The sequence below is a fragment of the Nitrospira sp. genome, from assembly GCA_016788885.1.
Classification (GTDB): Bacteria; Nitrospirota; Nitrospiria; order Nitrospirales; family Nitrospiraceae; genus Nitrospira_A.
This window is the reverse complement of sequence record JAEURX010000036.1, coordinates 57,672-115,342: the sequence shown is the minus strand read 5'-3', so window position 1 is coordinate 115,342 and position 57,671 is coordinate 57,672. Positions and strand designations below refer to the sequence as shown.

The following is a 57,671-nucleotide window of genomic DNA, read 5'->3' as shown; positions in this document are numbered from 1 at the left end:
GCAATCTTCATGAACTTCTGCTTGCCGCACCGGCCGGTCCGAAAGCGGTGCTGGGCCTCGACCCGGGTATTCGCACCGGCTGCAAAGTGGCCGTGGTAGACGCCACAGGCAAACTCCTCGAGACCACCACGATCTATCCGCACCAACCTCGCAATGACTGGCAGGGAGCGCTTGCCACCCTCGTAGACCTGGTCATCCGGCATGGAGTGGAATTGATGTCGATCGGTAATGGCACAGCGAGTCGTGAGACGGACAAGCTGGCCGTGGAAGTCATCAAATTGGTGGCCGAACGGAAGCCTGAACAGAAAGTGGCAAAAATCGTCGTGAGCGAAGCGGGAGCTTCTGTTTACTCAGCCTCGGCATTCGCGGCCGCGGAGTTTCCGACCCTGGATGTCAGTTTGCGCGGTGCTGTGTCGATTGCGCGCCGATTGCAGGATCCGCTGGCCGAGTTGGTCAAGATCGACCCTAAATCCATCGGGGTAGGACAGTATCAACATGACGTGAACCAGCGGGCGCTGGCGCGATCGCTTGACGCGACCGTCGAAGATTGTGTGAATGCGGTCGGGGTGGATGTGAACACCGCGTCGGCGCCGCTCCTGGCACGAGTGTCCGGATTGAATCGAGTGCTGGCGCAAAACATCGTGGAGTATCGAGATGCGCATGGCCCGTTCCCCAATCGCATGATGATTCGTAAGGTTCCGCGCTTGGGCGAGAAGACCTTCGAGCAGGCCGCCGGATTCTTGCGTGTCAATAACGGCGACAATCCATTGGACCGTTCCGCCGTCCATCCGGAAGCCTATCCGGTGGTCGAGCGTATGCTGGCACATTTGAATAAAGGAATGGCCGAAGTCATGGGGAAACCGGCTGTGTTGAAAGAGCTCTCACCGGCGGACTTTACCAACGAGACATTCGGCTTACCCACGGTGCGGGATATTCTTGCGGAATTGGAAAAGCCAGGCCGCGACCCTCGTCCGGAATTCAAGACAGCGACCTTCCGCGAAGGCGTGGAGTCGTTGGCCGACTTGCAGCCTGGAATGGTGCTCGAAGGCGTGGTGACCAATGTTGCGGCGTTCGGAGCCTTCGTCGATATCGGCGTGCACCAGGACGGCCTCGTGCATGTGTCGGCGTTGGCCAATAAGTTCGTGAAGGATCCGCATGAAGTCGTGAAGCCGGGGCAGATCGTCAAAGTGAAGGTGTTGTCCGTCGATGTGGCCCGACAGCGTATTTCGCTGACCATGCGCATGGATGATGGGGCTGAGGTTGCCGGACAACCTGCCATGCGTGCAGGAGCGGCGCGCCAGACAGGGGATCGCCGTCCTGGGGATGCCTCGCGGCCTGCTTCCCGTGAGCCTCAACCGACCAGCGCCTTTGCCTTGGCCATGGCCCGCGCCCAGCAGAAAAAATGACGGTCGCCGTCTACCAGGCGGCCCTCAATGAGCGGGAGCAGGGTTAGGGCGTGACCTTGAAGAAGTTCCCGCCCTTGAGCCGTTCGTCGTCGGTGCCCCAGACGATCTGTTTGTCGCGTCTCGCGAGAAGGGGCACATGTTTGGAGCAGTGGATGTACGCCTCTTCCACCCCGACGACAATCCATGCCTTCGGCTGTCGGCCGCCCCTGTTGTGAGCGGCGTCTCTCATTGCAGGCGTGATGTTGGGTAGAGCCTCGATGTCTTGTGCATCGGTGACGCGCGCGGTTCCGTTCACGTGGAGCCCGACGGTCGTCTGGTAGTAGTCCAGAAAGATCATGCCGATGTGAGGATTGTCCAGGATATTCCCCACGCTGGCCAGCACCCCATTTCCCCTGTATTCCGGATAGGCCAACGTCTTGTCATCCAACACCTGCACAAAGCCCGGCGCGCCGGCACGGAAGGAACAATCGCAATGGCCCCGCGCGTCCGCGGTCGCGATATACATCATCTCCATGCGGGCGATGAATTCCCGCATCGGTTGATTGAGAAACGCCAGGACGTGATGTTCATAAAACGCCGTTGCGCGATCGGATGTCCCGAATCGTGCCTGTGCCTGCCGTTCGCCCGATGATCCAGGCCCTGTCATATTCAGTGCTCCTTTGAATGCAGTGACGGCACGGATCGAGCCGTCGCGAACAGTGTTCGGCCGCCTCGCGCTCCTTCGATGCAGTGACCGCGCTGCCCGATCGTTCGACGCTCAGTGACCGGAATCGTATTTCTTCAGCTTGGTCAACAAGGTCTTGTAATCGATCTGCAGTGTGTGAGCCGCCTTGGTCTTGTTCCCGCCGCAGGCTTGGAGGACGCGCTCAATGTGCAGACGTTCGATCTCCTCGAGCGGCAATTGTGTGTAATCTTCCGAAGCGACAACAGAAGATGAGCGGGGAAGTACCTGCACAATCTCTTCGCGAGTGATGGGGCCGGTATGTGGGCTCATCAGCACGAGGCGCTCGATGACATTGCGCAGTTCGCGCACATTGCCTGGCCATCGGTATGAGGTCAGGTGGGCCAGGCCTTCAGGCGTCGCGGTTCTGGCCGACGTTCCGGGGAGGCGAAGGTTGTGCAGAATATGGCCGACCAGTGCGGGAATATCCTCCGGTCGTTCCCGGAGCGGTGGCACGTGCAGGGTGACCGTATTGATGCGATACAGCAGGTCATCGCGAAACCTGCCCTGGAAGACCAGTTCCTGCAGGTCCCGGTTTGTCGCGCAGATGATGCGGACATCGGCCCGATGCGTCCGCGTGCTTCCCACGGGACGGTACTCGTTCCGGTCGAGAAAGCGCAGCAGACTGACCTGCATGGGGCCCGGCATTTCTCCCACTTCATCCAGGAACAGCGACCCGCCTTCGGCTGCGGCGATGAGGCCTGGTTTCGCCGTCGTGGCGCCCGTAAAGGCGCCCTTCTCGTAACCGAATAATTCACTCTCCAGTAACTCGCGACTCACGGCGCCGCAATTGATGGCGATGCAGGGGCCGGCCGACCGGCGGCTCTGTGCGTGCAGGAGGCGCGCGACCACTTCCTTTCCTGCCCCGGTTTCGCCTTGGATGAGAACCGGTGCTTGCGACGGCGCCACCTGAGCGATCTGCGTCTCCAGCCGCTGCCAGGCCGGACTGGTTCCCTTCATCACGGCCTCTTGGCGATAGCCGCCGTGCCGCGCCGCCAGGTTTTCACGGCGAAGGTCGCGCACCGTGCGCAGTTTCGCCAGAGCCGCCTTGACGGCCGTGCCGTCGAAGGGCGTGTCCTTGATCAGGAAATCCCAGGCTCCGTCCTTGATGGCTGCCACCGCGTCTTTCACGTCACCATGACCCGTCAAGACGATCACATCGACGTCCGGTTGATGGTCCTTCACCCAGCGCAACACGGCGCGCCCGTCGACGCCGGGCATTCGCAGATCGGTGATGACGCAGTCGAAGTCGCCGGTGCGAAGCAGATCGAGGCCTTCCTGCCCGCCACTGGCTGTCCGGGTGTCGCATCCTTCTTCGCGGAGGGCCTGTTCGACAACCAATCGGACGAATTCTTCGTCATCGATGATGAGGCTGCGGATGAGTTCTGTGCTCATGGTGTCAGGCGGACGACAGGTGGGAGGCGGTTGATGCCCGTTCCAGTACGATCTCGGCCCGTTCGGGAAATGCCAGCGAAAATTTACTGCCTGTGCCCGGTGTGGATTCTGCCCACACGCGCCCATCATGTTTGTCCATCACGAGCTTGACGATCGCCAGCCCCACGCCCGTGCCCTCATAGTCCTGCGGGCTGTGCAGCCGTTCGAACAGGCCGAAGATCTTGTCGGTCTGTGCAGGATCAAAGCCGATGCCGTTGTCCTGCACCCAAAGAATCCGTTCGTGGTCGACCCTGCTGCCGCCGATGGTAATCGTCGGCACCGGTGTCCGGCGTGAAAATTTTGCGGCATTGTCGAGCAGGTTGGCGATCGCCTGACGGATGCTGACCGGCTCGCCATACAGATCGGCGAACGGGAGAGCGACCTGAATTTTCGGCTTTGGCCCCTGCACTCCGCTGAAGCGGTCGGTAATGAGCGTCGTGATCATCTCCAGCACATTAAACCGTTGCCGTGGCAGGTCCTGTTGCTCCAAGCGCGAATATTTGAGCAGCGCGTCGATCATATGGGTGAGGCGCAGCGACGAACGGCGGATGACATCGATGTGGTGGCGGGTTTCGGCATCGCCCCCTTCGAGGAATCGTTTTTCGAGCAATGAGGAGAAGCCTTCGATCTCCCGTAGCGGGCCTTTGAGGTCGTGTGCCACGGAATAGGTAAAGGCTTCCAGCTCCTTCGTTTTTCGAGCGGTGGCGGCCGTTTGTTCACGCAGGCTTGTGACCATCGAGGACAGCGAGGCCGCCAAGATGCCGACTTCGTCACGGGCGGGCCAGGATTCGAATTGCGCCGTCAGGTCATGATGGGCCACCCGGTCCGCGGTGATTGAGAGACGCTGGAGCGGTTTTGCAATCCGGCGGTTGACCGAAACGTAGATTACGCCGATGACGAGCCCGAGGACGGCGACCAACCCCAGTGCGATCATCCGGGCTTGTTGGAGCAAGCGATCTCCTTCGAGTTTCATTTCGACGTCGATGTCGCGATGGGCGGCGACTAACTGATCGAGGTTGTGCGTGAGATTCGCAATGAGGGCATCGGCCCTGGTGGTCGGCGATTGGGGGGTCGTGGTGGCCTGAGGTTGCGCGAGAGCCGCGCTCCACAGGCCGTTCAACTCTTGGAGGGCGTGATCGATCTCCGCAACGGCCCGGTCTTCCTGGTCTGCCAGATCCAGACGCTGGTGTTGGTCGAGCATGCCCAGGAGAATCGGATGGGTCCGTGCCGCATGGGTGGAGCGGTAGAGCTGAAGGGACTGACGGATCCCGTCAGTATACATGGTCAAGCGGGCGAGCGTGTCCTCCGCGCCGGTCTTCGTCACCTGTTCGAGAAAGAGGTGAAGGGTGAGGTTCATGTCATAGGCGGAGCGCTGCATCTCCGCCGCCGTCACGATGGCCGGCACGGTGATGCGCTTATGCCGGTCGACATAACTGTTGATGCGGCTGAGATAGACCAGGAGCGCCGTGAGGCTCAACGCCAGGAGGCTGAGAATGACTCCGAAAGAGAGGAAAAATTTCTGTCCGATCGAGCGGTCATGGAGCCAGCGCATGCAGGCCTCGTGTGAACGCCTACGGTACCATAGTGACAGACTGGGTGCCAGTCAGCGCGTCGCCGGTGATGCGATCCGACGATGGTGTTTGACCGCCTCATCGTTCGACCCCCGCTGCTTCGACGGTTCTTGACCAGGCACCCTAATTGCCTGACCTGGTTCTTTGCTCATTGTTGCCGAGCCAGTGCATCAGGTCGAGCGGCCTCCGTATCTTTGGGAATCGATCTCGTGACGTCCCTGGTTGTACGCCCGCTCCACTATTCGACGCATCCGTGGCCGCCGGCGGAGGCTCGTTCTATGATGGCACCGACCGAATCACCGCCGACGACTAGGATTGCCATGGTTATGCGCTTCTTTCTCAACCGATCAGTGCCGTTCCGGGACGGGTTTGTTGTCTCGCTCCAAGCCAGGTTGCGCAGGCATGGCCGACAGCGCGTCTCTGTACCGAATGAGAAGTTCTTCTTCTTGATCCGGTGCGAACAGTCCTCCGCCTGACCGGACCTTCACCAGGTATTCTTCCGGCTCGAATGTGGCGTCGAACGCCGGAGACCGTTCCGGGACATTCGGCATTTGCCGGTCATACTTGCTGATATCGGGTCCTGGCCCGTGCCGGTCGTGGGCTTCGCGCAAGGCGAGGTGCAACGTCGCATCCTGGATGGACAACCATCCCGTGGTCGTCTCCTCTTCGCCATGTTCGGTGGCATGGCTGAGATGGAAGTAGACCCGATCGGAAGGTGATGCCTGGGCCAAGGCTTTCGCCAGGGCCGGCGCCAGCATGGCAATTTCACCGTCGCGGAAGGCCCTGGTTTTGTCAGCCTGTCCGACGAAGAGGCGATGCAGGAGGTTCCGTCGCTCCCAGACACGTACGCCTCGTAACAACGTACCGACTTCCGTTGCGGTCAACGAGGCCGGGTGAGTGTTCGTGGTTGACGCGGGGTCCTTTTCGATTCGTACGTGGTTCAATCCCGACTGATAGACCGTCTTGGGTGGTGTCTGGGGGTGTGCCGCGCAACCGGCCGCGACGATCACGCCGATGAAGGCGAGGATGAGGCTGGCGCGACGGATCGCGATTCGCTGTGGGGTTCGGATGGCGTTCATGGTTTCACCTCTTCTCGTTGAGCGAAGCCGACTTCGGGGGAGACGCGATCGAACCCGAACTCCTGCAACATGGTTTGAATCGTGGGACTGAGTAAAAATTCAATGAAATCGCCGGCTGCAGAAATGTTTTGCGCCGTCCATGCGGCGGCGACGCCGTAGCGCACCGGTGTGTGAGAGCCGACCGGCGCAGTGTCGAGGATACGGACGCCCGAATTCGAGATCGCATCGGTACGGTAGACCACGCCGATTTCAGCCTCACCCTTGGCAACCAGGTCGAGCACGGCTCGCGAGTGTTCGCCCAGGATGTATTGTGATTTCAGCTTGGGTTCCAGTTTGCTGAATTTCAAAAATTGCGCGGCGACTTTTCCGACGGAAGAGGTCTTGGGGTCGCCGACGGCAATGCGGCGAATCGGGGTGGTTTGCAGATCTTGAATCGAACTGATGGGGGCGGGCAGGGTCGTCCCGGTAATCAGGACCAGCGAAGTCGCCGCGAAAGCGCGTTTGGTCCCTTGAATGATTAACCCTTTGGCCTCCAATTGGTCGATTTCCTCAAAGAGCGACGGAAGAAAGATGTCGACCGGGGCGCCCTGTTCGATCTGGCTGCGGAGTGTTTGGGATGGACCGTAAATCACGCGCACAGTGGTGCTGCGGTGTTCCGCTTCGAACAGCGGCAGCACTTTGCGAAGGGCATCCTTCAGGCTGTTAGCGGCGGCGATGGTAATGGTGTCCGCTTGTGCCTGTGTCGGCTGGACGTTCCAACTCAGGCCGATCAGTAGACTTACGGCAGCCACAATGGCTTTCATCTGAAATGTTCTGCTCATGCTATCCTCCACGTTCGTGCGATGATCGACGTCATGAATCTAGAAGTAGAACTGGTATTGCACATTGATCCGGTTTTCGACGAGATCGCGTCCGAATCCCGGTTGAGTCTCAAACGGAAACCGGTCCGGTGCTCGGCCGCCGCTACCCAGGGTGATGTTCGAGTAGTCGATGACGAGCCGGTTGTTGTACGTGCCGTCGAAGCTGTAGTTGATGGCGGCGCCGAATTCTTTGACCAGATCGTTCACCTGCTGCGTGGACGGATCCATGAACCCATATCGCACCGCCAATTCGAGTTTACGCGGGATGATGTATTTCCCCACCTGTACGTACCAGCCGTAGGCTTGCCCGAGATTGACCGGCGTGCCGAGGAATTGTGCCTGGGGAATCGTGTTCAGGTCGAACGGGCTGGTCCCGCTATTGGCATTTCGCACGCGCTGATGCCGATAGTAGCCTTCCGCCTGCAGCGACCAGCCTTGGTACTTGGCAATAAAGTCGACTTCATAGGTCTGGAAGTCATAGATGCCGCCGGCCAGGAGTCTGCCGTTATACGCCTTGGTGATCGCTTGGCGATAAGCACGATCGACAATGTCTGAGCGGATAGAACTTAAGTAATTTTGCGCCGGGTTGTAGGCATAGCCGAAGGCGATGGCGGACTGGAGGGTGCGAGAACTGAGAATGTCTCCCTGTCCATAGCCGGGGTTCCCCGCGATTTTGTATAGCAATCGCACGGTGTACATCATCTCGCCGGTCATGAACCGCGTGTCGTAGTTGTAGGTTCTGGTCGTGGTGGCGTTAGGCGCCCCGGGTGTACCCGTTTGTGGCAGCACGTTTTGACTGACCGATGTGCCTTCCCTCGCCAGATTGGCTCCGACGCCTCCCCAAATCCCGACCGCATAGTTGAATTTGTACTGGTCTTCATCGCTCGAGATGCTGAGACCGATGTCTCGTGCGTTTTGTTGGTTGGCGGCAAACGCGTTCTGGACGATCAGGTTGTCGGCAAAGGTAGAGGTTGCCATCGAACTGATGGTTGCACGGTTGAACCAGACGCGTTGCTGGCCTGCCTGGATCGTCAACCAGGGAATATGCCAGGAGGAGACATAGGCGTCGAGCAGGCCGGCTCTGCCGCTGCCCCCTTCCTGATTCCACGTTGTCTGGTCAAAGGCCCAGGAGATGTTGTAGCGAAAGTCCGGGTCGAAGGCATAGCCGAGAAACTGAAGTCTGGCACGTGGCACGCTGAATTGGTTGGAGTCGCTTTGCTTCCGGATCGCACGATACTCGACCTGTCCTCCAAGAACTTCCGGATTCCGCGAGTCGCCGACGGTTCCCCACGCTTCGTTATATGCGCTGTGTGTGTAACGAACCTGGGTCAGAAGTCTCAGTTTCAGGAAGAACTTATCGCCCACCCGAAAGTTTAACCCGTTATTGACGTCGATCGTGTAATTCGGTTTCGAAACCTGTTCGCGCTTCTCCAGCACCCTGATGCCTTTGTCGTATTCCTCCTGGGTGATGATGCCTTTGAGATACAGATACTTTAGTCCCGGATCTTCTCCGGAGTAGTATTCCCATTTTCCGTCCTTCCTGATGAACTGGCCTTCCTCGACTGCCTGGGCCGGCATGGAGGACAGGCCTACCAGTAAGCCGGCTAGGAGGCCGGCAATCCCAAGTGCTTGTCGCTGCATAAGAATTCTCCTCATTATCTAACAGTAGGCGCTACCGATGAATTGTTGAGCTGTTGCGCATTGGCGATGGCAATAATTTAATTATCTGTAATCCGATGAGAAATAAATTATATTATCTTTAATAAGTTTGTCAACAATAATATGGGATCCGAAATTCCATGCGTCCATACGGCCATCTTGTTTCCATAATACTTATATATTGTAAATGTATTATGATGTTCATCCGTGCGGAATGAGAGAAGTACCACTTATTTCTGAGCAGATGGAGACGTATCATGAACTGACCAGTCGACCGCATTTCATCCTGCTGTACAGCGCAGAAACAAACCGGTCACGGGGGCATTTTCGACCTCGATGGGCATCAACTAGAAGCGTTCCATCGCATTAGAATTCCACTCTCCTATAAACCCAACCAGGCCGTGTTTTACGAAGGCCATCTCAGTATCGGTTTGTATATGCTGTGTGCCGGCAAGGTGAAATTGACCCGCTCCTCCTATCGAGGACAACGACTGATCGTACAAATCCTTGAAGCAGGAGAGATCATCGAAAAACATGCTTTTGCGCAAAACTCCATCCATCAAACGACGTGCGAGACGCTTGAATCGTGCAAGATTTGCTTGATCGAGAGAAACGCCTACCTGGACTTGGTGCGGCGCGACAGCACATTGGCCCTCAAACTCATCGAGTTGCTCAGTAGCGAAGTCCGCTCCAATCTCGCGCAGCTCGACTCCTTCACCTTCAAGAATGCCCGGGAGCGGTTGGCGGCCACTCTATTGGAGTTGGGCAGGCGATTCGGCTCGCGCGGGGAGGACGGCATTCAAATAGGCATGAGCCTCAAACGGGAAGAAATCGCCGAAATGACCGGAATCACACCCGAGACGCTGGCCCGCCTGCTGAGCGCCTTCCAGTCGGAGAAACTTCTGTTGACCCAAGGCCGTCTGATCACCTTGATCAATCTTCCTCGACTCACCCGTCTGGCCAGAGGTCGTGCCTCGGACGTGCGGGAGTTCTTCATCGACGCCGAGCCCGTGTTGTAGGCGGATGCCAGGCGCGCCGTCATTCAGCAGCCTCCACTCGTGTGGGTCTTAAGCCTCACCCGAATAGTTGATGCGCATTAGTATCTGCTCCCGCAGTGGTCAAGGTGTGCCGGCTCAGGGCCGCGTAGGTTTATGCCGCTGCACTGAACCGCAACGGCAAAGGGGACATAGCATGAGGTTTAGACTGTCCGGATGCGCGGCCGAATTTGAATCGCTTCTGCCGACGCAATGGCCGGTGTTCGCGCAGATGGCTGAAACCGCGGGGTTCGAGTCACTCTGGTTCAACGAAGAACATTTTCAGCGTCCCCATGACAGTAGTGGCCGGTTCTGTTTCTCGCCTCTCATCGCAGCGGCCCAACTTGCGGCGCATACGCAGCGCATTCGCATTGGATTTTCCGTGCTGTTGCTCCCCCTTCATCACCCTGTCCGGCTCGCGGAAGAACTCGCCACGCTGGATGTGATGAATGGGGGCGGATCAATTTCGGCGTGTCGCGAGGAGGCAATCGGGACTACTCGAAGGCGCGTTCCAGATCGATTCCGATGCCGGGCGCGCGGAGTTTCAGCGAGACCTCGCTACCATGTTGTAATGCTGGGCACCCGGAGAAATTCGAGTGAGCGGCGGATCGTTCGATGTGCAACCCAAACCGGTTCAACAGCCCCATCCCCCGTGTATATCGGCACCTACAATGAAGAGACCGCCGGATGGGCGGCGCGTGAGGGGCATCGACTCATTCAGCATGGGGTCCAGTGATCGAGCGAAGCTTTAAAGGTATGTCGGATTTTGGCGAGGTGCGCCTACCGGTTTCAGGGGTGCGGAAAGTCGTGTTCCGGTGAGTAAGCGATCGGTGTCATGTCGGTATGATCGACGCGTTCAGCCAGGCGAGGCAGGAGCGGCGCTGTGGGCGCAATGGTGAGAGGAGAAGAATTGGCGGACGGATCGGGGCCTCGTGATTCCATGTGGTGCCCTCTCCGTCCACCAGACTGCGGTAGAAGCAGATTCACCGCTACGCCTCGGGCTTTGCCAATCGTGGTTCATGATCGGCGCCCGTCGAACTCCCCGCGCCGCCGCCGTTCCCCCTATCTCATGACTGTCCGCGCCTCTCGTCTTGGGAAGAACGCCGCTCTTTCCGGGCCGGCTCGGCGCGGTGGTGCAGTCGTTGACAGTGCAGTGAGGAACAGGATAGATGACCAACCGACTGCATGCGCGCTCAATACGTCATGATCAATCGGCCCGCTTGTGGCGCAACGCTCGAGGTGTCTCTACAGCGCGCGCACATGATGCGATCATTGCTCATTGGATCTATCGTACACCTTAGAAAGGAAGCGTCCGAATGAATGCGAAGGTGCTAGGATCGGTTGCTGTTGCGGCCCTGATAACCGTAGGCGGTTGTGGCCTCTCGAAACCTATGACGTATCCGGGAACCGCGTCGACACCCGATTTGCACGAAGCGGGAGTCATTGTGCTCGGGGAGGTCGAGGGTTGTCGGGGAGCCTATTGTCCGTCACGCGACGGAGAAGGAGGGCAAGAGCTGCCCCTGGCGCTAGCATCCGCTCCGCCTGCCTCCTCTTACCACACGGTGCTTCGTAAGCGAGCCGCCGTTCAGTTTCATATCTCCGAACAGGAGGTGCGATTGGGGGAAGTGACCGTGAGATATTACCAGGAGCTTGACGGCACAATTACCGGTTGGCAAGCCACAGCACCGGCGGGCAAACTCGCCGCGCCATAAATGCCGTCGCTTTTCCTGCCGGTTTTCCATGGAAGGATCACGTGGATGCGCCGGATTGCAGCGGGAAGCCAGAGAAATACCTGCTGGGTATCGGGTCGGTTCCGTAGGTCTTGCCTGTCAAGTATTGTGGATAATTATATAATCATAATAGTTGACACAATTTAATCTATCATGATATTCCCCGAGGCGCTATGAGTGAAAAAAGCAAAGCAGAACCGGCTTCCAATGTGGTGAACTCGCTTCGCGCGTTGCGTATGGCAAAAGGCCTCTCTCAGGGCCAACTCGCCGACGGAGCCCTGATTACCCGCCAAGCTGTCTGCGCCATCGAGGCGGATCAATATCTCCCGACCACTGCGGTGGCGCTGCGGCTGGCCAGTGTGTTGGGCTGTCACGTCGAAGATCTCTTCAGTCTCAAGACCACCGGTGAGTTGATCGAAGGAGATTGGGTCTGGCCAGGGTTGGCCGTTTCTGAGGTTCAGCCCCGCACCAGAGTCAAGGTTGCCAAGATCGAAGATCGCTTTGTCGTTCGTCCCGTTGCAGCGCTGGGGGAAATTCTCAATTACACCGTGCCTGCGGATGGTCTCATCATCGGCAAGGCCGGGGCGGGGTCGCGTTCGACCAAATCCGATCGACGTGTGCTCGTCCGGTTGCTGCGCGAGCGCCAGATCGTCGAGCGGGAAATCGCGGTGGCCGGTTGTGATCCGGCCATTAATCTGGCCAGCGAATATCTCCATCGCCACAAGGACACCTCGACGGTCGTGGGGTGGTCGATGGGGAGTGCGGCGGCGCTGGAGGCGCTCAAGCGAAAAGAAGTCCATATGGCGGGGCTGCATATTTTGGATGCGAAAACAGGAGAGTCGAATCTGCCCTATCTCCGGCGGCACCTGCAGGGCGACGATTATATTGTCGTGACCTTTGCGGCGTGGGAAGAGGGACTCATTGTGCGTGGGGGAAACCCCAAACGGATCCGGGGAATAGAGGATCTGGCTAAGGCCAATGTGACGCTGGTCAATCGAGAAGAGGGCGCTGCAGCCAGGATGTTGCTGGACCAGCGTCTGCAGGCATTGGGAATCGATGGCAATGCGGTGAAGGGCTACAACATGGGGGTCAGCTCGCATTTCGAGGTGGCTCGGCATATTGCAGACGGGCAAGGCGATGCCGGCATCGGTGTGCGATCCGCGGCGCAGATCTTCGGCCTCGATTTCGTTCCCTTGCAACAGGCCCGTTACGATCTGGTCCTGCCGAAGCGATATCTCTCCAGTCACCCCGGGCTTTCACATCTGCTCGACGCGATTGCCAGCCGTCAGTTCAGAACCGAAGTCGAAGCGTTGGGCGGCTATGACATGACGGAGACCGGCAAGGTGCGGAGCTTGCGGGTCGGGTAAGCGAGGGTGTTGGGACATCATGCATCCATGTGAACAGGCATCATTTTATACGGCGAGGATATTCATGAGTTACTATGCGTATGCTCGGACGGTTGTCAGGACGGTGCTCGCCCTGGTTGGGTTCCTCATGTGCGGGGGTGGCGTGCACGCTGTTCCCGCGTCCGCCGATGAAACATTCGTCATTGCTGCTTCCCCGAGTTTGAGAGAAGTTCTGGAACGGTTGGGGGAGGGTTTTGAACGTAGTCATGCCGGGGTCAAGGTGCGGTTGTTCTTTGATTCGGGATTGAGTCTCCGGCAAACCATCGCCGGCATGGAGAACAGCATGGTGGGGCGCTACTTCGTCGGAAGCGGTCCCATTAATGTCGTCGCGCCCGGAGGGGATGAGCTGATCACGCGTCTTGAAGGGAAGTATTACGTGTTGCCGGACGGAAGGCGGCCCTATGCCGCCGATCAGCTGGTGCTCGTGGTACCGGAATCGTTGGTGGAGGCGCCGGGGTCGCTCGACGCGATCAGCCGAGAGGGCGCGCGCGTGGCTGTGGCTGACCGGTCGCGAACGCGGCTCGGAGCCCAGACGGACGAGGTGCTTCGGGCTTCGCAGCTTCAGGAATCACTTAAGGGACGTCTGGATGTGGCCACGGATTCCCGTGGGGTCATTGACCATGTCTTAAGCGGTCAGGCGGATGTGGGCATCATCTACGGGCACGAGGCGGTCAGGCAGCAACAGCGTTTGCGGGTCGCCGGAGTGGTCGAGAAGGGATACCAACCGACGGTGCATTCCATGGCAATGGAGCGATACTGCCCGAACCGGACGCTCTGTGAGGAGTTCCTCTCCTACATTCAGGGCCCCGATGGTCAAGCCATCGTGCGGCAAGCCGGGTATACCATTCCCGCCGGAAAAAGGTAGTGAGTTTTTTTGCCATGAGAGCAAGTATACATTTACTTATTATATCTACTCATGATTTTTCGAGACATGTTGCAAGGAGGAGTGATGAGGCACGGGAACATCGCAATTAGTTGGCGCCGCCAGGGACGGCTGGGGTCCGTTCTGGTTCTGGCGGCAGGACTCATGGTGACGGGGTGCGCGCGGTTGCCCTACACCACGAAGACGGTGCATGAGGATGAGCGCGTAGTTGTCACGGTGCAACACGAAGTAGAGGCTCGCTCGTACACGCATCCGGCTCAACTCACCGCCGCGGATTTGGCCAGTGTGCTTAGGGGATTCTCGATTCGTGAGCAGCAACGCTTGCCCTTGCGATGGTTCGCGGAAGAGGTTCCGCCGAAGCCGTTGTTCCGGGAAGACGAGATTCAGGCTCTGGCGCCGTACCTTGCGGAGGCACTTCAACACGTGGGCCCGGCGGAGCGGGCGCACTTCGAAGTGCGCGGGCCCGGCAACAATCCACGCTACAGCCGGAATGTGGTCGGCGGGTGGGTGGCCGTTCGTGATCCCTATCTGTATCTCAACGTCGATTATTTCCATAACCAGATTCCCATCAGAAAATCGGACAACTACGATTACAACTATCCGCTCACTCCCCCCAACCCCGGGGAATACATCCTCTATTTCGAACCAGGCCGCTTCTGGTTGACCGACGACAAGGGCGTCAGGGGCGTGGAGTTTCGCCAATTTCTCAAATCTGCACAATCCAGCGGCATGGCACCACGGTAAACGGCTGCGGGTGAGGATCCCCATGGTCTGGCAGATCTAATAACTCGGTAGTGATTCGTAGAGTACGAAGAGGAGATGCATTCATGAATGCAGTATGGAGATCTGTATGTCTTCGGTCCGCGGCAGCCGGCTCTAAGAGAGCCTTGCTCCCAGTGATGCTTATGGTGGGGTTGGTCATCGGCTTCTCGGCCGCTGCCGGCGCCGCTGAGTCCGGCAAGTTGATCGAGAAGGAAGGGAAGTACGTCTTTGTCGAGGGGATGGACCCTGCCATGCGACTGCTGCTCGAACGGTCGGTGAAGGGTGGTCTGATTACGCAGGATGAGTACAGCAAGGTCGTTCAGGATTCAGAGGAACGCGCACAGTTGTTGGCGCCGAGTTTTAAAGGCTGGTATGACCGCGGGTTCAACCTGTCGTTTAACGACAACGCGTTTTTTCTGAAGATTCGATTCAGGAGTCAACTTCGGTTCACTGAGCGGATCAGAAACGATGCGTGGCGAGATCCTGGAGAAGCGAAAAACTTCCCGGAGTTGCTCGGCGTATTCGGAGACTATCGGGCCAATCGTTCAGAGAATAACGCCACATCGTTCAATGTGCGCCGCTTGCGGTTTTACTTCATGGGCCACTTATTTGATCCGGACTTTAAATACTACATTCAATTTCGCTCAGAGACCGCCGAAAATGCGCAGACTCCTGGAGCGCTTTCGCTGTTGGACATGAATTTCACGTCCACGCATTTTAAATGGGCGAACGTGCAGTTGGGACAATATAAAGTCTATTTCAATCGGTCGCAGATCAATTCGACCGCGTCGATGCAGTTTGCGGATCGATCGTTAGTTCAAGATGCCTTTACCGCCAGCGGATTGGATCGGCGGGATATCGGTATCACGATCATGAACGACGAAGAGTTGTTTCCGATCAACTACTATTTCGGAATCTTCAACGGCGCCGGCCCGAGTTTCAATCGACTCGGATCGTTTGCGTCAGAAGAGGCGACCATCGGCTGTCCGGGTGGACAGACCGGAGGCAATCCATTCCCTTCACCCTCGAACTGTCCGGTGAACCAGCGCAACCTGAATGCCAATACACGTTTCGATGTCGACCGTCTTCTCTACGTCGCTCGCTTGAATTGGAATATCTTGGGAAGGCCGGGCTATGGAGAAGGCGACCTGGCGTATTCCGAACGGCCACAATTGGCCATCGGCGGTGGATATTCCTATAACCCTGGTATCAATACGAGTTCCGACAACGCGTTTGTCGGTCTGGATCTCGCGAATTTGAATATCCGGCGTCAGCTGGCAGCCTTTGGCAACGGACGACAATTAGGTCTTGGGATTGTCGATTATTCCACCTGGGCGGTCGACGGTGTGTTCAAGTATCGGGGCTTCTCATTGCAGGGAGAATTCTATTACAAAAATGTCAACCGGCACGATAAAGGGTTGCCGTGTATGAACGTGGCGTGTACGGCCACGGCACCCAACAACTTCGGGAATGCCACCGGATTTTATGTGCAATCCGGTTACTATTTGATTCCTCGGACCTTGGAGCTGGCGGGACGGTTTTCCTACTGGGACCCGGATACGAATTCAGCTGGTGACTTGATCAGACAGACCGATGCGTCATTGAATTGGTTCTTGAACGGAACCTATGACCATCAAATCATGTTGACCTACAGCAATACGCAGTTTGAAACCGGCGGGTATGCCATCGGCCGTAGCGCGCCGCTGCCTCCGGGATCAGGAACCGTGCCGCTCGATGTGACGAAGGGAACCCTGATCGAACATGCGATCCGGGTCCAATATCAAATCTTCTTCTGACGAGCATGACGCGAGAGCCTTGGCCATGATGTCCTGCCGGGGCTCTCGCCAACCGCGAGATCTCCTCATGATGAGTCACGACGGGCCTAATCGTGCGTTGTATCTGAACGAAGTGCCGAACGAGGATTCTGAGAATGAGGTGCGTTGCTCCTGCCAGGATGCCCGCGTCTGGTTGAAAGCCAACATTGCAGAAGTAGATGGGGATCTAGACGGAAGTTTGCTCTCGCTGCTCGTCGGGACTGCTCGTGTCTCAGTGCTGGTGGAGCAGGAGGATAATCACGGTGCGTCCTGGGCCTCCGGCATGAGCATTGACATTCATATCGGCCGTTATGAAGCCTGGATCAAGCCCGCGGGAAAGGATTGTCCTCCGGTGTTGTGCGGCTTGTTGTATCTTGACCATCAATCTCTGGCAAGCGCACGATAAGGGCCCGCGTATCGCGTTCCCATGCGATGTGTCACATGTGCTGGAATGAAAGGAGCTCACCCGTGTCAATCTGGAAATATATGCGACCCTTGTGGGCGATGAGCTGCATGCTCGCGATTGCGCTTGTGCTCGTGCTGCCGATGGCGCCGACTGTTGCCCAAGCCGGCGAGGTGACCATTGCGGCCGCCTCTGATCTCAATTTCGCCATCAAGGAAGTGATTGAGGAGTACGAGAAGCAAAGCGGAAACAAGGTGAAGTTGTCCCTGGGTTCGTCGGGCAACTTCTTTGCGCAATTGCAGCAGGGAGCGCCGTTTGATCTCTATTTTTCAGCCGACATCGGCTACCCCAGAAAATTAGAGGAGGCGGGTTTGACCGTGCCGGGGTCGCTCTATCGGTATGCGGTTGGGCGGGTGGTGGTATGGGCGCCCAAGAACTCTCCTCTTGACGTGACCAAGGGACTCACAGTGCTGCGCGAACCGGTGATCAAAAAGATTGCCATCGCCAATCCAAAACATGCGCCCTACGGCCGGGCGGCCGTGGCAGCCATGGAGCACGAGCAGGTCTATGGCGATGTGAAAGATCGGCTGGTGCTCGGAGAGAATATTTCCCAGGCCGCCCAGTTTATCGAATCCGGCGCCTGCGATGTGGGCATCATTGCCCTGTCGCTGGCTATGGCTCCTGCCATGAAAAGCGCCGGCACCTACTGGGAGATCCCAGCGGATCACCATGCCCCGCTTGAGCAGGGCGCGGTGATTATGAAGCAATCGAAGAACCAGGATGTGGCGAAACAATTTCTGGAATTCATCAAAGGCGAACGCGGACAGGAGATTATGATCCGGTATGGATTCACGTTGCCGAGTTGATCGCCGATCCCTCTTTGTCTGTGCGGTCTGTCTGACCGTTGTCGCTGGTTGCTCAGAAGCGGTCATGATGAGCCAGGAATCGGACCACGGCGGGGTCATGACGTACAGTTACAAGGAAGATCGCGGTGGTCCGATGGGGTCGCCTTACCGAAAACCCGCACTGGACGAGATTCAAGCCAAGTGCGGGAAAGGGTGGCGTATGCTCCGCGAGGGAGAAGTGAAAGGATATACCAGCGCGGGGATGGGTATCATCGAAGGCACGGAAGACGAATCACGGGGTAGGCGCTGGGGGATTCAATTCGAATGCAAGCCTGGCGGCGCCGATCTCAAGAACGAACCTGAGGGGAAGGTGCAGGGACGTACCAAATGATGAAGGGCGATTGAGTTGAGGCGCGTCATCTTAATGGGAAAGGAGCACGGCGATGAAACTGAGCGCGAGAAATCAATTTCAGGGGACAGTGACACAGATCACGGAAGGTCAGGCGATGGCCGAGGTGACGGTCAAGGTCGGAAACCTTGAATTTGTGGCCGCCATCACCGAGGGGTCCGTCAAGCAGATGGGGTTGAAGACCAATGATTCAGTCATCGTGGCTGTAAAGGCCACGGAGGTCATGATCGGAAAATAAGACTCGGCGGGGACCTGACCCGATCGCCGTGTTCATGTCATGGCGCCGATAAATATTGGAACGGACGCGTGAACTGGATTGCGATTTGGGTGACCGTAAAATTGGCTGGTCTCACCGCGCTCATTCTGCTGCTGGTCGGGTTGCCCATCGCCTACTGGGTGAGTTTTTCTCGGTGGCGGTGGAAGTTCATGGTGGAGTCGGTGGTAGCCCTCCCGCTGGTGCTGCCACCGACCGTGCTCGGGTTTTATATCCTGTCGGCGATTGGTCCCCATAGTCCGTTCGGCCGCCTGTATGCCGATCTCGTCGGCCACCCGCTTCCATTTACCTTCGAAGGTCTCCTGCTGGCCTCCGTTTTGTACAGTTTGCCGTTCGCGGTTCAACCCTTTGCGGCGGCGTTTGAGCAGGTTGATCGACGACTCATTGAAGCCTCCTGGACACTCGGCGTGTCCAAACTCACAACCTTCTTCAAGTTGATTCTGCCCATGTCCACCGCGGGTCTGGTGACCGGCGTCGTGCTCAGCTTCGCTCACACGATGGGGGAGTTCGGGGTGGTGTTGATGGTGGGAGGCAACCTGGAGGGCACGACACGGACGGTCTCCATCGACATCTACGACGAAGTGCAGGCGTTGAATTATGCCGGCGCCGCCGAGACGGCCTTGTTTCTGTTTGTCGTCTCGTACGCCGTGTTGCTGCTGGTCTATGCGGTCAATCGAAATGTGTGGGCAGCATGGCCGCAGAATTAGCGCTCGACATCGTCAAGACCTACTCCGGCCGCGTGCCCATCCGTGCGCGGTTTCGCTATCCCGTCGAAGCCTCGACCGTCTTGATTCTGTTCGGACCCTCCGGTGCCGGCAAGAGCACGATTCTTCGATCCGTGGCCGGTCTGGAGTGGCCGGAAGAGGGGCGGATTCGATTCGTGTCGCGTACCTGGCTGGATACGGGATCGGGTATTCGCGTGTCTCCTCAAGATCGGCATGTCGGATACATGTCTCAGGACTATGCCCTGTTTCCTACACACACGGTGGCGGGGAATGTGGAGTACGGACTTGCTCATCTGTCGTCGCACGAACGCAAGGCACGGGTGACCGAAGTTCTGGATCTCTTTCAATTGCGTGGGCTGGAACACGCGAAGCCACAACACCTGTCCGGCGGCCAGCAACAACGTGTGGCGCTGGCTCGAGCCGTGGCCCCACGCCCTCTCCTGCTGTTGCTGGACGAACCGTTGTCTGCCCTGGATGTGCCGACCAGAACCTATCTTCGCGACGAACTGCGCCGTCTACTCAAGCAGTTGGCCTTGCCATCCATCATCGTCACGCATGACTGGGCCGAGGCGTTGACCCTCGGAGATCTGATGGCGGTGGTGAGCGGCGGCGAGGTCCTGCAAACCGGTCCGCCGTTGGAGGTGTTCAGCCGTCCCCGGAATGCCGAAGTTGCACTCGTCGTGGGTGTGGAAACGGTCGTCAAGGGACGGGTGGTGTGGGCGGCTGCCGGGATGTTCCGTGTGGAGGTGAGCGGTGTTGTGGTGAATGCCATCGAGGGAGATGCCTGCGGTCCTGATGTGTACGTCTGTATCCGGGCGGAGGACATCGCCTTGGAACGCGGTCCTCTCTCCGTGAGCAGCGCGCGGAATCAGCTGGCCGGAACGGTGACGGCTGTTGTCATGTTGGGGGCGTTGGCGCGAGTGACACTGAATTGTGGTTTTCAGCTGGTCGCCATGGTAACGCGTTCTTCCGTGGAAGACCTGCAATTGATTCCCGGTCAATCGGTGCTTGCGGTGATCAAGGCCGGTGCGGTGCACCTGGTTTCTCGCCAGGACCTGTGATTCGTTGAGACGTTTCGGAGAAGGAACATGGCTGCAGCACCTTCCACCAGCGGTGTCTGCATACCGTCACTATCGATAAATTCTCACAACACTCACCTCCAATTCTCAATCGATCTTGCTAGGGTACGCGTGGATCGCAGGTACCTTCTTTGGATTGTGGTGCCAGGATGAAAGGAGGTGAGGACATGATCAGCCGATCACGACTTCCGAGTGGTGGTCAGGCTGAACGAAGGACATCCCAGTATGCCTAAACAGCCACGAGGAAAAGGGGACGTGTTCACGGCCAGAGAAGCAGCCCGTTATGTGCGGCTCACGCTCCCGACGTTTTACCGGTACATCTGGGATGGAAAAATTCAGGCACCGAAAATCGGCGGACGGTACCGCTTTAAACGGGCGTTACTCGACGAGTGGCTTGGTACCAAAAAGTCCGGCACGGAAGACGTGAGCGGCCGCAACAAGCTGATCGGGCGAGTCACGGCGATCAAACGAGATGCCATTATGGCACAAGTCGATATCGACATCGGACCACACATCATCACGGCCGTGATCACACGGGATGCGCTTGAAGAACTGGGGCTGCGGATCGGGGACTCCGCCGTCGCCCTCGTCAAAGCGACCGAGGTCATGGTGGTGAAGCACTAAGGAGGACATGATGAAACTCAGTGCACGTAACCAATTTCAGGGCACGATCACCCGTATCACCGAGGGGACTGCGATGGCCGAAATCACGGTGAAGGTGGGCAATCTTGATTTTGTGGCCGCCATCACGGAAGGTTCCGTCAAGGGCATGGGCCTGAAGGTGAACGACACCGTCACCGTGGCGGTGAAAGCGACCGAGGTCATGATCGGGAAGTAGGCCTCGAAGGGAGTTGATCTTCCCGACCGGCCTCCCTAGTATGGGGCCGGTCGGGAACGATCTCCGAGAGGCTGGTTGGCGAGTGAACTGGGTCGCGATTTGGGTCACCTGCAAACTGGCCGGTCTCACGGCGTTGGCGTTGTTGTGTATCGGCCTTCCCATCGCGTATTGGCTCAGTTTTTCCCGTTGGCGATGGAAATTTCTGATCGAGTCAGTCGTCGCCTTGCCGCTGGTGCTTCCTCCGACCGTCCTGGGTTTTTACATCCTTATCGCCATCGGCCCCCACAGTCCGTTCGGCCGGCTCTATACAAACCTGGTCGGTCATCCCCTCCCGTTCACGTTCGAAGGTTTGCTCCTGGCGTCGATTCTCTATAGTCTGCCCTTTGCCGTGCAGCCATTTGCGGCGGCGTTTGATCAGGTCGATCGGCGGGTGATCGAAGCATCCTGGACGTTGGGGGTGTCGAAACTCAAGACCTTCTTCAAACTGATTGTGCCGCTGTCCACAGCCGGGCTGGTGACCGGCGCGGTATTAAGTTTCGCTCATACGATGGGGGAGTTCGGCGTGGTGCTGATGATCGGCGGCAATCTCGAAGGCTCCACCCGTACGGTCTCGATAGACATTTATGATGAGGTGCAAGCGTTGAACTATGTCGGCGCGGCCCAGACGGCCTTGTTTCTTCTGGTGGTGTCCTATGCCGTGCTGCTGGGGGTATACGCGCTGAACCGAAATGTGTGGGCAGCATGGCCGCGGAAATAGGGATTCACCTCGTTAAAACATTCCCCGGGCGTGCGCCGATCCGGGTGGGGATTCGGTATCCCGTGGAGGCGTCGACTGTTTTGATTCTCTTCGGTCCGTCCGGGTCAGGAAAGACGACGATCCTTCGTTCGGTGGCCGGATTGGAATGGCCGGAAGAGGGCACCATACAATTCGTGTCGCGCACCTGGCTCGATACCGCCTCAGGCGTGAGGGTACCGCCGCAGGATCGTCACATCGGCTACATGGCGCAGGACTACGCGCTCTTTCCCTGCTACACGGTGGCCGGAAACATTGCCTATGGACTCGGCCATCTCTCGGCCTCGGATCGTCACAAACGGGTCGACGAAATGGTGGAATTGTTCCAGCTGCGCGGGATGGAGGCGGCGAAGCCGCGTGAATTGTCCGGTGGACAACAACAGCGTGTGGCGCTGGCGCGTGCGGTCGCCCCTCGTCCGCTGCTGCTGTTGCTGGATGAACCGCTGTCCGCCTTGGATGCGCCGACGCGGGTGCACCTCAGAGACGAATTGCGAGGGCTGTTGAAGCAACTCGCGCTGCCGTCGATCATCGTCACGCACGACTGGACGGAAGCCCTCACGCTTGGCGACGTCATGGCCGTCATCAGCGCCGGGAGCGTGCTCCAAGTCGGCGCGCCGATCGACGTGTTCAGTCGTCCGCAAAATGCGGATGTCGCGCATGTCGTGGGGGTGGAGACGGTGGTCAAAGGGCGGGTGGTGGGATCGGCAGGCGGCATGGTGCAGGTGAGCGTGAATGGGACGACACTCACGGCGGTCGAAGGTGAATCGGCCGGTCCCGACGTGTTCGCCTGTATCCGGGCCGAGGATGTTGTGTTGGAACAAGGGCGCGCCTCCGGCAGCAGTGCGCGTAATCACCTGACGGGCACGGTGCAGGCAGTCACCATGCTGGGCGCGCTGGCACGGGTCACGCTGGATTGTGGATTTCCCCTCGTGGCCATGGTGACACGGTCGACCGCAGAGGAGTTTCAGCTTGCTACCGGGGTCGTCGTCACGGCGGCGATCAAGGCCGGAGCCGTTCATTTGGTGTCGAGGCAGGAGGTCTAGTGCGGGAACATTACTGGCGGTGCCACTCGCCGTTCGGCGTCATCCCAATCCTCACTGACTAAAACGCACCGGTCATGCTGGCGACGAACTTGTCCCGCATGATTGGAGTGGCTTCCTCAATCTTCAAGGTTTTCTGGAGCACATGGGCGACGGACCGCATGGTGAAGGTGCGCGGCTGTTCGGCGTTCCCGCGATCCGTGACCAACACGTCCGCAACACAGAGATAGAGGCTACCTTCGCTCGACGGCGGTGGAGCCATGCCCGGATAGCCGCCTTGTGCTCTTGCTGCCATGCGCATGAGCGCGTTGAGGTCCGGCGACCCTCCATTGCCCATTGCCATGGCGCGTAGGGCCTGCGCATTCATGTCGCTCCCGGGCATTCCCGCGAACAACGCTCCCGTGAGATCCTGATCGAGGCCCCCTGTCCCGTCCAGCGGAGCGCCTCCACTGCCGATTCCCGCACCGAAACCGGCCTTGGCCACGGCTTCAGGCCTGACTCCATCTCCCGCTTTGTGACAATACACAATTTGCGTTTGCAGCCAGTAGGCGGCCGATGACGGGTCTTGTACGATCTGATAGCCCTTGGTGGTCAGCCTGACGGGAATAGCCGTGGGTGTCACGAGTTGGTTTTCTGACGTATTTCGAATTTGGACGTAAATGGTCCGTGCCACACTCGGCGGCAGCAAGATCGACCGATCGTTGACCAGGCCGGATCGCACCACATTGCTGCACCCGGTCAGCATGAGCCAACCGAGTAGGAGAACGAGGGGTGCGTCAATGGATCGGGTCGTCTTCATGTCGAATCACCTGCCCGGCTCAATCAGAAATGCCCCGCCACTGCGGCACTGAGCCGTTGTTGCACCAACGGCGTCGCTTCTTGTTCATCCAGTGTTTTCTGATACACGCTGGCGGCCAGCCTGGTCTGGTAGACCCCGCGGGGCAGTGGTGCGCCGGGCTGTGAGATGGGCATCGTCCCGCCTGTTTGATCGAGGTCGGTGATTTGAAGATCCGCGATGCAGGCGTAGGTAATGTTCTCGTTGGCATCGGGCCGCGACGGGCCGCCGAACATGTTTCCCACGGCACTGCCGATCCCGTGGGCGGCACTAAGCCCCATGCTGGCTGCGCCTCCGGCAAGAGCCCCTTGGGGGCCTGCCATACTTGCCATCCCGGCTAGTCCTTGCAGGCCTGCCATGAGGGAACTCCCAAAACCAGACCCATACCCACCGGCCACCATCTCCTCGACGGGGACATCCACTTTTGTCTGGTTGCAGTAGACGATGTTTGTCTGCACCACATAGGCGGCCCCCCGTGGATCCTGCACCACCTGATAGCCTTTGGCGGTGAGGCGACTCCCGAGGTCATCAAGGGACACAGCCTGGTTGTCTGATGCATTACGGACTTGCAGGAGGATCGAGCGTGCCACCGAAGGCGGGAGGAGAACGCTGTTACTGGCCAGCAAGTCCGTATCCCGAACATTGGCTGTGCAGCCGGTTGCGAGGAGTAGGCCGACCAGAAGACCGACGAAGGAGCCTTTTCCCATGATCGCGCTCCAGAACGAATACAATCGGTGTCCCGGTCAGAAGAATTCGCGGCGCGATTCTATTGGAATGGGGGAGAGGTTTCAATCAAGAAAACCGAGTTTCTGCGAAAAAATCCTCTCCCCAAAATCTGTGGATATCTCTGTTGATAGTCTTTCCAGCGAACGCGAATAGTGCCTGTAGTCCACGCCACGCACCAACTTGCCTATTTGTTGGGCATAGAGCGAGACCTTCCTGAGACCACAATATATTGTGGTCGTCATTTGAAGTGTATGTATTAGCATTCATATTTGTACAACGCGTCATGATTTCCGACAGTCACCTGTGAATTCATGTTTATTTGCTGTCCTTCCCCAAATGGCTCTTGACTTATGCACAGAAGAAACTCGCTTTCGTGAAAATAATGACGAATCCCGCCGCAAAATCCGCTCTGGAAAGCGGTGAGGGAATAGTCAAGAACGAAGAGCGGATAGGCCATTGACAGAAGATTTAATTTGTGTAACCATTGGTTACATGATGACGGCGAGCGAATTCAAGCAATGTCGGGAACGGCTTGGGCTAACTCAGGAAGAGTTGGCCCAAGCCTTACGCACGACCCGAGTGTCGGTGGCCCGCTATGAGTCCGGCATGCGCCGGATTAGTGGTGCGGTTCAAGTGGCGCTGACGCAGTTAGCGATACGGACGGAAGTTCCCATGGCGGGGGTGGTAGCGGCGGGGTTCCCCATTGAGCCGATCGCTCAGTCGGAGTGGGTCGATGTTCCCCCCAGCATGATACGGCCCGGTGAGACGTTCGCCTTGCGTGTCAAAGGGGAGTCGATGATCGAGGACGGCATTCTTCCCGGTGATGTGGTGGTCGTCCGAAAGCAAGCCGCTGCGCGGAACGGGCAGACGGTGGTGGCATTGGTCAACCGTGAGGCGACGATCAAGACTTATTTCAAGCGCGGTGACACCATTGAACTTCATCCCGCCAATGCCGCGATGCGTCCTTTGGTCATTACCTCAGCAGACGAATTTTCCATTGAAGGCATCCTCGTCGGTGTGATTCGCCACTGCGACAACGCGTAATTCAAGGAGGCAGGATGATGAGCAACCAGCAACAGATGATGGTGGAACGGGTTGACGAACTCGAGCGCATGATTGTCCGCTTGAACGGCCGTATCGGTGCATTGCAGCGGGAGTTGAAACTCACCAAAGGGATGACGGGCCTGGGGTGGAGTGGTGGCTCCAGGCTGCGAGCCATCTGGGGAGGCATCAAGCCGGTTGTTCCCGCGGCGCATCCCGTTCGGGAAAACAGGAGGATTGAACGCCATGAGCACTGTCTGTTCTGACATTGAGGCTGCGACAGCCGGTTGTTGTGCGGACTGCGGGCAATTCGTGATGCGGCGGACACCGTTGTGCGACGAGCAGGCGAAGACGACGCGGGAAATTTGTATTCGTTGTCTGGTCTTCGCCTATCAACGTCGGCAGTTTGAGAGCGGTTGTTGCGGGTGAGGTAACTCTGGGCGTGACACACGGCTAAGCGGAAGCATGCACGGATTGTTCGCTCCCGCTCGGAACGTTTCACATTCGTGGTCGTGCCGCACATGTGCTCTCCAAGGATACGACGTGCGGCCGATCACCGCTCTCGTGTTCTCGCGAGGCGCCGCCTTCTGTACAGCAGCATTCATTGTGCGGACTCACCGCTCAACGGTCCATCCCCATATTCGGCAGATGCTCCGCTCGTTAAGGCTCGCCCTATCGGAGGACGCTGCAAGTAGGTATCTGGCAAGTACCAGTCGAGTAATTTGCCCAAGCTGAGCGAAGACAGGTCTCCCATCAGCGAAAAATTCCGTGCGGCTCCACTATTGTTCTGGCTGTGCAATATCAATATCATGTCCGCGAGTACCAATCCGTTTTTCTTTGCACAATATTCTGCGAAGGCGAACAGCAACTGATTCAGTCCACGCCTTGCTGCGGGGGCGACTGATGAAGAAGTGACTGACGTCGCATGATGGCTGAGGGTGATTCTGCACGCCATGCGATGGATGTGTATCGCTCTTTTGCCTGTTGCCGAGTTAAGAAATGGTGATTCTATGATCCGGCTGGTTACCCGAATGGGCCTTATACGGCGTAAGAAAGGCACTATGCGCATATACGTATTGTGTTTTGTTGTTTTGTGGTGCGTGCCACAGAGTGTGGCTGCGGACAACACCGATTCTGATTTGTCGGAAACCGCGCGACTGTTGGCCATTCTGCTTGATTCCGGTCGAGTTGCGATCGGACGCAATCAGACCCTCATCAACGACCCCTCAAGCGCGCAGACGGCCTTTACGCAGGATCTGTTTGCCGCCCAGACCACAGCCATTTTTAAGGAGCGTACGGGACATAACCTGGACGATCTCGCCAACGCGAATGTGCCGGCCTCGGCGAAACGATTGTTGGAACGGTTGTTGATGGAGAGTAAAAAGACCGTGGAGAGTTATCAGCCTGTGCTCAATATGAAGGGGTTGAAGTATAAGGGGCTTATTCCTGCCACGTTCAGCACGGAAGCCGCTTCACGATTTCAGAAATGGTCCGGTGTCTATTTGAAGCAGACGGCTCCTGAACACCTGCTCCGCAATACGAGCAATAAACCCGACAGTTTTGAGGCGGAACATATGAAGGAACTGAGCCAGGCATCGGTCCAACGAGAGAAGGAAGCAGTCGTCAGCACGATAGACGGAGGAAACAGCGTGCGAGTTATGCTCCCGCTTTATTACGAAAAGGCCTGTTTGAGTTGCCATGGGGAACCAAAAGGCGAACGGGATATTTCAGGATATTCCAAAGAGGGCGGCAGAGAAGGTGAGCTTGGTGGGGCGATCAGCGTCAAAATTGATATGAGCCATCTGGCTGTTCGTTAAATTTCGAAAGAAAGGCTCGCGACTCTCCCATAGACCCATCGTGCGCTTCCCTTGTGGCGTAAGCTGCGAGATTCTTTGAAGGACGAACGGCATTATTTGGCGGCGGTGTCGACCGCTGGCTTTGTCATGTCCGGCCACCTATTGCCTCGTGAGTGGCTTGCCTGCGCTGTGCGATCTGCCGGCATCACCCTCCAAGTGCTGAACACTCAATTACATGATGCCGTTCTCAGTTTCATGCTTCTCCGAAGTAGTTACCCATCCAATGCCGCAAGATCGGACGCCAGAACGGGAATAGCCATGGATGGAAGAAGGGCTGCTCGAGCCGGGATCGAATTCGGACATGAAGTGCGGCTCTCTGCATGGCAACCACGCGATACATTGAAGAATTATGTGGCGGTGGTGAACCGCAGGAGTCGCGGGCTCGGGCTGTCTGTGCCAATGGCCCGTTTCGGCAACGTAAGCTGCTCTCATAGGTTTGGGTAGGCGTTGCCGCCTACCCAGGGCTGACCCGTTCGGCCTGCCAGTCGCGTCGTCCCTTCTTCCCGGCGAGAGTCCGATCCCCCCTGTTGCGTCAAGTTCTCGATCTATTCAGCCGATATTTCTACAGAAAAGGTGAACTGAGGCTCAGACGTGTCTCCCCATGGAGAGCATCTGCACGGAAGGTGTGCCGAGTCCTGAAGCGATGACACGAGGAATCTTTCGCATAGCTGGTCTGTTGGGGACGGTTCTGTTCATCTCAGGATGCATGGTCAAACCCTATGTCCTGACCCAGGACGATGTGCAAACTCGTGTCGCCAAGGACCTTGAAACCGTGTCCGCTCTCCAGGAACCCCTGTCCGGGCCGATCGACCTCTATGAAGCGATTGCCCGGGCGCTGAAATACAACCTGGATGCCAAGGTCAAAGCCATGCAGGCGCAGTTGGCGCATCAGCAATTGAACGTGGCTCACTACACGTTGCTGCCTCAGTTGTCCGCCAATGCGGGGTTCGATGGCCGCAACTCGTATAGCGGCGGCGGTGCACAATCGTTGCTTGACGGTCGCCCTGTCCTCGAACCCTTTACCTCATCCGACAAAAACGTGGTGTCGGGGAATCTCGCGCTCAGTTGGGATGTGCTGGACTTCGGCCTGTCATTCGTTCGTGCCCAACAGGCGGCGGACAACGTGATGATTGCCGAGGAGGAACGGCGACGTATTGCTGTTCGACTCGTCCAGGATGTCCGCAGCGCCTACTGGCGAGCCATCAGTGCGGAACGGGTACTCGCTCGGGTGAAGTTTCTCGATGAATCGGTCAACACGGCGTTGGAGCGGGCGCAGCAGATCGTCGACAAGAAGCTCCAGACGCCCTTGACGCCGCTGAACTATCGTCGCGACTTGCTCAATATTCAGCGCGAGGTTCAACGCCTCTATCGCGAGCTCAGTACGGCACGAGTTCAGCTCGCTTCCATGATGGGCTTGCCGCCGGGGACTGAATATGAACTGGAAGTGCCGCAGCGGACGAGCACGCTGCCGGTGGTGAATCTCAACACCGAGCGAATGGAAGAGCAGGCGCTGCTCTATCGCGCCGAACTGCGGTCCATCGACTATCAAAAGCGAATCAATGCCAAGGAAGCGCGAGCGGTGTTTCTGGAACTGTTTCCCAATTTGAAGCTGAGCCTCGGCGGGTATTACAGCAGCAACAGCTTCTTCCTTTATCAAAATTGGCTCGGATACGCATCACAGGTCAGTTGGAACTTAGTCTCGGCCTTTCGCATGCCGGCCAAATTGAAGGCGGTGGAGGCGCATCGTCAGGTGCTGGATGCCCAAAGCACGGCGTTGACCCTGACGATTCTGACGGAGGTCCATGTCGGTGCGTTGCAGTTCGCCCACGCGAGTCAAGAATACTTCACGGCGAAGAGTTACCACGAAACGCAATTGGCGATCACCGACCATACCAAGAATTTGTGGCTCACGAAGAGCACCACCGACCTGACCCTCATTCGTGAACGGGTGAATGATGTGTTGGCTGAGGTGCGGATGGACAGCGCGCAGTCGGGAGTCGAATCGGCCTACGCCACCTTGATGGCGTCGATGGGGGAGGATGCCGCGCCGACCGGCCTTGACGGTCAGACGGTGACGGAACTCGCCGACGCATTGCGGAAACAGTGGGCGCCTGCCACGCGCGCGGTGTCCGAGACAGGAAGGAGACCGGAACTCCATGCGATACCGATGGCCAATTAATGCAAGTGTCGGGCTGATGGTCTTCTGGATGGAGCTCTTCGCCCCCCAGGTGAGTTGGCCGAAAGATGAGCGATCGGCGATGGTGTTGCGGGGTGTGAACGGGGCGTTGCGCGGCATCGTCAAAGCCAGTACGCAGGCGGTGCTCTACTCGCAGATTCAGGGCCGGGTCAGTCAGGTGCCGGTGCGGGAGGGGCAACGGTTCGACAAGGGGGCGACCCTGGTCGAAATCGACTGCGACAAGTACCGCGCGGAACTGGCGGGTGCCATGGCCGAGCACGAAGCCAAAGACAAAACTGTTCGGAACAACAAAGAGCTCACCAAGCTCAACGCCGTCAGTACGTTGGAACTCGAAATCTCTGAAGCCGAGGCAAAAAAAGCCGTTGCGGCCATCCGCCTGGCAGAGATCAATGTGCGCAGTTGTCATATCGCGGCGCCATTCTCCGGCCGTGTCGTGGCGGTGATGGTCAACGAACATGAAAATGTCTTTCCCAATGACAAGCTGCTCAGTGTCCTCGATGACTCGAGCCTTGAGATCGAACTGGTGTTGCCTTCATCTACCTTGTCGTGGCTGAAGCGGAAATCGGCGTTCACGTTCACGGTCGACGAAACACACCGGGAATATCCGGCCAAGGTGAAAGAAATCGGGGCGAATGTCGATCCTGCAAGCCAGACGGTCAAAGTGGTCGGCAGCTTCGGATCGCTTCCGGCTGATGTGCTCGCAGGAATGAGCGGCACGGCCCAGTTCGCATCGGGACAACCGTAAGACCATGGCGACCTCCACGGCTCCAAGCGCTCAGGAACTCGCGACGCTGGTCCATCTGGCGACCCTCACCCACCTGGAGGGGCAGATCCGCGTGGCGAAGACCATCCCGGAACTGCAGTTTCTCTCCGTCAATGAGACCCGTCGGCTGGTGCCCTACGATCAGGCCTATCTCCTGAGTCCTGCCGGCGGAGACTCCGACGCCTATCGAGTGGTCTGTGCGTCCAGCGTGGCCATCGTTGAACGCGAGGCACCGGTCATCCGCTGGCTGGAGCAGATGACGCACGCGTTGAGGCAAGAGCAGCCTGGCAATGAACCAAAAATTCTCACAGAGGAGACCTGCCCCGAAACCTGCCGCGAAGGATGGCGTGAATATGTGCGTGGCCATGTCTTGTGGTGCCCCCTGCAGCATCCGGACGATACGGTGCTGGGTATCTGGTGGTTCGAGCGTGAGAGTTCGTGGGAAGAAAACGACGTGGCGATCCTGCATCGGCTCGCCGGAAGTTTCGCCTATGCGTGGAAAGCGGTCGCGCAGCGAAGCCGGATCTGGCCGGCGAAGATCAAGACACCGTCGGCCTGGTTGATCGGCGCGGCGATTGTGGCCGCACTCTGTGTGCCGGTCCGGGTCTCCACGGTCGCGCCGGTGAAGGTGATGGCAAATGAGCCCACGATTGTGAGCGCGCCGATGGATGGTGTGATCGCCGAGGTCCTGGTGCCACCGAATACGGTGGTCGCGCAAGCTCGGCCACTGTTCCGCTATGAGGACACGAATCTTCGGAATCAGTTCCAGGTCGCGGAAAAACAATTGGCCGTGGCGGAGGCCGAACATGCCCAGGCGATTCAGGGCGGGTTTGCCGATCCACAACGAAAAGCCGAGGCCCCCCTCAAAGCCGCAGAAGCGGCGTTGAAAGAGACGGAATTAGCCTACGCGCGAGAGATGCTCGATCAGGTTGAGGTCCGCGCGCCGCAGGCCGGACTGCTCCTGTATACCGACAAGGCCGACTGGATCGGGAAACCCGTTGCCGTCGGGGAGCGGATTATGGAAATTGCCGATCCGCGGCACATAGAGCTGCGAATCGATTTGCCCGTCAGTGACGCACTGCTATTGAAGGAAGGGGCCGATGCCGTGGCCTTTTTCGATGCGCTTCCGCTCGAATCGTTCGCGGCGACCGTGAGCCGGGCCAGTTACCATGCGGAGGTGTTGCCTGGGGATGTGTTGGCCTATCGGGTGACGGCCGAATTGGCGACTGCCGATCCCCGCATTCGGATTGGCTGGCAAGGGTCGGCGAAGGTGTATGGTGAGCGTGGCCCGCTGGCATTTCTGTTGTTCCGCCGTCCGTTCACGGCGTTGCGCCAACTGATCGGAGTGTAGCCGATGGCCGGCCCGGCGCCAGTGTCTCCACCACAAGCACGCAAGCTGCCTCCGCTGAGAAGGAATCTGCAGTTTGTCCGAGGCGCGCCCACGCCGGAAGGGGTGCCGACCTGGACGATCGTCGATCCCGTCCGCAACAAGTACTTTCAGATCGAGTGGCTGGTATACCAGCTCTTGCAGCGCTGGTCGTCCGGAACCGTGGAGCAACTCGTCGCCGTGACCAGGCGTGATACCACGTCGCGCATTGGTGCGGAGGATGTCGAAGACCTGGTGAGGTTTTTGTACGCGAACAACCTCACGGAGCAATCGGCCAGCGGGCAAGTCAAAGACTTCGTCGAGCAGGAAGCGGCACGCCATCATGTGTGGTGGCAGTGGCTCCTGCATCACTATCTGTTCATCAAAATTCCCCTAGTACGCCCGCACAGTTTTCTACAGGCCACCCTGCCCATGGTGGCGCCGTTCTATACACCCATGGCGGCATGGGTGTTTGGAGTGATTGGCGCCATCGGCCTTTTTCTGGTGGGGCAGCAGTGGGACACCTTCAGTTCAACCTTCCTGCATTTTTTCAACTGGCAGGGAGCTCTGATGTATGGCGCGGTCTTCTGCGCCGTCAAGGTGGTGCATGAATTGGGGCATGCGTATACGGCGACCCGGTTCGGGTGTCGAGTGCCCACGATTGGTGTGGCCTTGATGGTGATGATGCCGGTGCTCTATTCGGACATCAGTGATGCGTATCGGCTCAACTCGAGGCGGAAGCGGCTGTGGATCGCTGCGGCCGGAGTGGTTGCCGAACTTGGACTCGCTGCGGTTGCGACGTTGTTGTGGGGGTTCCTGCCGGACGGACTGCTCCGAAGTGTTGTGTTCGTCGTGGCGACGACAAGTTGGGTGATGAGCCTCGCCATTAACCTCAACCCCTTGATGAGGTTTGATGGATATTACCTTCTCGCAGACTGGCTTGGGATTCCTAATCTTCAGGATCGAGCCTTTGCCTTCGGCCAGTGGCGGATGCGGGAGCTGCTCTTTTCGCCGGGTGTGCCTCCGCCTGAAGCCGTTGGGCCCTCCAGCAGACAAGTGCTGGTCGGCTATGCCTGGAGCATCTGGCTGTATCGCCTTGTCCTGTTCACCGGGATTGCCCTGACGGTCTATCACTATTTTTTCAAGATTCTGGGGATCCTGCTGTTTCTGGTCGAGATCCTGTTTTTCATTTGCCTGCCTGTCTGGCGGGAAATCAAGGCCTGGTGGAGTCGTCGTGCCGCATTTGCCCGCACCGGTCGTTTTGCGGTGACGATGAGTGTCTTGGGCACGATGCTGTTACTGGCCTGTCTTCCCTGGGCCAGTCGCGTGGCCATTCCCGCGGTGTTACAGGCCGGGTCGTACGCGACGGTCTATCCCCCCGGACCGGGACGGATCGTGTCGGTGTCGGTGCATGCGGGGCAGTCGGTGCGAGCCGGAGACACGTTGGTCGTCCTCGAAAATCCGAAATTGGCCAAGGATGCCCAGTTGACGCGGACTCAGGTGGAGCTCTTGGATTTCAGGCTTCAACGTCAGGCTGGCTACGAAGAGGATCGTATTCAAGGTCAGGTCCTCGCCGAGTCGTTGCGATCGAAACTTGTTGAGTTGGACGGGGTTGCGGAGAAGCAGCAGCGCCTCGTGCTGCAGGCACCCATTGATGGTGTGGTGGTTGACCAGGCCGATTCGCTGTATCCCGGCCGGTGGATCAACGAGAAGCTGGCGGTCGCGTACGTGGTGAATTCCCGCACGGCCATGATTGCGGCCCTTGCACCCGTTGAAGATGTGGACGCGTTGGCGGTCGGGCAGGAAGCGCGTTTCATTCCAAACGATGTGACGCGTCAGGCCTCTCGCGCCCGGGTCACCGAAATTCGGGATGTGGACGAGCAGGACGTTTCCGTGCCCTACCTGGCTTCGATCTATGGTGGCGCCGTGCCGGTACGAAAAGATTCGCATGGTCGACTACAGGCGGAGCAATCGGTCTACCGCGTTGAACTTGAAGTCCTGGATGAGGTTGTGCGGGCGGACCAAGTCGTGACCGGACTGCTCCACGTCTCCGGAAAACCCCAGAGCCTGGTCGCTCGAGTATGGGACCGAGTCGTGGCGGTCATCATTCGCGAGAGTGGTCTCTGATCACGATCGCCGGAGTCGTGTGCCGAGCGAGGATCGATTTCGCCGCGACGATCCACCCTTTCCCCCTGATGGCGGCCGCTGTCCATTCGTCACCGTCATTGGTCGTTACTGCCTGAGCAGTTTCAACCCCGGATCAATCGGACGTCTCCTTGCTGCAGCCCTTCAGGCTGCCCCCTGTTCGACCGAGAAAGATGTGGGATCTTGTGTCTTCACGAGACTAAGGCAGCGGTATGTTCAATTTTTTCAAAAAGTATCTCCGCAGGGAGGATGAACCGTCACAGCGGCCATCGCCCCTCGCGGCTCCGTCTGCCTTCAAGCAATCTCTCCTATCCCTCGAGCAACGGTTGATGTTTGATGCGGCGGCGGCGGCGACCGCGGCCGAGGTCAAATCCGAGCAAGTGGCACAGGACCAGGCTGAGACGGCGGTCTCGTCGGAGGGGGCTGTCGATCGTACGACGCCTGAGCAACAGGCGTCTCAGGAACTTCTCAGCGCAATGGCTTCTTACAGTCCCGGTGAGTCTGCGACAGAAGTGGTCTTCGTCGATCCCACGGTTCCGGACTATCAAACCCTGGTTGCGGGTATGGGGCCCAATGTGGATGTTGTGGTGTTGGATGCCTCTCGAGACGGGGTCGAGCAGATCGCCGAGTCGTTGGCCGGACGATCGGGCATCGACGCCATTCATCTCATTTCGCACGGTGACGCAGGAACACTGCAATTGGGCACCGGCACGTTGAACGCCGAATCAATGTCGACTCGTTACGCGGATGCGTTCGCGACAATTCAGCAGTCTCTCTCGGAGCAGGCGGACATTCTCGTGTACGGGTGCAATTTTGCCGAGGGTGAAGTGGGCCAGGAGGCGGTTGCTCGGCTCGCTGAACTCACCGGAGCAGATGTGGAGGCGAGCGATGATCTGACGGGCTATGCTTCCCTCGGCGGCGACTGGGTTCTGGAGGTCAAGGCCGGCGCCATCGAAACCAGGATTGCGATCGATGATCAAACCCAGATGAACTGGGTCGGGTTGTTAGGCGCACCGGTTCTGGATGCGTCGAAAAGTCCTACGCTCACCGCGCTCAACGAAGATGCCGGGGCTCCGTCGGGCGCGGTCGGAACGTTGGTCTCGTCGCTCGTGGATTTCGCCAGCCCCTCCGGACAGGTCGACAATGTGACGGATGGGGATGCCGGTGCCAAGCTCGGCATTGCTATTACCGGTGCGAATACGAGTAACGGCACCTGGTGGTTTAGCACGAACGACGGTGCCACATGGAGCACGTTGGGAGCCGTCAGCGACGCGAGTGCGCGACTCCTCGCCGGAGACGGCACCGCTCGGATCTATTTTCAGGCCAATGCCGACTACAACGGCACCATGAGTGATGCCATTACCTTTCACGCCTGGGATCAGACGAGCGGCATCAACGGCGGCACCGGCAGTCTGATCACCACCTCAACCGTGCTGGACCAGTTCACAACGGTGTCCTATTCAAATAATGATGGAACGGTCAAGTGGGGCGGCTCCTGGCAGGAACTGGGAGAAGCTGACGGGACGGGCGGCGGCATGGTCATGGTGAATAGTTATGCCGGGCTGACCGACAATTCCTTGCAGATTGAAACCGATTTCCTCTCTCGTGGCGCGAGCCGACAGGTCGATCTGAGCTCGGTCACCTCCGCCACGCTGTCGTTCGACTACATCCGTCAACATGGCGGCGGCACCAAAGGCGCGGTGTCTGTTGAGGTGTATGACGGGAAGACCTGGGCGACGCTTCAGACCTTTGCGATCGATGCGACGGATGGGAAGGCACAGAGTTACAAAGCCGACATCAGTGCCTATGCCAATGCCAATACGCAGATTCGCTTTATCGTCAGCGGAAGTGACTCCATGGGCCGCCTGCATGTCGACAATATACAGGTTGCAGGGACCGGCACAGGTGGTGGCGCGACTGCCTACAGCACGATGAGTGATACCGCTGCATTGACGGTGACCGCGGTCAACGATGCCCCGGCGGATCTGAGTTTGTCGGCGAGCACCGTGGCAGAGAATGCTGCGAATGGAACCGTGGTGGGGACGATCAGCGGCACCGATCCAGACAGTGGCGATACGAAGGCCTACAGTTTGACGGATACCGCCGGGGGCCGCTTCGCGATCAACAGCAGCACGGGCGTGCTTACTGTAGCCAACGGTGCGCTGCTGAACTACGAGAGCGCCACCAGCCATAACGTGACCGCGCGAGTGACGGATAGCGGGGGGCTGACCTACGACGAAATCTTCACGATCAACCTGACCAATGTCAATGAAGCGCCGACGGGGACCGATGCCACGATCACGGTCACTGAAGACACGGCGCGTACGCTGACAACCGCCGACTTTGGGTTCAGCGATGTGGATGCCGGTGAGAGTCTCAGTGCCGTGCGGATCGACACGGTGCCGGGCGCGGGGACGCTGACCCTATCCGGGGTCTCCGTCACGGCCGGGCAAGTCGTGACGGCGGCGGATATCAGTGCGGGCAATCTGTTGTTTACGCCGGCGGCCAACGCCACTGGAGCCGGCTATGCCACTGTCACCTTCTCGGTCAGGGATAGCGCCAACGCCTACGATTCCGCGCCCAATACCCTCACCATCAATGTCACAGCCGTCAACGATGCGCCGATCTCTACTGGTGGTTCAGCCACCGGTGTCGAAGACACGCCGCTTGTGCTCACGTGGGGTCAGTTCAACGTGTCGGATGTGGATTCGGCTATGACGGCAAACAGCGCAGTGCAGATCCAGTCGCTACCGGTGGCGGGCACTCTGCAAACATTGGTGGATGGGGACTGGAAGTCGGTTGTGGTGAGCCAGATCATCACGAAAGCCGCCATCGATGGGGGGAATCTGCGCTATGTACCGGTCTCAGAGCAAAGCGGGTATGACGGGTACGGTGTCCCAGGGGTTGGGAACCAGCACAATGATTATGCGCAATTCAGCTTTGCGCCGCTTCAGGGCACATCGATTACGATTGCCAACCCTAACGCTGAAGCAGACGTCATGTCTGAAGGGACGTGGCAGCAAGGTGCGACCGGATGGACACTGCACACGGTTTCAGGGTTTGCCGCCGGCGTGCAGAACGTGGGTGCAAGGCAGTTCAGCGTCGACCATGACAATACATTCTATGTCGAGCAGGATGGCACGTACCTGGCGCAGACCTTGGGGACCACTTTCAACTCGACGAACGATTACTCGCTTAGTCTGAGTATCGGGTGGCGGCTTGATCAGCCGGTGAGCGAGTACAGCGTTGAACTGTGGGCCGGCGGCACACGGTTGGGCTTCATCGACCAGAGCCAGGTAACCGAAGTCCAGGGCTCTTTGGTGCAAGCGACGTTGCAGGTCAGCGGCGCTGGATTCCCGGCATTGAATGGCCAGGCGCTGCAGATACGACTGGTGGGGGTCGTCATGCAGACTAACTTCGATAACCTCCAACTGGTGTCCTACGAACGGAATACGGAAATCGGGGCTGCGGCTGTGATGACGGTCGATATTACGCCAGCGAATGATGCGCCGGTGTTGGCGGACACGGCATTGAGTGTGACTGTGACGGAGGATGCGGGTGCGCCCAGTGGGGCTGTAGGTTCCCTGGTGAGTGCGTTCACGGGTGGGATCACGGACGTGGACAGCGGGGCGGCGAAGGGCATCGCGATCATGGGGAGCAATGAGACAAACGGGACGTGGTACTACACGACGAACGGGGGCTCGACGTGGACGGCGGTGGGAACGGTGAGCGACACCTCGGCGCTGCTGCTCGCCGATAACGGGAGCACGCGCCTCTACTTCTCTCCGAACGCCGATTATAACGGGACAAGTACGGCAGCGCTGACGGTGCGGGCGTGGGACCAGACGAGCGGGGCGGTGGGCGCCAAAGTCACCACGGCGAGTAACGGGGGGACGACGGCATTCTCCAGTGCCACCGATACGATCGACGTGAGCGTGACGCCCATCAACGACGCGCCGACGGATCTCAGCCTCTCGGCGAATACCGTGGCGGAGAACGCCGCGAACGGCACGGTGGTGGGCATCGTCAGCGGCAGCGATGTCGACACCGGAGATACCAAGACGTACTCCTTGACGGACAGTGCCGGCGGTCGCTTCGCCATCAACAACAGCACGGGTGTCGTGACCGTGGCGAACGGGACGTTGCTCAATTATGAAGCGGCGACCAGTCACAACGTGACGGTGCGGGTGACGGACAGCGGCGGGCTGATCTACGACGAGACCTTTACCATCAATTTGACCGACGTGAATGAAGCCACTCCCACGATCACCAGCAACGGTGGCGGGACGACTGCATCAATCAGTGTTGCGGAAAATACCACTGCGGTCACGACCGTGAGGGCTACCGACGGCGATACCAGGCAGACGCTCACCTATTCGATCAGCGGCGGGGCGGACGCCACGAAATTTGCGATCAACAGCAGCACGGGCGCATTGAGTTTTGTCGCTGCGCCCAACTATGAAGTGCCGACGGACAACGGCGCGAATAATGTCTACAACGTCACGGTGCAGGTCTCCGACGGAAACGGAGGAACCGACACGCAGGCCTTAGCCGTCACTGTGACGAATGTGAATGAATCTCCGACGGATCTGAGCCTGTCGGCGAGCACGGTGGCGGAGAACGCGGCGAACGGGACCGTGGTGGGGACCGTGACCGGGAGCGACGTGGACGCCGGGGATACCAAGAGTTATACGCTCACCAACAACGCCGGTGGGCGGTTTGCGATCAACCGGACGACCGGCGCCCTCACGGTGGCCAACGGAACCCTGTTGAACTACGAAGCGGCGACCAGCCACAGCGTGACGGTGCGGGTGACGGACCGGGGTGGCCTGACCTACGACGAGACCTTTACGATCACGGTGACCAACGTGAACGAAGCGCCGGCGGGGACCAACGCCACGGTGACCATCAACGAGGATACGACCCAGACCTTCACCACCGCGAACTTTGGGTTCAGCGATGTGGACGCGGGCGACAGCTTCAGTGCGGTGCGGATCGAGACGCTGCCGACGGCCGGGACGCTGACCCTGTCGGGCACGGCGGTGACGGCAGGCCAGGTGATCACGACGGCCGACGTGGCGGCGGGGAACCTGGTGTTCACGCCGGCGGCCAATGCCAATGGGACGGGCTATGCCCGGTTCACGTTCTCGGTGCGGGATAGCAACAACGCCTATGACCCCACGCCCAATACCCTCACCGTCAATGTCACGGCCGTCAATGATGCGCCGGTGGTTGCCACCAACAGCGGGAGCAATGTGGCCGAAGGGGGCGTCGACAGGATTACGAGTGCGGAGCTCGCGGTGGTGGATGTCGACAATTCCGCGGCTCAGCTCAGATTCTCCGTCGGGACGAGCCCTGCCCATGGTCGTCTGGAACTAACGACAGCCCCAGGGGTTTCCGCCACGACGTTTACACAGGCGGATATTGCGGCCAACCGTGTGACCTATGTTCACGATGGGTCGGAGACCCTCAGCGATTCGTTCACGTTTACCGTCAGCGACGGGGCGGGGGGCTCGATCGGCACCACGACCGTGACCCTCACGATCGCTGCGGTGAACGATGCGCCGACGATCATCAGCGACGGAGGAGGGGCGACGGCGTCGATCAATGTTGCCGAAAATGTGATCGGGATTACCGTAGTGACCGGAGCTGACGTGGATATTCCTGCACAGGCGTTGACCTACGGCATCAGCGGCGGTGCGGACCAGGCCCTGTTTACGATCAACGCGGCAACGGGCGCGCTAAGCTTTGTGGCACCCCGTGATTTCGAAGCCGCCGCGGATGCCAATGGCGACAATGTTTATGTGGTGCAGGTCCGTGTCACCGACAGTCAGGGTGGCATGGCTACGCAAATGATTGCGGTCACCGTTACGAATGTGGCGGAGCGACTCCCTTCCGCCGTTCCGTTGCTTCCTCCCTCGTTGATCCCGACGACCCCGCCGCCTGTCATCGCGTCTGTTCCTCCGACTCACGAACTGCCGAGTCCATCTGTTCCGCAGGAGGACGTGAGTGGTGTGACTCTTCCCGCCAAAGGTCTCCCCATGGAGTCGCGATCTCTCGCCGAGCACGCCGAGGGCAGACCGGCCATCGCGGCGCCTCCAAGGGACGACAATTCGCACAGGGATGAACGCCCCACAGTCGCGTTGGCCGCTCGACAGGACGAGGGCGAGATCCGGAATCCCTTCACGATTGTGCCGGTCGAGTTTGTCGCGTCTGATCGTACTGCTGGTCTTGAGCCGACGATATCAGTGAGTGAAGTCCTCATGACCAAACTGGATGAACTCGCCGTGTTGCTTCAGGAGGCGATCGGCGAGAACCAGAAGCAACAGGCCTTGGTGGCGCATGTCACCGCGCTGACTGGAACGGCGCTATCGGTGGGATTTGTGGCCTGGGCGATCCGGAGCGGTGCCCTCTTGGCTAGTTGCTTTGCGACGATTCCCGCCTGGAGGGCCTTCGATCCGTTGCCGGTCGTCAGCTTGAGCCGGCGGGAGCGGACTCGCAGGTCGCAGGAGACCGAGGCAACCCGTCAGGCGGAAGAGGCTGAATTCGAAGGTCTTCACGGTGTATTGGGGGCCTCGTCAGTGACTCAACAGCCGCCGTATTCATCCAAAAAAGGCGCAGCATGAGCCGCGTGTCGCCACTTCTCTTTCTCAGCTTCTGTCTCGTTTCGTTGACCATTGGTGCGATGTTTGCCGTAGAGGCGCTCGTGGGATCATTCCCTGATCAGGTCAGGTACGTCTCTGAGTCTCGTCAGGCGCTCTGTGAGAATCTCGCGGTGCAGTATTCGGTGCTGGCCTCTTCCGGGCAACTGCCGGCGATCGAGACGGCAATGCAGGCGCTGGTCCAACGCAATGCCGACATCCTGTCGGCGGCCCTGCTGCTTTCGGACGGGCAGCTGCTGGCTGTCGCGGGCGATCACGTACAGCATTGGGTGCAGCCGGAGGGGCACCGGTCAACACTGAGCCATATTCAAGTGCCGATCTATAATGCCAATGCACACTGGGGCACTCTGCAGCTGTCTTTCCGCACCACTGACTCCTCCGTGAGCGACAGGCTGTTCCTGGGACCGTGGCCAAGATTTGTGGCTTCTGTCGCCCTCCTCAGCTTTGTTGGGTATGTCATGCTGCTAAAGCGCACGTTGCGTCATCTGGACCCCTCACAGGTCATTCCTTCCCGTGTCAAATCAGCACTCGACAGTCTCACCGACGGAGTGGTGATGCTGGATCGCTCCGGGTTGATTGTGCTGACCAACGACACATTTTGCCGGTTGACGGGTCAAGCCTTGACCTCGCTCCTGGGAAAGCCATTGGCGCGACTTGCGTGGGTTCATGAGCAGGGGCAGCCGTTGGTGGCCGGCGAGGAGTATCCCTGGGAACGGGCGCAGAAGTCTCAGGCGCCCCAGCAGGGCAGTCGTCTTGGGTTCCGGAGCAACGATCGGCAGTGGCAAACTTTCTCGGTGACCAGCACGCCGATATTTGATGACCAAGGCGGGTTACGCGGGGTCGTGGCTTCGTTTCACGATGTGACGGACGTCGACCGTGCCCACAAGCAGTTGCGCGAGGCGATTGGTGAGCTCGAACGGTCCCGTACGAAGGTGATTTCACAAAACCAGATGCTTGAGCAGACCAATGAGTCACTTCAGACTGAAATCGAACGCCGTAAACGTGTGCAGGATGAGCGGGAGGAACTGAACCGACAGTTGATCGAGACGTCGCGCCTGGTGGGCATGGCCGATGTCGCCTCCGCCGTGCTGCATAACGTGGGCAATGTGCTGAATAGCATCAATGTCTCCGTCGAAGTCGTCATGAACACGGTGAAACAATCACCGATCGGCGACGTGGCGTTGGTTGCATCCATGCTGCAGTCGCACAGGCATGATTTACCTCACTTCCTGTCTCAAGACCCTCAGGGAAAGCAGATTCCTACGTATCTCTCCATGCTGGCAGAGACCGTCAACCAGAACTCGATGTTCGTGGAGCGGGAGCTGGGTGGTCTCAGCCGGAATGTGGATCACGTGCGCCAGGTCGTTTCCCGACAAGTGGATCTCGCCCGTCCCGGTGGAGCCATCCGTGAACCGGTGCATTTTCAGGACTTGATGGAGCAGGCGCTGGCCATCAATCGATCCGCGCTGGAGAACTGCCGCTGTGAAATCCGTGAGGAGTACGAAGACGTTCCGGACGGGATCACAGACCGGCATCAAGTCATTCAGGTGTTGGTGAATCTGATCAGTAACGCCGCGAATGCGATGGCCCCGTCCGGCGCGCCAGTGCGACGACTCACGCTTCGTCTCGCAGTGGACTCCGATCGCGCGGGATTCGTCCGGTTTCAGGTGATCGATACCGGGGTCGGGATTTCGCAGGAACATGCGCCTCGCCTCTTCACCCAGGGCTTTACGACCAGGCCGGACGGACATGGGCTGGGCTTGCACAGTGCCGCACTGGTGGCGAAGCAGTTGGGTGGTTCCATCCAGGGCTACAGCGATGGTGAAGGTTTGGGTGCGACGTTTACGTTCACGCTTCCTTTTGAATCGGTGGAGGTTTCGGCATGACCTTACCTATCAGCTCACGAAATCGCCGGATTCTTGTGATTGACGACAATCGAACCATCCATGAGGATTTTCGAAAGATTCTCATTCCTGCCGCAGTGCCGTCAGATTTGCAGCAGGCCAGGGCCGCGTTGTTCGGAGATAGGGTCGCCTCGTCGACGGTCGAGCCGTTTGATGTCGACTTTGTCGACCAAGGGCAACAGGGATTCGATCGGGTGTGTGCCGCGCGGAAGTGCGGACACCCTTATGCGCTGGCGGTGGTCGACATGCGCATGCCGCCCGGTTGGGACGGCCTGACGACCATTGAACGAATCTGGGCGGCTGATCCAGAGATCCAGGTCGTCATTTGCACAGCGTATTCTGACCTGTCCTGGAATGAGATCGCTTCGCGGCTGGGGGTGACGGATCGATTGTTGATCTTGCGGAAACCATTCGATTCCATTGAAGTGCAGCAGATTGCCAACGCACTTACTCGTAAGTGGGAGTTGGGACGGGAGGCCAGATTGAAGGTCGATGAACTGGCTGCGCTGGTCGACGAGCGCAGTCGCGAGTTGCAGGCAGCCAATCAGCGGCTCGAACGGGATGTGCAGACCCGCACACTCGAATTGCAGCGGCGCAATGAGGAACTGCAACAGCTGGTGGATGCGCTCAGAGAGGCGAAGGCGGAAGCCGATAGCGCGAACCAGGCGAAGTCCCGATTCCTGGCTCAGATGAGCCATGAAATTCGCACGCCGATGAACGGCGTGCTGGGCATGGTAGAACTGCTGCTGGCGACCAGTCTGTCCGACAAACAGCGGCACTTCTCACACACGATTCGCGACTCTGGCGTCGCTCTTCTGCACGTTATTAACGAGATTCTCGATTTCTCCAAGATCGAGGCCAATAAGGTGGAACTGGAACAGGCAGAATTTGAGTTGCTTCCTCTGGTGCGTTCCCTGGGCGACTTGTTCCACGAGCCGCTTCAGCGCAAAGGGGTGCGGTGGCATTGTGAGGTTGACAAGGCTCTGCCGCTGCGGTGGTGTGGAGATGCGGGGCGCCTTCGCCAGATCCTGCTCAATCTTGTCGGCAACGCGGTGAAATTTACGGAGCGGGGAGAAATTGCGCTGTCCCTTCAGCGTCATGACGGCGACGGGAGGCACGTGACGATGAAGGTGGTGGTGCGTGATACCGGTATCGGGATTCCTCTCGAAGCGCAAACACGAATTTTCGATCCCTTTTCGCAGGCCGACGGGTCGACGAGTCGCCGGTTTGGAGGGACCGGGCTAGGCCTGGCGATCGTCCAGCGGCTGGTGGATATGATGGGTGGGCAGATCGGAGTGGACAGCACCCCCGGGCAGGGATCCACGTTCTGGTTTACGCTCCCATTGAGGCCAGACGCGCAAACGGCGTCATCGGCCGAAATGAGGCCGCCAGGCTTCTCAAAAAATCCCGGGCCCACAGCGAATATGTCGACAGGATGTCCCGAACCTGCTGATGTTCCCGAGGGCGGAAGGATTCTCGTCGCGGAAGATGATCCGACGAATCGCGAGGTCTTGCTGGGCATGCTGGAGTTGTGCGGACACTCGGCGACCGTCGTAGGGACAGGGACCAGTGTGCTGCAGGCCCTGAACCATTCGCCGTTCGACCTGATCTTTATGGATTGTGAGATGCCTGAAATGGACGGGGTGACGGCGACCAAAGCTATCCGTCAGCGCCGAATCACCCGGGTGGATGGCAAGCCCGTCTCAATCGTCGCCTTGACCGCACATGCGCTTGAAACGCACCGGCAGGCCTGTCTCGCTGCAGGCATGGACGACTATGTCACCAAACCCGTGGCGCTCGAACAGATCGCCGGCGCGCTTCGACGTTGGCTTCCATCTCGGACCTCGGAAGCGGCGTAACCCGTCATGGGGCCAAACACCTGATGGCGCTGGTTCGGCGCTTGCGGGAGGAGGTCCCTCTCCTCGACCGTACGGAAAATCCTGCGTCAATCCCTCCTCGATCGTGACTCTTGGATCATTCTGAGTCAACCCAACCAGAACTCAAGCGATCACGCGACCCTGTGCGGTGGCATTGTCGCAGGGGTGCGCAGATTGTGAAGCGAGTGGCCGATTTCGAAAGAAATTTGGTGGCGGTGACCCGGATTGAACGGGTGACCCGCGGCTTATGAGTCCGCTGCTCTGCCAACTGAGCTACACCGCCACGGTCGTATCGAGGGCTGGCTGAAACGAATCGCTATCATAGCCGAACAGGCCCCGAGGTGTCTACCGACGCGTGAGGAAAACTGTGGCGCATGTCAGCGGATCGAGCAGGGGAATGAGGTCTCCAGGGCTTGATTTGTTTGTGTTCGGTCGGCAAGATACTGCACCGTCTGATCTTGTCTACGGGTGACGATGACCTGGTTTTTCGCTCGTTGTTCCATTGCCGTGCTCGCCGCCTTCTGTCTTGCCGCTCCGCTCTCGGCGGCGCTGGGCCACGATGCCCGACCGGCAACGAAGAAGCGGTCCGTGCATCGGGCACGCTCGTCCAGTCCTCAAATCATCCCGCAAAAGCCGCGACCAGGAGTGCAGACCGGTGAAGCCGAGAGCCTGTACTACGGTGGTGTGGCCCTCCATGCGAAGGGCAACTATGTGGAGGCGGTGGAGAAATTCCAGGCTGCGCTGCATAAGCGACCTGATTTTCCGGAGGCTCACCATGCGCTGGGGCTTTCTCTAGCGGCGCAGGGGGCTCTCGATGAAGCCATTCGGGAATATCGAGCCGCGTTGAGCGTGCAACCGGAGTTTGCCGCCATTCACAACAACCTTGGCGTGGCGTTGAGTGAGCAGGGGAAGGTTGATGAGGCGATCGAGGCCTACCGGCATGCGATCCGGCTTCAGCCAGGCAATGCCGCCCCCCATCACAATCTCGCGTTGGCATTGGAGGCGAAGGGGGATGCCGACGGAGCGATCGAGGAATACCGCGAAACCCTGCGTCTGCAACCCAACAATGCCACAGCCCATAACAACCTGGGCTTAGTGCTGCAACGAAAAGGACAGCTCGACGAGGCCATCGGGGAGTATCGCGCGGCATTACGGCTTCAAGCGGGGTCGGCGGCCGCTCTGTATTGCTTGAACCTTAGCGCCGCCCTGTTGGTGAAGGGGGAACTGGACGGCGCGATCGGATCTGGTCGCACCGCCATCCGTTTGCAGCCGGAGAATGCGGACGCCCATTACAACCTCGGTCTGGCGCTGAAGGCCAAAGGGGATTTCAACGGGGCGTTGGCGGCATTCCGCGAAGTGTTGAAGTTGGATCCCGGACAAGGGGCTTTGCATTATGAGGTGGGGCAGCTTCTCGACCGGGCCGGCGACGATGCAGGGGCGCTGACGGAATATCGGGCGATGTTGGCGCGTCAGCCTTCCCATGCGCCCACGCAGGAAGCGTTGGCGGTGCTGTTGCAGAAGCAGGGGGATATCGACGGGGCGATTGCGGCATACCGCTCAGCTCTGCAGGCAGCACCGAACAGTGTCGCAGCCCAGAACAATCTTGGGGTGGCCTTGTTGAACAAGGGGCAGGTCGACGACGCGTTGGCGGCATTTCGCGCGGCGGCCTCGTTGCAGCCCAATGATCCTGTCGCGTACTACAACTTGGGTGAGGCATTCATTGCGCGCAATCAGCGTGGCGAAGCGATTCAGTCTTACCGCCGTTACATCGGGTTGGCTGAAGCTCAACCGGATCATCGTGACAAAGTGGAGGCGGTGCGGAAACACCTTGCGGTATTGGAGCCATAGGCGATCAATGCAGGTGTGCGAGATGCAGTCGTCATGTCTGCGGACCGCACTGAGTGCCCTCCTGGTGGGGCTGCTCCCTCTTCTGTCGGCGGGCTGTCTCTCGCCGATTGCGCTGCACCAAGCCGTGCTCGAATATGATCGAGCGGTTGGACGGGTTGAAGCTGAAATGTTGCTGCTCAACATCGCCCGGTCACGGCATTTTCTTCCGCAACACTTCACCGGTGTGTCCAGTGTGGCGGCGACGTTCGAATTCCAAGCAAGCGCCGGGTTGACGCATACCGTTGTGTCTCCGGGGCCGGATTCGTTGGGGCTTTCGTTCGGCGGCAGCATGGCCGAACGTCCGACGATGACGATCGTTCCGATTCAAGGTGAGGAGTTTACCAGCCGCATCCTCACCCCGTTCGACGAAAGCCGTGTGACGTTCATGTTTCAGCAGGGCGTCGAGCCCGCGATCATTCTTCGCCTGATGGCGAGCGGGATTCAGGCCAGCGGCTACGGAGAGTCCGCGTTTTATCGCAATATGCCGTTTTTCCCCGACGAGTATCGGGAGTTCCGCCGTCGCGTCATGCATCTTTCGGCCTTGAACCTCTCGCGCGACCTCCAAGTCACGCCGCTGAGTTTCGAACAGACGGTGGCGCTTCCGCTCTCTACCCGATCGGGCTCAGGCGACCTGGTGCGAGGCCTCGACAAGATTCTTGACGCGATGGATCGAGGGTACGCCATCGGTGGGACCAGCGAGGAACCGTCCCTGACCGTCCGACGTCGGGTCACCGGGAGGACCGTGATCACCAATTACGATCCCATGCAATTGCCGAATGAGGAACGCCGGTTGTTGCATGAGGAGGCGCAGCAGTATCCGCGCAACTACATTCTCATCGATATCCGACCGGACGGTCCCGGCGGAGACTATCCCCTGCATGGATTTCTGGTCATCCGAAGCTTTAACAAGATCATGCGATTTCTGGCCAACGGCATTGCCGCCGATCCTGAGTTCCAGGTCGAATCCGACGAGCGGACGGGCGTCGTCGTGCTCAATCCCGTGCGGACCTTGGATATCGGTGAAACCACCGCCAGGCCGGACAATGCCGCGTTTGCCGTGAAGTTCGAAGACCGGTGGTATTCGATCGTCAAGGCTTCCTATGACGACGGCGCGTTAGATCCGTGGAATCTCGGCACCTTCCGTGTGTTGGCGCAACTCTTTCAAATGACCGTCACCGACATTTCAAAAACTCCAACTCCGGCGATTACCATTGCCAAGTAGTCCTGCATGACGCACTGTTGGCCGTGACACGTCGACGCCGGACTTACGTCGTCAGGACACGATTACGGCGATGGTCGACATCCTACTGATGCCGACTGTATCCAAGGAATGACGACGCACCAGCCAGTATCCTGATGGCAGGCGGACCGCCTGTCCGATCCTGACCGATACTGTGAAAGGAGTACATCGATGATGACCCAATTTTCGATCGAGACCGCATGGCCATGGCTGATCAACATGGCTGCCAGCGTGGGCATCGCCAGTTTACGGATCGTCTTGGTGCTCATGATCGGGTACGTGGCGATCCGGTTCGTGCGCCTTGGTTTGCGCGAGCTGGAGCGGGTGATGATTGTGGCCAGCGACAGGGTCGACCAGGAATCAGGAGTGGCCTCCAAGCGGGCGGCTACGCTGACGGGAATTCTGAGAACCATCGCGTTGTCTGCGACGTGGGCGATCATCATCATTGAATCGTTGCAAATGGCCGGATTAGATATTGCCCCGATTTTGGCCGGTGCCGGCATTCTGGGCCTCGCTGTCGGCTTCGGCGCGCAACACTTGGTACGTGATCTGATGAGCGGGTTCTTCATCATTCTGGAAGATCAGATCAGGCTCGGAGATGTCGCCGTGATCAACGGGACGGGCGGGCAGGTTGAGACCATTACCTTCAGAACGATCTCATTGCGAGATTTCTCCGGCGTGGTGCACATTTTCCCCAACGGTGGGATTACCACCCTGTCCAACATGACCAGAGACTGGTCGGCCTTTGTGCTGGACATGGGCGTGGCCTATCGGGAGGAGACGGATCGGGTGGTGGAGGTGATGCGAGCGGTGGGCGAAGGACTACGCCAGGACCAGGAATTCAGTGCGCTGATCCTTGAGCCGATTGAGATCGTCGGGGTCGACAATTTTGCCGATAGCGCCGTGACGATTCGCGCGCGTATCAAAACGAAACCGGCCGAGCAATGGAAGATCGGGCGTGAATATCGGCGCCGTCTCAAGAAAGCCTTCGATGCGCAACACATCGAGATTCCCTTTCCCTGCCGGACGTTGCTGATGGGAGAGGACAGTCCGCCGTTCAAGGTGGAGGTGGTGGCCGGGTTGGGCCTAGCCAAGGGGTAACGGGCGCACTCCTGTTGCGGTGGGCCGCACCTTCGTGTCAGTGCAGCCTGTTCACGCAATCGGAGGCCTGTTTCCTTTGACGGTAGTCTTCCAAGCGACGGTGCACGATGCCTGACGATAAACTCGGATAGTATCCTTTCAGCGCATGGGTGCCGGTTGTGGCGGTGAAGTAGTCGCCGTGATGCCGGAATTCAGCGAGGCGTTGGGTCACGCGCTGCTTGGCGCCGGCGCAGAAGGACTCCGCCAACTCCCAGACGGTTGTGCGTCCCTCAAACCGAGTCTGCTCCTCGGCGTACAGTACGGTCGCCAGCATGGCAAGCAGGTCTTCGCCGACCGACTCAATTCGATTCTGGAGCCGCTGTTCCTCCTGGAACGAGGCTTGGAATCGCACCATCGCCCGGAAAATATCCCGGGCCAGTCGCCGACTCATCCGTTCCACATACTGTGTCACCAGTTCCACCTGGGGATGCCCGAACTCGGGACTGTCCGGCAGCGGCCGCTTCAGCCATTGCCGCAGATACCAGGGGAGGTAGAATCCTGCCAACTTGATGGCTTGTCGTGACTGGTCGAGGATGGACAGCTCCCCGGTATAGAGCGCCTTCGCCCGATCCAGGTGCGCGCTCAATCCTTCGCGAACAACGAAAGGACGAAGGATATCTGTCGCGCCTTCACCAATGCGGTACATCTCGGCATCACGTACGAGTTGTTCGATGCCGAAGGCCGGTTCGCCGCGCAGGTTTTTCGATTCCGCGGTTTCGTACCCCATGCCGCCGAACAGAATCTGGGCATCCCGGAGAAATCGAATCGTATGTTCCGAGCAAAAGACTTTGGCCACGGCCGCTTCGATCCGTATGTCGTGCCGGTGTTGATCGGCGAGTCGCCAGACCAGCATGGCCAGCGCTTCCATGGCAAAGAGATGCCCGGCCATGTCGCCCAGCCGAATCTGCTGAGTTTGCCGCTCTGCCAACGGTTTCTGGAAGGTGATGCGGGCATTGGCTCGGTCGATGGTCGGTTGCCAGGCCTGCTTGGCCATGCCGAGGCAAATGGCCGGAATGCTGACCCCGCGTCCCACATTCAGAATGGTGAGTGCATATTTCAATCCCTTGCCGACTTCGCCGATGACGTTTTCGACAGGGATCTGCACTTGCTTCAACGTGATGTGGGCATTCTCGATGCCTCGGCAGCCTTCGAACTGACACCGTTGCCGTACCAGCAGTCCCGGTGCGGACATGTCGAGAATAAACGCCGTGTGGACCCGGTCGTCTGCTCCCTGTCCTTCCTGGACGGGCACCCACTCTATTCGTCCGTCCCGTGACACCCGTCGGGCCGGAACGCGCGCGATGAGCGTAATGTAGCGGGCGATTGGTCCATTGGTGCACCAGAGCTTTTCACCGTTGACCAGGAAGTGACTCCCGGTCCGGTCGAGCACGGCTTCCGTTCGCACGTGTGCGGCATCAGACCCGGTCATCGGCTCTGTGAGGGCGAAGGCCGAAATCGCTTCCCGCGCCACCAGGGGAAGATACTTACGTTTCTGATCCTCGTGCCCGAAGAGGAGAATCGGCATGGCGATGCCGATGGATTGCGGCACAGCCACGGTCAGCGCGAGAATGTTGCTCCAGCTGGCGATCAATGTCAGGACGCGACCGTAATTCGTGTAGGAGAAGCCCTGCCCACCGTACTCCTTCGGAATTTTCATTCCGAATGCACCAAGATTGAACAGCCCTTGAATCACCGATTCGGGAATTTTCGCCTGACGTTCGATGGCTTCAGCATCGACGTTGTGCCGCAAAAACGTCTCGATCTGCTGGCAGTACGCATCACCGGCCGCCTTTTCCTCCGGTGGTTGAGGCGAGGTGAGCAGCAGGGTGAAGTCCGGCCGTCCGTCATACAGGCCGGCCAGAAAACTGCTGCCCGTCAATCGTTCACGGGCTTCTTCGATCTGTTCGAATCCTTTGAAGAGGGGGCTCATATGGTGCCTCACCCGTTGATGGTCATGCGCGATCTTTGAACTGCCGATCTCGATACTGAGCCAGGGCGGTTGCTAGCCTGGCCTTCAACTCCAGCCGTTTGGGTTTCCCGGTGGACGTATAGGGGATCTCATCGCCGAACAGGACAATTTTGGGTTGCTTGGCGAAGGGCAACCGTGTGCGGCAATGGGCCAGCAGGTCCGCTTCGGTGACGGAGTTTTCCCCAGGGTGCGTGACGATGTAGGCCGCGATTTCTTCGCCGTAGTAGCGGTTCTCAAAGGGGATCGCCATGGCGAACTTCACGCCGCGATGCGCCTTCAAGACATCGTCGATCTCCAAGGGAGAGATGTTCACCCCGCCGCGGATGATGAGTTCTTTCAATCGTCCTGAGACGAAGAAGAACGGTCTGCCCGTTTCGTCTGCTCGATACAAGCCTTCATCTCCCGAGCGGAACCAGCCCCACTGAAATGCTGCCTCGTTGGCGTCCTCGCGCCGGAAATAACCGGCACACACAGTGCGCCCGCGGATACAGATCTCCCCGCGCATACCTTCCGGAGTGGGCCGTCCCTGGTCGTCGAGGATGGCCATGACGTTGTGGCGAAGTGCCACCCCCACCGACGGGAATTCATAGTCTGCGAGCCAATGGCGGTGTTGTGCCGGAGTGAGATCGGTGGGCAGAAAGGAGGAATAGCAGGTGGTTTCCGAGAGGCCGTAACCATGGTGGATGGGAAACCCAAATCGGTCTTCGAAGCGCAACGCGGTGTCTTTCAGTAACGGTCCGGCTCCGCAGATCGCCCCGACGAATCGTTCCAATCGATAGGGGCGCATGTCCTCGTCGGCCTCCAAGAGAAACTCGAGCAGCGTGGGTACGACGCTCACGGACGTGACGCCTTCCTCGTGGAGCCGCCGCCAAAAACTGTCGGTGCTGAACTTGCGGTTCAGTACCACGCTGCCTTTGCAATACAGCGGTGTCACCAGCGTGACCACGATTCCGTTGACGTGGTGAACCGGTAGCACGCACATCAATCGGTCGTTGGAGTCGAAACCATGCCAGGCCGCGATGGCATCCGCATCGATCAGCAGATTCGCCACCGTCAGGATCACCCCTTTGGGCTGCCCGGTGGTGCCGGAGGTGTACACGATCAGCGCCGGGTCGTGGAGTTGTGAGGTCGAGGGACAGGGACGAGGTGGAGCAAGGGAGTCGTGTCTTCTGCCGCCTGCCGATTGTCGCGTGAGGTCGAGTAGTCCACGGTCGCCGAAGGCCACGACTTCTCGCAGGGCCGGTAGGGTCGTCTGAAGGTCTGTGATCTCGGGGTAGACATCCCGCCAACAGCACGCGGCTGTGACGTCCGCATGCTCGAGGATATACCGCTTCCGTTCGGTCGATTCGTCGAGGTTGATGGGTACCACGGCGATGCCTAATTTCCAGGCCGCAAAGTAGGTCAGCACCGTCAAGTCATCGTTGAAGAGCAGTGTGGCGACTCGGTCTCCGCGCGTGAGGCCGAGCGTGCTGTGTAATACGTTCGCCAGGCGATCGACGGTTGCGCCCAATTCCGCATAGGTATAGGTCCGGCGGATACGGCGTTCGTCGTCGCAATAGGTGAGGAAGTTTCTGGTCACGAGGTGCGGGTCGTACACGCGTGCGCGAAAGAATTCGGCAAACGAGACCCAGGGAAGTTCTGCAACCGATCCGGAGGCATCGCGCGCCTGCTCGATCCTGTCAGATGCGCCGGTGAAGGGGCTCATACGTCCTCAGTGACGGGCCGGTGTACCGGGCCCGTGGTCTGATGAGGCGGTTGTGCTGCTGCTGCTCCATGACATGGGCGCACCAACCGGTGAGGCGGGAGCAGACGAACAGCGGTGTGGACAGTTCGCGTGGAATACCCATCAAGAGGTATGCCACGGCGGTGTAGAAATCGAGATTCGGGCGAAGCCCTTTTTCCTCCAGCATGATGTGGTCAATAGTCGACGCGATCTGATACCAGCGGCGATCCTGGCACAGCTCGCATAATCGTTCTGCATGGCCTTGGATGATCACCGAGCGGGCATCGCCTTGTTTCAGCACGCGATGACCAAATCCCATCACTCGTCGCTTCTCGGCGAGGGCCTGACGCACCCAGGATTCCGCCCGCGCCGGGGTGTCGATTTCGAGCAGCATGGCAGCTACCGCTTCATTGGCGCCTCCGTGGAGCGGACCTTTCAGCGTGGCTACTGCCGCCGTCAGGGCTCCGTACAAATCTGCGAGGGTGGATGCCGTGACTCGGGCGGAAAAGGTGGAGGCATTGAACTCGTGTTCGGCATACAGGATCAGAGACACGTTCAGCGTCTGTACCATGGCGTCGCCAACATCGCCTCGTATCTGCCCGATGATGAGGCGCAGCAGATGTTCCGCAAACCCGCCGGAATGGTCTCGTGGCTGGGGCGGCAGTCCCGCCATAATCCGGTGGCTGTCGGCGACAAGACAGGGGACTTGGCCCAAGAGTCGGATCGATTGACGAAGGGTTCCTTCCGGTGATCCGTCTTGCGCGTCGGGGTCACTCATCCCCAGGAGTGATAAACCGGTTCGCAGCACGTCCATCGGATGCAGCCCAGGGCGCAAGGTCTCAATCAACCGCAGTACTGCGTCCGGAAGCTGTCGATCCTTCACCAGCCGATCAGAGAAAGTGCGCAACTCAGACCCTGTCGGCAAACGCCCAACCAGCAACAGGTGAGCGACTTCTTCGAAGCTACTCCATGTCGCGAGATCACGGATGGCATACCCTCGATACCGAAGGCCTGATTCCCCTTCGTCCACCTGGCAGATGGCCGATTCGCCGGCGATGACGCCTTCCAGTCCAGGGCTGTAGGGGAGTTGGCCCAACCTATTGGTTGCTGGGTGTTCCTGTATGACCTGGTTCATGGAGCCTCCCGGTCGATGGTTGCTGATCGTCATACTGAAGCAGGTCGTAGAGTTCTTGCCTGGGCATCATGTGATCGAGCCAATCCCGTTGAGTCCCGAACAACTTGAGTTCGCCGAGGAGTCGATCAACCGCGCGGGCAGCCACGCGCAACGTACTGACGGGGAACAGCACGGCACGATAACCCAGAGCTGCAAAGTCACTCACACGCACATAGGGCGTCTTGCCGAACTCGGTCATGTTGGCGATCAGCGGCACGTGGATGCCTGATTGCGCCAGCTCGCGGGCGAAAGTGCCGAACTCTTCCGCAGATACCAGCGCCTCGGGAAACAGAACATCTGCCCCGGCGTCGGCATAGGCCTTGGCGCGACGAATGGCCGCGTCCATGCCTTCGACGGCCCGCGCATCCGTCCGTGCGACGAGAAGGAAGTCACGATGGCGCCGTGCCGTGACGGCGGCCATGAGTTTAGCGACCATCTCGTCGATGGGGATGACTCGTTTCCCCGGCAGATGACCGCATTTCTTCGCTGATTCCTGATCTTCGATTTGCATGCCGGCCAATCCCGCCCGCTCGAATTCCCGCACGGCCTCCATGACCATGGGAGGGGGGCCGTATCCGGTATCTGCATCCACAATGACCGGGATCGTCACCGCGTTGGCGATGACGGCTGCGTCCCCCGCCATGTCCGCCAGCGAAATCAGTCCGATATCGGGCAGGCCTCTGGCGGCGGAGATGGCGGCTCCCGATACATAGAGGGCGTCGAAGCCGGCCCGCTCGATTTGAATAGCTGTCAGCGCGTTGAAGGCACCGGGGATGGCGATGGTACCTGTCGCCAACAACTCCCGCAGGCGCTGCCCTTTGATGACGGTCGATCGCTCGGTTGTCATGCTGTGACCTTGAGGAGCGGCATCAATGTTCCGATGTCCTTGACCTGTTCAAGATTCCAGACGAATTCGATGAGCCGGTTCAATCGCGTTCCGCCCAGTCGTCTCGAGGCCAGTCGTCGAAATTTCTCTTCGATCTGGCGATCGGGTAGAGGACGGGCAGGGTGGCCTAAGGGCAGGTCGACGTGCGCACTGTGCGTAACCCCCTTGGCAGTGGTCGCGGTGATGCGCGTTGGCATGGTGCCGGGGTACACGCCGTCGAATTCCGGCAGCGGAATGACACGAATGTGACGCATCAGTTTGCGCAACGCGGGGTCAGCCAGTCGTTTTGCATTGAAGGACGGAAGGGCCAGTCGACCGTCCATCAAGGCGGCGGCGACACAGTAGGGAAAACTATGATCGGCCGTCTCTCGTGTCGCAGGGCGCCACTTCTCGGGATCGCGGCCGATAATTTCTATCGCTACGGCATAACTGCCGATCTCGACATCAGAGAGCGTGTGGATTGTCTCCGGTCCTTCCTGCTCGATCAGTTTTGCGCGTAGGGCCAACGCGGCTTCGACGGCGGTCTGCGCATGGTACTCAACAGGGAAGTGCTTGATGTAGGTGTCGAGAATTTTAAACGGGACCGAGGCACCGTCTAGGGCCGGCCGACCACCAAGCCTCGGTAGTTCGAATGACCCGGACACCACCTTCATGAAGCCCTTCTCTCCTTCAAAGATCGGCGAAGGGCCTGTCATGCCGAGACGAGCCAGCAGCGCGGCAAACAGGCCGTTGCGTGCGGCGTTGGAAAACGCGCAGGCCTTCCACATCGAGAGGTCGCCGACTCTGGTTTGTCGCAGGGCGATGTTCGCCACTGCGGCCAGGTTGATGGCCTGGCGCGCCTGCACCTCCGTAAGCTTCATCACCTTGGCCGCGCCGAGCGCCGACGAGATGGGGCCGTAGGTGACATGGTCCCACCCTTTGGGGCGCAAGGCGGCGGCATCGCAGAGCCGACACTGGATTTCGTACGCCAGCGCGATGGACTGAATGACACGTGTGCCCGAAGCGTGGACCGTTTCTCCCGCCGCGATGACGGCCGGGATATTGTCGGAGGGATGAGCCGGTTCCTTGGCCAGGTACGTATCGTTGAAATCCAGATACCGGACCATGGCGCCATTGGCAAAGGTGGCCAGCTCCGGCAGGGTTTTGTGCGCTGTGCCCCACAAGGTGGCGCCGGTCGGAATGTTCGCCGATTGCGCCAACTTTCGGGCGATTGAGCAAGGAGGGGCATTCCACGCGCCGAATGCGCAGCCCAGGCTGTCTAGCAGCCGTCGCTTCACCTCATGTACGACAGGAGCGGGAAGGTCGTCGTAACAGAGTGCACGCGTGTACTGCGCAAGGTGATCGGCCAACATGCATGACCTCACAAGGGATACAGCCTGGGCACGCTCCCTGTCTCACGCTGCTGAACCCGTGACCGCATTCCGCGATGATCGAGCACCACTCGATTTGCCATCACGGACGTGCTGCTCCGCCTTGCACGAGTCGTCCGGTCGGCCTGCACCACCTCGACCCATTGAGATCGCGCAGCCTTCGGTACTCGGCAATGACGGCGATCAATTCGGCAATGCCCTCACCCGTCAGGGCGACCGTGCGAAGCACCGTGCGGCACTGTTCGTGGAGATCCTGCATGGTGCGGTCGGCGCCGACATGGTCGCCTTTGTTCATGACGACGATATCGGCGACCTCCAGCAACCCTGCTTTCATGGCTTGAATCGTATCGCCAAGCCCTGGTGCCACGACTGCGACCACGATGGGAGCAACCTGCACGATCTCGAGCTCGTTCTGCCCGACACCGACCGTTTCGACCAGAATCACGTCATAGGAGGCCGCCTCGATCACGCGAAGCGCTTCCCGGGTCGTGCCGGCGAGTCCGCCCTGTTGCCCGCGTGTCGCCATGCTTCTGATGAAGACCATCGGGTCATCCGCGTGTTGCTGCATCCTGATGCGGTCGCCCAACACCGCACCCCCGGTGACCGGACTGCTGATATCGACCGCCAGCACCCCGACCTTGTGTCCAAGTCGTCGGTATGCGCTGATGAGGTGATCGATCAGCGTACTCTTGCCGGTGCCGGGATACCCGGTCACGCCGATCACCGAGGGCTGTGTGAGGGGTGGCCTGAGTTGTCCCAGGATCGACGCACCCAACGGGTCTCGGTTTTCGAGCAGCGTGATGGCTCGCGCGATGGCTCGAACCGTACCCTGCGCGACCTGTGCCGCCAGAGTCTCGGCTTCGAGCCGCATGGATGAGCGATCGAGGCAGGGCTGAATCACATTACACCTTCAGTGCCGCGGATGATTCGCACGGATGCGGGAGTTGGGACAGCCGGGAGTTGAGCGGATGCTGCAGCAGCTCCGCGAACTGCCGCGCACAGGTCGCCACCAACAGTTCATCCACCGGAACTATCGCGCCGGAGGCTTTCAAGGCAAAGACTACATCTTCTGTCGCCACGTTGCCGGAGGCGCCCGGCGCAGAGGGGCATCCGCCCAGCCCTCCGGCCGAACAGTCAAAGGCCGTGATGCCATAGTCCTCCCAGGCTGTGAGCACATTGGCGATTCCCAGGCCATAGGTGTCGTGGCAATGCAGGGACAGCCGAGCCGGGTTGATGTGGGCGATCACGGTGTCGAGCAATCGGCGAAGATCCGATGGCGCAGCCTTGCCGACGGTTTCACCCAGCGAGAGCTCGCTCACACCGAGGTCGAACAACTGCTGCATGACATCCAGCACCCGCCTTGGCGTCACGCGTCCTTCATAGGGGCAAAACACCACGGTGGAGATGTAGGCGCGCACCAATATGCCGTCCCGTTCGGCCGCTCGGATGATGGGCGCAAACCGGTTCAGTGAATCGCGGACCGTGGATTTGATGTTGTGGCGAGTGAAACTGTCCGAGGCGGCCGTGAATAAGGCGATTTTTTTGACGGCTGCAGCTCGAGCCCGCTCAAGGCCGCGCTCGTTCGGCACCAAGGCCGAATACGTGACCCCGGGGATTCGTTCGATGCTCCGGAAAACTTCGTCTGAATCCGCCAGCTGGGGAATGGCGGTGGGGGAGACGAATGAGCCGGCTTCGATTTCTGACACACCGGTTCGCGACAAGGCGTTGATCAGGGCAATCTTGCGCATCGTGGGCACAAACGCCGATTCGTGCTGAAGTCCGTCGCGTGGAGACACTTCGATGATGCGAACGGACGGTCGAGGCAGGTCATGTGTGCCGAAGAGCGCCATGGTCTGACGAGGTGGCCTCCTCTGTCGACTGCCGGTCTGGTGAATGAGCCCACGAGGGTAAACGCTTTTCTACAAATGCCGCAAGGCCTTCCGCGGCTTCCGCTCCTCGGCGGGCATGCGCGTTGATCTCCGTACCGAGCGAGCGGCGGTCAGGATCGGACAGGGTCGACATCCGACGAAAGAGGGCTTTGCTGTCCCTGACTGCGAACGGTGCCAGACGCATGAGTGCGTCCGTCAGTTCGATGATGCGAGTGTCGAGCGTGTGCAGTGGAACGATGTCGTGCACCAGCTGGAA

The 57,671-nt window shown here is 59.1% G+C and carries 48 protein-coding genes and 1 tRNA gene (2 of these 49 cut by a window edge); 32 read left to right on the top strand and 17 right to left on the bottom strand.

Features of this window, described 5'->3' with window-relative positions; genetic code table 11:
• On the top strand, window positions 1-1,406 hold the 3' portion of the coding sequence (locus JNL86_09295; GenBank protein MBL8043098.1) for an RNA-binding transcriptional accessory protein. Its footprint begins 994 nt before the window's first position; 1,406 of the gene's 2,400 nt are visible here — the last part of the coding sequence; its start codon lies beyond the left edge, outside the window; it ends in the stop codon at window positions 1,404-1,406.
• Window positions 1,407-1,449: 43 nt separating this feature from the next.
• Here the strand turns inward: JNL86_09295 and JNL86_09290 are convergent, their stop codons facing one another.
• The 6 genes from JNL86_09290 to JNL86_09265 all read right to left on the bottom strand — a co-directional run bounded on the left by JNL86_09290 (window position 1,450) and on the right by JNL86_09265 (window position 8,712).
• A complete protein-coding gene (locus JNL86_09290) occupies window positions 1,450-2,052 on the bottom strand; it encodes a pyridoxamine 5'-phosphate oxidase family protein (GenBank protein MBL8043097.1) in 603 nt (200 codons plus the stop codon).
• A 111-nt stretch (window positions 2,053-2,163) separates the two neighbouring features.
• On the bottom strand, window positions 2,164-3,522 hold the full coding sequence (locus tag JNL86_09285) for a sigma-54-dependent Fis family transcriptional regulator (protein MBL8043096.1): 1,359 nt from the start codon (window positions 3,520-3,522) through the stop codon (window positions 2,164-2,166).
• A 4-nt stretch (window positions 3,523-3,526) separates the two neighbouring features.
• Entirely contained in the window at window positions 3,527-5,113 is a 1,587-nt protein-coding gene (locus JNL86_09280; GenBank protein ID MBL8043095.1) for a HAMP domain-containing protein, read from the bottom strand.
• Window positions 5,114-5,479: 366 nt separating this feature from the next.
• Window positions 5,480-6,211: a hypothetical protein gene (locus JNL86_09275; GenBank protein MBL8043094.1), complete on the bottom strand. Its 732-nt coding sequence runs from the start codon at window positions 6,209-6,211 to the stop codon at window positions 5,480-5,482.
• Window positions 6,208-7,032, bottom strand: a complete 825-nt coding sequence (modA, locus tag JNL86_09270; GenBank protein MBL8043093.1) for a molybdate ABC transporter substrate-binding protein — start codon at window positions 7,030-7,032, stop codon at window positions 6,208-6,210. The genes JNL86_09275 and modA (JNL86_09270) overlap by 4 nt, the downstream gene beginning before the upstream one ends.
• A gap of 39 nt (window positions 7,033-7,071) precedes the next feature.
• The gene (locus JNL86_09265; protein MBL8043092.1) at window positions 7,072-8,712 is read right to left on the bottom strand and encodes a hypothetical protein; all 1,641 of its coding nucleotides are present in this window, start codon (window positions 8,710-8,712) and stop codon (window positions 7,072-7,074) included.
• A gap of 419 nt (window positions 8,713-9,131) precedes the next feature.
• Between JNL86_09265 and JNL86_09260 the strand changes: the two genes are divergently transcribed.
• From JNL86_09260 to JNL86_09180, 17 genes are all read left to right on the top strand, one after another.
• Window positions 9,132-9,749, top strand: coding sequence for a Crp/Fnr family transcriptional regulator (locus JNL86_09260; GenBank protein ID MBL8043091.1), 618 nt, complete (start codon window positions 9,132-9,134; stop codon window positions 9,747-9,749).
• A gap of 172 nt (window positions 9,750-9,921) precedes the next feature.
• Complete coding sequence (locus tag JNL86_09255) at window positions 9,922-10,500, top strand: LLM class flavin-dependent oxidoreductase (protein MBL8043090.1); 579 nt, start codon at window positions 9,922-9,924, stop codon at window positions 10,498-10,500.
• A 655-nt stretch (window positions 10,501-11,155) separates the two neighbouring features.
• Window positions 11,156-11,476, top strand: a complete 321-nt coding sequence (locus JNL86_09250; GenBank protein MBL8043089.1) for a hypothetical protein — start codon at window positions 11,156-11,158, stop codon at window positions 11,474-11,476.
• Window positions 11,477-11,667: 191 nt separating this feature from the next.
• Window positions 11,668-12,861: a helix-turn-helix domain-containing protein gene (locus JNL86_09245; GenBank protein MBL8043088.1), complete on the top strand. Its 1,194-nt coding sequence runs from the start codon at window positions 11,668-11,670 to the stop codon at window positions 12,859-12,861.
• Window positions 12,862-12,925: 64 nt separating this feature from the next.
• Entirely contained in the window at window positions 12,926-13,765 is an 840-nt protein-coding gene (gene modA / locus JNL86_09240) for a molybdate ABC transporter substrate-binding protein (GenBank protein ID MBL8043087.1), read from the top strand.
• A gap of 84 nt (window positions 13,766-13,849) precedes the next feature.
• Complete coding sequence (locus JNL86_09235) at window positions 13,850-14,527, top strand: hypothetical protein (protein MBL8043086.1); 678 nt, start codon at window positions 13,850-13,852, stop codon at window positions 14,525-14,527.
• Window positions 14,528-14,688: 161 nt separating this feature from the next.
• Complete coding sequence (locus JNL86_09230; GenBank protein ID MBL8043085.1) at window positions 14,689-16,341, top strand: hypothetical protein; 1,653 nt, start codon at window positions 14,689-14,691, stop codon at window positions 16,339-16,341.
• 67 nt (window positions 16,342-16,408) lie between these two features.
• Window positions 16,409-16,765: a hypothetical protein gene (locus tag JNL86_09225; GenBank protein ID MBL8043084.1), complete on the top strand. Its 357-nt coding sequence runs from the start codon at window positions 16,409-16,411 to the stop codon at window positions 16,763-16,765.
• Between the two features lie 107 nt (window positions 16,766-16,872).
• Window positions 16,873-17,628 (top strand): molybdate ABC transporter substrate-binding protein, encoded by a 756-nt coding sequence (gene modA / locus JNL86_09220; GenBank protein MBL8043083.1) that lies wholly within the window; start codon window positions 16,873-16,875, stop codon window positions 17,626-17,628.
• The gene (locus JNL86_09215; protein ID MBL8043082.1) at window positions 17,606-17,998 is read left to right on the top strand and encodes a hypothetical protein; all 393 of its coding nucleotides are present in this window, start codon (window positions 17,606-17,608) and stop codon (window positions 17,996-17,998) included. The genes modA (JNL86_09220) and JNL86_09215 overlap by 23 nt, the downstream gene beginning before the upstream one ends.
• Window positions 17,999-18,050: 52 nt before the next feature.
• The gene (locus JNL86_09210) at window positions 18,051-18,254 is read left to right on the top strand and encodes a TOBE domain-containing protein (GenBank protein MBL8043081.1); all 204 of its coding nucleotides are present in this window, start codon (window positions 18,051-18,053) and stop codon (window positions 18,252-18,254) included.
• 68 nt (window positions 18,255-18,322) lie between these two features.
• A complete protein-coding gene (gene modB, locus JNL86_09205; protein MBL8043080.1) occupies window positions 18,323-18,997 on the top strand; it encodes a molybdate ABC transporter permease subunit in 675 nt (224 codons plus the stop codon).
• Window positions 18,982-20,076 carry an ABC transporter ATP-binding protein gene (locus tag JNL86_09200; GenBank protein MBL8043079.1) on the top strand — a complete coding sequence of 365 codons (1,095 nt, stop codon included), beginning with the start codon at window positions 18,982-18,984 and terminating at the stop codon, window positions 20,074-20,076. The genes modB (JNL86_09205) and JNL86_09200 overlap by 16 nt, the downstream gene beginning before the upstream one ends.
• 243 nt (window positions 20,077-20,319) lie before the next feature.
• The gene (locus JNL86_09195) at window positions 20,320-20,718 is read left to right on the top strand and encodes a TOBE domain-containing protein (protein ID MBL8043078.1); all 399 of its coding nucleotides are present in this window, start codon (window positions 20,320-20,322) and stop codon (window positions 20,716-20,718) included.
• A gap of 10 nt (window positions 20,719-20,728) precedes the next feature.
• On the top strand, window positions 20,729-20,932 hold the full coding sequence (locus JNL86_09190; protein MBL8043077.1) for a TOBE domain-containing protein: 204 nt from the start codon (window positions 20,729-20,731) through the stop codon (window positions 20,930-20,932).
• 82 nt (window positions 20,933-21,014) lie between these two features.
• A complete protein-coding gene (gene modB, locus JNL86_09185; protein ID MBL8043076.1) occupies window positions 21,015-21,689 on the top strand; it encodes a molybdate ABC transporter permease subunit in 675 nt (224 codons plus the stop codon).
• The gene (locus JNL86_09180) at window positions 21,674-22,768 is read left to right on the top strand and encodes an ABC transporter ATP-binding protein (GenBank protein MBL8043075.1); all 1,095 of its coding nucleotides are present in this window, start codon (window positions 21,674-21,676) and stop codon (window positions 22,766-22,768) included. The genes modB (JNL86_09185) and JNL86_09180 overlap by 16 nt, the downstream gene beginning before the upstream one ends.
• A 58-nt stretch (window positions 22,769-22,826) precedes the next feature.
• Here the strand turns inward: JNL86_09180 and JNL86_09175 are convergent, their stop codons facing one another.
• Together JNL86_09175 and JNL86_09170 are read right to left on the bottom strand one after the other, a co-directional pair.
• On the bottom strand, window positions 22,827-23,564 hold the full coding sequence (locus JNL86_09175) for a hypothetical protein (GenBank protein MBL8043074.1): 738 nt from the start codon (window positions 23,562-23,564) through the stop codon (window positions 22,827-22,829).
• Between the two features lie 23 nt (window positions 23,565-23,587).
• Window positions 23,588-24,307 (bottom strand): hypothetical protein, encoded by a 720-nt coding sequence (locus JNL86_09170; protein MBL8043073.1) that lies wholly within the window; start codon window positions 24,305-24,307, stop codon window positions 23,588-23,590.
• Window positions 24,308-24,818: 511 nt separating this feature from the next.
• Between JNL86_09170 and lexA the strand changes: the two genes are divergently transcribed.
• From lexA to JNL86_09115, 11 genes are all read left to right on the top strand, one after another.
• Window positions 24,819-25,370, top strand: coding sequence for a repressor LexA (gene lexA / locus JNL86_09165; GenBank protein MBL8043072.1), 552 nt, complete (start codon window positions 24,819-24,821; stop codon window positions 25,368-25,370).
• A 14-nt stretch (window positions 25,371-25,384) separates the two neighbouring features.
• Window positions 25,385-25,633: a hypothetical protein gene (locus JNL86_09160; GenBank protein MBL8043071.1), complete on the top strand. Its 249-nt coding sequence runs from the start codon at window positions 25,385-25,387 to the stop codon at window positions 25,631-25,633.
• Window positions 25,614-25,796, top strand: coding sequence for a hypothetical protein (locus JNL86_09155; GenBank protein ID MBL8043070.1), 183 nt, complete (start codon window positions 25,614-25,616; stop codon window positions 25,794-25,796). The genes JNL86_09160 and JNL86_09155 overlap by 20 nt, the downstream gene beginning before the upstream one ends.
• Window positions 25,797-26,479: 683 nt before the next feature.
• Window positions 26,480-27,184 (top strand): DUF3365 domain-containing protein, encoded by a 705-nt coding sequence (locus JNL86_09150; GenBank protein MBL8043069.1) that lies wholly within the window; start codon window positions 26,480-26,482, stop codon window positions 27,182-27,184.
• A 745-nt stretch (window positions 27,185-27,929) separates the two neighbouring features.
• Window positions 27,930-29,402: a TolC family protein gene (locus JNL86_09145; GenBank protein MBL8043068.1), complete on the top strand. Its 1,473-nt coding sequence runs from the start codon at window positions 27,930-27,932 to the stop codon at window positions 29,400-29,402.
• Complete coding sequence (locus JNL86_09140) at window positions 29,380-30,165, top strand: efflux RND transporter periplasmic adaptor subunit (protein MBL8043067.1); 786 nt, start codon at window positions 29,380-29,382, stop codon at window positions 30,163-30,165. Before JNL86_09145 ends, JNL86_09140 begins: the two co-directional genes overlap by 23 nt.
• Window positions 30,166-30,169: 4 nt before the next feature.
• A complete protein-coding gene (locus JNL86_09135; protein ID MBL8043066.1) occupies window positions 30,170-31,534 on the top strand; it encodes an HlyD family efflux transporter periplasmic adaptor subunit in 1,365 nt (454 codons plus the stop codon).
• 3 nt (window positions 31,535-31,537) lie between these two features.
• Window positions 31,538-33,676 carry an HlyD family efflux transporter periplasmic adaptor subunit gene (locus JNL86_09130; protein MBL8043065.1) on the top strand — a complete coding sequence of 713 codons (2,139 nt, stop codon included), beginning with the start codon at window positions 31,538-31,540 and terminating at the stop codon, window positions 33,674-33,676.
• A gap of 230 nt (window positions 33,677-33,906) precedes the next feature.
• Window positions 33,907-40,320, top strand: a complete 6,414-nt coding sequence (locus JNL86_09125; protein ID MBL8043064.1) for a DUF4347 domain-containing protein — start codon at window positions 33,907-33,909, stop codon at window positions 40,318-40,320.
• Window positions 40,317-42,242 (top strand): PAS domain-containing protein, encoded by a 1,926-nt coding sequence (locus JNL86_09120; protein ID MBL8043063.1) that lies wholly within the window; start codon window positions 40,317-40,319, stop codon window positions 42,240-42,242. Before JNL86_09125 ends, JNL86_09120 begins: the two co-directional genes overlap by 4 nt.
• The gene (locus tag JNL86_09115) at window positions 42,239-44,119 is read left to right on the top strand and encodes a response regulator (protein ID MBL8043062.1); all 1,881 of its coding nucleotides are present in this window, start codon (window positions 42,239-42,241) and stop codon (window positions 44,117-44,119) included. Before JNL86_09120 ends, JNL86_09115 begins: the two co-directional genes overlap by 4 nt.
• Window positions 44,120-44,344: 225 nt before the next feature.
• Here the strand turns inward: JNL86_09115 and JNL86_09110 are convergent.
• Window positions 44,345-44,420, bottom strand: a tRNA-Met gene (locus JNL86_09110).
• Window positions 44,421-44,611: 191 nt separating this feature from the next.
• On the opposite strand from JNL86_09110, the gene JNL86_09105 reads away from it, so the two are divergent.
• From JNL86_09105 to JNL86_09095, 3 genes are all read left to right on the top strand, one after another.
• The gene (locus JNL86_09105; GenBank protein ID MBL8043061.1) at window positions 44,612-45,985 is read left to right on the top strand and encodes a tetratricopeptide repeat protein; all 1,374 of its coding nucleotides are present in this window, start codon (window positions 44,612-44,614) and stop codon (window positions 45,983-45,985) included.
• Window positions 45,986-46,007: 22 nt separating this feature from the next.
• Window positions 46,008-47,246 (top strand): hypothetical protein, encoded by a 1,239-nt coding sequence (locus JNL86_09100; GenBank protein MBL8043060.1) that lies wholly within the window; start codon window positions 46,008-46,010, stop codon window positions 47,244-47,246.
• A 192-nt stretch (window positions 47,247-47,438) separates the two neighbouring features.
• Window positions 47,439-48,365, top strand: a complete 927-nt coding sequence (locus tag JNL86_09095) for a mechanosensitive ion channel family protein (GenBank protein MBL8043059.1) — start codon at window positions 47,439-47,441, stop codon at window positions 48,363-48,365.
• Window positions 48,366-48,402: 37 nt separating this feature from the next.
• Here JNL86_09095 and JNL86_09090 read toward each other — a convergent pair whose 3' ends face one another.
• From JNL86_09090 to JNL86_09055, 8 genes are all read right to left on the bottom strand, one after another.
• Complete coding sequence (locus JNL86_09090) at window positions 48,403-50,334, bottom strand: acyl-CoA dehydrogenase family protein (protein MBL8043058.1); 1,932 nt, start codon at window positions 50,332-50,334, stop codon at window positions 48,403-48,405.
• 22 nt (window positions 50,335-50,356) lie between these two features.
• Window positions 50,357-52,078 carry an acyl--CoA ligase gene (locus tag JNL86_09085; protein MBL8043057.1) on the bottom strand — a complete coding sequence of 574 codons (1,722 nt, stop codon included), beginning with the start codon at window positions 52,076-52,078 and terminating at the stop codon, window positions 50,357-50,359.
• The gene (locus tag JNL86_09080) at window positions 52,053-53,231 is read right to left on the bottom strand and encodes a citrate synthase (GenBank protein ID MBL8043056.1); all 1,179 of its coding nucleotides are present in this window, start codon (window positions 53,229-53,231) and stop codon (window positions 52,053-52,055) included. Before JNL86_09080 ends, JNL86_09085 begins: the two co-directional genes overlap by 26 nt.
• Entirely contained in the window at window positions 53,194-54,117 is a 924-nt protein-coding gene (prpB, locus tag JNL86_09075) for a methylisocitrate lyase (protein MBL8043055.1), read from the bottom strand. The genes JNL86_09080 and prpB overlap by 38 nt, the downstream gene beginning before the upstream one ends.
• A complete protein-coding gene (locus JNL86_09070; protein MBL8043054.1) occupies window positions 54,114-55,508 on the bottom strand; it encodes an MmgE/PrpD family protein in 1,395 nt (464 codons plus the stop codon). The genes prpB and JNL86_09070 overlap by 4 nt, the downstream gene beginning before the upstream one ends.
• Before the next feature lie 100 nt (window positions 55,509-55,608).
• Window positions 55,609-56,427, bottom strand: coding sequence for a methylmalonyl Co-A mutase-associated GTPase MeaB (gene meaB / locus JNL86_09065; protein MBL8043053.1), 819 nt, complete (start codon window positions 56,425-56,427; stop codon window positions 55,609-55,611).
• A 1-nt stretch (window position 56,428) separates the two neighbouring features.
• Complete coding sequence (locus JNL86_09060) at window positions 56,429-57,376, bottom strand: hydroxymethylglutaryl-CoA lyase (protein ID MBL8043052.1); 948 nt, start codon at window positions 57,374-57,376, stop codon at window positions 56,429-56,431.
• Window positions 57,354-57,671: the 3' portion of an enoyl-CoA hydratase/isomerase family protein gene (locus JNL86_09055; GenBank protein MBL8043051.1), read on the bottom strand. Its footprint extends 531 nt past the window's final position; only the last 318 of its 849 coding nucleotides appear in the window; the start codon falls outside the window, past its right edge; the stop codon is at window positions 57,354-57,356. Before JNL86_09055 ends, JNL86_09060 begins: the two co-directional genes overlap by 23 nt.

Bases quoted from the DNA above. Each gene is read 5' to 3' on its own strand.
- JNL86_09290 (MBL8043097.1), bottom strand. From the start codon at position 2,052: ATGACAGGGCCTGGATCATCGGGCGAACGGCAGGCACAGGCACGATTC.
- JNL86_09285 (MBL8043096.1), bottom strand. From the start codon at position 3,522: ATGAGCACAGAACTCATCCGCAGCCTCATCATCGATGACGAAGAATTC.
- JNL86_09280 (MBL8043095.1), bottom strand. From the start codon at position 5,113: ATGCGCTGGCTCCATGACCGCTCGATCGGACAGAAATTTTTCCTCTCT.
- JNL86_09275 (MBL8043094.1), bottom strand. From the start codon at position 6,211: ATGAACGCCATCCGAACCCCACAGCGAATCGCGATCCGTCGCGCCAGC.
- modA (MBL8043093.1), bottom strand. From the start codon at position 7,032: ATGAGCAGAACATTTCAGATGAAAGCCATTGTGGCTGCCGTAAGTCTA.
- JNL86_09265 (MBL8043092.1), bottom strand. From the start codon at position 8,712: ATGCAGCGACAAGCACTTGGGATTGCCGGCCTCCTAGCCGGCTTACTG.
- JNL86_09255 (MBL8043090.1), top strand. From the start codon at position 9,922: ATGAGGTTTAGACTGTCCGGATGCGCGGCCGAATTTGAATCGCTTCTG.
- JNL86_09250 (MBL8043089.1), top strand. From the start codon at position 11,156: ATGACGTATCCGGGAACCGCGTCGACACCCGATTTGCACGAAGCGGGA.
- JNL86_09245 (MBL8043088.1), top strand. From the start codon at position 11,668: ATGAGTGAAAAAAGCAAAGCAGAACCGGCTTCCAATGTGGTGAACTCG.
- modA (MBL8043087.1), top strand. From the start codon at position 12,926: ATGAGTTACTATGCGTATGCTCGGACGGTTGTCAGGACGGTGCTCGCC.
- JNL86_09235 (MBL8043086.1), top strand. From the start codon at position 13,850: ATGAGGCACGGGAACATCGCAATTAGTTGGCGCCGCCAGGGACGGCTG.
- JNL86_09230 (MBL8043085.1), top strand. From the start codon at position 14,689: ATGGTGGGGTTGGTCATCGGCTTCTCGGCCGCTGCCGGCGCCGCTGAG.
- JNL86_09225 (MBL8043084.1), top strand. From the start codon at position 16,409: ATGATGAGTCACGACGGGCCTAATCGTGCGTTGTATCTGAACGAAGTG.
- modA (MBL8043083.1), top strand. From the start codon at position 16,873: ATGCTCGCGATTGCGCTTGTGCTCGTGCTGCCGATGGCGCCGACTGTT.
- JNL86_09215 (MBL8043082.1), top strand. From the start codon at position 17,606: ATGGATTCACGTTGCCGAGTTGATCGCCGATCCCTCTTTGTCTGTGCG.
- JNL86_09210 (MBL8043081.1), top strand. From the start codon at position 18,051: ATGAAACTGAGCGCGAGAAATCAATTTCAGGGGACAGTGACACAGATC.
- JNL86_09200 (MBL8043079.1), top strand. From the start codon at position 18,982: ATGGCCGCAGAATTAGCGCTCGACATCGTCAAGACCTACTCCGGCCGC.
- JNL86_09195 (MBL8043078.1), top strand. From the start codon at position 20,320: ATGCCTAAACAGCCACGAGGAAAAGGGGACGTGTTCACGGCCAGAGAA.
- JNL86_09190 (MBL8043077.1), top strand. From the start codon at position 20,729: ATGAAACTCAGTGCACGTAACCAATTTCAGGGCACGATCACCCGTATC.
- JNL86_09180 (MBL8043075.1), top strand. From the start codon at position 21,674: ATGGCCGCGGAAATAGGGATTCACCTCGTTAAAACATTCCCCGGGCGT.
- JNL86_09175 (MBL8043074.1), bottom strand. From the start codon at position 23,564: ATGAAGACGACCCGATCCATTGACGCACCCCTCGTTCTCCTACTCGGT.
- JNL86_09170 (MBL8043073.1), bottom strand. From the start codon at position 24,307: ATGGGAAAAGGCTCCTTCGTCGGTCTTCTGGTCGGCCTACTCCTCGCA.
- lexA (MBL8043072.1), top strand. From the start codon at position 24,819: ATGATGACGGCGAGCGAATTCAAGCAATGTCGGGAACGGCTTGGGCTA.
- JNL86_09160 (MBL8043071.1), top strand. From the start codon at position 25,385: ATGATGAGCAACCAGCAACAGATGATGGTGGAACGGGTTGACGAACTC.
- JNL86_09155 (MBL8043070.1), top strand. From the start codon at position 25,614: ATGAGCACTGTCTGTTCTGACATTGAGGCTGCGACAGCCGGTTGTTGT.
- JNL86_09145 (MBL8043068.1), top strand. From the start codon at position 27,930: ATGGTCAAACCCTATGTCCTGACCCAGGACGATGTGCAAACTCGTGTC.
- JNL86_09140 (MBL8043067.1), top strand. From the start codon at position 29,380: ATGCGATACCGATGGCCAATTAATGCAAGTGTCGGGCTGATGGTCTTC.
- JNL86_09135 (MBL8043066.1), top strand. From the start codon at position 30,170: ATGGCGACCTCCACGGCTCCAAGCGCTCAGGAACTCGCGACGCTGGTC.
- JNL86_09130 (MBL8043065.1), top strand. From the start codon at position 31,538: ATGGCCGGCCCGGCGCCAGTGTCTCCACCACAAGCACGCAAGCTGCCT.
- JNL86_09125 (MBL8043064.1), top strand. From the start codon at position 33,907: ATGTTCAATTTTTTCAAAAAGTATCTCCGCAGGGAGGATGAACCGTCA.
- JNL86_09120 (MBL8043063.1), top strand. From the start codon at position 40,317: ATGAGCCGCGTGTCGCCACTTCTCTTTCTCAGCTTCTGTCTCGTTTCG.
- JNL86_09115 (MBL8043062.1), top strand. From the start codon at position 42,239: ATGACCTTACCTATCAGCTCACGAAATCGCCGGATTCTTGTGATTGAC.
- JNL86_09105 (MBL8043061.1), top strand. From the start codon at position 44,612: ATGACCTGGTTTTTCGCTCGTTGTTCCATTGCCGTGCTCGCCGCCTTC.
- JNL86_09100 (MBL8043060.1), top strand. From the start codon at position 46,008: ATGCAGTCGTCATGTCTGCGGACCGCACTGAGTGCCCTCCTGGTGGGG.
- JNL86_09095 (MBL8043059.1), top strand. From the start codon at position 47,439: ATGACCCAATTTTCGATCGAGACCGCATGGCCATGGCTGATCAACATG.
- JNL86_09090 (MBL8043058.1), bottom strand. From the start codon at position 50,334: ATGAGCCCCCTCTTCAAAGGATTCGAACAGATCGAAGAAGCCCGTGAA.
- JNL86_09085 (MBL8043057.1), bottom strand. From the start codon at position 52,078: ATGAGCCCCTTCACCGGCGCATCTGACAGGATCGAGCAGGCGCGCGAT.
- JNL86_09080 (MBL8043056.1), bottom strand. From the start codon at position 53,231: ATGAACCAGGTCATACAGGAACACCCAGCAACCAATAGGTTGGGCCAA.
- prpB (MBL8043055.1), bottom strand. From the start codon at position 54,117: ATGACAACCGAGCGATCGACCGTCATCAAAGGGCAGCGCCTGCGGGAG.
- JNL86_09070 (MBL8043054.1), bottom strand. From the start codon at position 55,508: ATGTTGGCCGATCACCTTGCGCAGTACACGCGTGCACTCTGTTACGAC.
- JNL86_09060 (MBL8043052.1), bottom strand. From the start codon at position 57,376: ATGGCGCTCTTCGGCACACATGACCTGCCTCGACCGTCCGTTCGCATC.